Origin of the sequence: Sellimonas catena (assembly GCF_027924685.1) — a bacterium.
Taxonomy (GTDB): Bacteria; Bacillota; Clostridia; order Lachnospirales; family Lachnospiraceae; genus Sellimonas; species Sellimonas catena.
Map to the genome: position 1 here is coordinate 1 of NZ_BSBO01000001.1, position 55,125 is coordinate 55,125.

The 55,125-nt window shown below is 47.5% G+C and carries 67 protein-coding genes and 1 pseudogene (1 of these 68 only partly in view); 10 read left to right on the top strand and 58 right to left on the bottom strand.

Going from position 1 to position 55,125, the window contains the following annotated elements; genetic code table 11:
- Positions 1-163: pseudogene (locus Selli1_RS18740) on the top strand (IS4 family transposase); the annotation flags it as partial.
- A gap of 155 nt (positions 164-318) precedes the next feature.
- Here Selli1_RS18740 and Selli1_RS00005 read toward each other — a convergent pair.
- The 32 genes from Selli1_RS00005 to Selli1_RS00160 all read right to left on the bottom strand — a co-directional run bounded on the left by Selli1_RS00005 (position 319) and on the right by Selli1_RS00160 (position 29,817).
- Entirely contained in the window at positions 319-939 is a 621-nt protein-coding gene (locus Selli1_RS00005) for an ABC transporter ATP-binding protein (protein WP_118636280.1), read from the bottom strand.
- A complete protein-coding gene (locus tag Selli1_RS00010; protein ID WP_281871958.1) occupies positions 936-1,877 on the bottom strand; it encodes an ATP-binding cassette domain-containing protein in 942 nt (313 codons plus the stop codon). Before Selli1_RS00010 ends, Selli1_RS00005 begins: the two co-directional genes overlap by 4 nt.
- Before the next feature lie 11 nt (positions 1,878-1,888).
- Entirely contained in the window at positions 1,889-2,713 is an 825-nt protein-coding gene (locus Selli1_RS00015) for an ABC transporter permease (protein ID WP_243128598.1), read from the bottom strand.
- On the bottom strand, positions 2,710-3,702 hold the full coding sequence (locus Selli1_RS00020; RefSeq protein ID WP_330677382.1) for an ABC transporter permease: 993 nt from the start codon (positions 3,700-3,702) through the stop codon (positions 2,710-2,712). The genes Selli1_RS00015 and Selli1_RS00020 overlap by 4 nt, the downstream gene beginning before the upstream one ends.
- A gap of 38 nt (positions 3,703-3,740) precedes the next feature.
- The gene (locus tag Selli1_RS00025; protein WP_281871961.1) at positions 3,741-5,357 is read right to left on the bottom strand and encodes an ABC transporter substrate-binding protein; all 1,617 of its coding nucleotides are present in this window, start codon (positions 5,355-5,357) and stop codon (positions 3,741-3,743) included.
- Complete coding sequence (gene larC, locus Selli1_RS00030; protein WP_281871963.1) at positions 5,357-6,670, bottom strand: nickel pincer cofactor biosynthesis protein LarC; 1,314 nt, start codon at positions 6,668-6,670, stop codon at positions 5,357-5,359. The genes Selli1_RS00025 and larC overlap by 1 nt, the downstream gene beginning before the upstream one ends.
- Positions 6,670-7,434, bottom strand: a complete 765-nt coding sequence (larB, locus tag Selli1_RS00035; protein ID WP_087167861.1) for a nickel pincer cofactor biosynthesis protein LarB — start codon at positions 7,432-7,434, stop codon at positions 6,670-6,672. The genes larC and larB overlap by 1 nt, the downstream gene beginning before the upstream one ends.
- Before the next feature lie 22 nt (positions 7,435-7,456).
- Positions 7,457-8,215: an ATP-dependent sacrificial sulfur transferase LarE gene (gene larE / locus Selli1_RS00040; RefSeq protein ID WP_191426766.1), complete on the bottom strand. Its 759-nt coding sequence runs from the start codon at positions 8,213-8,215 to the stop codon at positions 7,457-7,459.
- Positions 8,216-8,426: 211 nt separating this feature from the next.
- Positions 8,427-8,834, bottom strand: coding sequence for a DUF3842 family protein (locus tag Selli1_RS00045; protein WP_087252352.1), 408 nt, complete (start codon positions 8,832-8,834; stop codon positions 8,427-8,429).
- A 109-nt stretch (positions 8,835-8,943) separates the two neighbouring features.
- On the bottom strand, positions 8,944-9,762 hold the full coding sequence (locus Selli1_RS00050) for a hypothetical protein (RefSeq protein WP_087252351.1): 819 nt from the start codon (positions 9,760-9,762) through the stop codon (positions 8,944-8,946).
- Between the two features lie 58 nt (positions 9,763-9,820).
- Positions 9,821-10,081, bottom strand: coding sequence for a Txe/YoeB family addiction module toxin (locus Selli1_RS00055; RefSeq protein ID WP_191434621.1), 261 nt, complete (start codon positions 10,079-10,081; stop codon positions 9,821-9,823).
- On the bottom strand, positions 10,071-10,340 hold the full coding sequence (locus Selli1_RS00060) for a type II toxin-antitoxin system Phd/YefM family antitoxin (RefSeq protein WP_087167935.1): 270 nt from the start codon (positions 10,338-10,340) through the stop codon (positions 10,071-10,073). Before Selli1_RS00060 ends, Selli1_RS00055 begins: the two co-directional genes overlap by 11 nt.
- A gap of 161 nt (positions 10,341-10,501) precedes the next feature.
- Positions 10,502-11,803: a putative ABC transporter permease gene (locus tag Selli1_RS00065; RefSeq protein WP_281871967.1), complete on the bottom strand. Its 1,302-nt coding sequence runs from the start codon at positions 11,801-11,803 to the stop codon at positions 10,502-10,504.
- 21 nt (positions 11,804-11,824) lie between these two features.
- Entirely contained in the window at positions 11,825-12,682 is an 858-nt protein-coding gene (rfbD, locus tag Selli1_RS00070; RefSeq protein ID WP_087252349.1) for a dTDP-4-dehydrorhamnose reductase, read from the bottom strand.
- An 18-nt stretch (positions 12,683-12,700) separates the two neighbouring features.
- Positions 12,701-13,198 (bottom strand): pantetheine-phosphate adenylyltransferase, encoded by a 498-nt coding sequence (coaD, locus tag Selli1_RS00075; RefSeq protein WP_087167854.1) that lies wholly within the window; start codon positions 13,196-13,198, stop codon positions 12,701-12,703.
- Positions 13,199-13,238: 40 nt separating this feature from the next.
- Positions 13,239-13,577: a hypothetical protein gene (locus Selli1_RS00080; RefSeq protein WP_087167853.1), complete on the bottom strand. Its 339-nt coding sequence runs from the start codon at positions 13,575-13,577 to the stop codon at positions 13,239-13,241.
- Positions 13,578-13,647: 70 nt separating this feature from the next.
- Positions 13,648-14,934, bottom strand: a complete 1,287-nt coding sequence (gene hisIE, locus Selli1_RS00085; protein WP_281871969.1) for a bifunctional phosphoribosyl-AMP cyclohydrolase/phosphoribosyl-ATP diphosphatase HisIE — start codon at positions 14,932-14,934, stop codon at positions 13,648-13,650.
- A 20-nt stretch (positions 14,935-14,954) separates the two neighbouring features.
- The gene (gene hisB / locus Selli1_RS00090; RefSeq protein ID WP_087167851.1) at positions 14,955-15,545 is read right to left on the bottom strand and encodes an imidazoleglycerol-phosphate dehydratase HisB; all 591 of its coding nucleotides are present in this window, start codon (positions 15,543-15,545) and stop codon (positions 14,955-14,957) included.
- 2 nt (positions 15,546-15,547) lie between these two features.
- Positions 15,548-16,849 (bottom strand): histidinol dehydrogenase, encoded by a 1,302-nt coding sequence (hisD, locus tag Selli1_RS00095; protein ID WP_087167850.1) that lies wholly within the window; start codon positions 16,847-16,849, stop codon positions 15,548-15,550.
- A 14-nt stretch (positions 16,850-16,863) separates the two neighbouring features.
- Positions 16,864-17,502: an ATP phosphoribosyltransferase gene (gene hisG, locus Selli1_RS00100; RefSeq protein ID WP_087167849.1), complete on the bottom strand. Its 639-nt coding sequence runs from the start codon at positions 17,500-17,502 to the stop codon at positions 16,864-16,866.
- Positions 17,499-18,764 carry an ATP phosphoribosyltransferase regulatory subunit gene (hisZ, locus tag Selli1_RS00105; protein WP_087167848.1) on the bottom strand — a complete coding sequence of 422 codons (1,266 nt, stop codon included), beginning with the start codon at positions 18,762-18,764 and terminating at the stop codon, positions 17,499-17,501. The genes hisG and hisZ overlap by 4 nt, the downstream gene beginning before the upstream one ends.
- 87 nt (positions 18,765-18,851) lie before the next feature.
- A complete protein-coding gene (locus tag Selli1_RS00110) occupies positions 18,852-19,385 on the bottom strand; it encodes a Holliday junction resolvase RecU (RefSeq protein WP_281871971.1) in 534 nt (177 codons plus the stop codon).
- Between the two features lie 20 nt (positions 19,386-19,405).
- Positions 19,406-20,389 (bottom strand): RluA family pseudouridine synthase, encoded by a 984-nt coding sequence (locus Selli1_RS00115; RefSeq protein WP_281871973.1) that lies wholly within the window; start codon positions 20,387-20,389, stop codon positions 19,406-19,408.
- A 9-nt stretch (positions 20,390-20,398) separates the two neighbouring features.
- Positions 20,399-20,974 carry a hypothetical protein gene (locus Selli1_RS00120; protein WP_281871975.1) on the bottom strand — a complete coding sequence of 192 codons (576 nt, stop codon included), beginning with the start codon at positions 20,972-20,974 and terminating at the stop codon, positions 20,399-20,401.
- A gap of 12 nt (positions 20,975-20,986) precedes the next feature.
- Positions 20,987-21,766, bottom strand: a complete 780-nt coding sequence (locus tag Selli1_RS00125; protein WP_087167844.1) for an SDR family NAD(P)-dependent oxidoreductase — start codon at positions 21,764-21,766, stop codon at positions 20,987-20,989.
- Positions 21,767-21,784: 18 nt separating this feature from the next.
- Complete coding sequence (locus tag Selli1_RS00130) at positions 21,785-23,689, bottom strand: YgiQ family radical SAM protein (protein ID WP_281871977.1); 1,905 nt, start codon at positions 23,687-23,689, stop codon at positions 21,785-21,787.
- Positions 23,679-24,356: an HAD family hydrolase gene (locus Selli1_RS00135; protein ID WP_191426781.1), complete on the bottom strand. Its 678-nt coding sequence runs from the start codon at positions 24,354-24,356 to the stop codon at positions 23,679-23,681. The genes Selli1_RS00130 and Selli1_RS00135 overlap by 11 nt, the downstream gene beginning before the upstream one ends.
- Before the next feature lie 12 nt (positions 24,357-24,368).
- Positions 24,369-25,103, bottom strand: a complete 735-nt coding sequence (locus tag Selli1_RS00140) for a pseudouridine synthase (RefSeq protein WP_281871982.1) — start codon at positions 25,101-25,103, stop codon at positions 24,369-24,371.
- Positions 25,100-26,506 carry an RsmF rRNA methyltransferase first C-terminal domain-containing protein gene (locus Selli1_RS00145; RefSeq protein ID WP_087252342.1) on the bottom strand — a complete coding sequence of 469 codons (1,407 nt, stop codon included), beginning with the start codon at positions 26,504-26,506 and terminating at the stop codon, positions 25,100-25,102. The genes Selli1_RS00140 and Selli1_RS00145 overlap by 4 nt, the downstream gene beginning before the upstream one ends.
- Positions 26,507-26,564: 58 nt before the next feature.
- A complete protein-coding gene (locus Selli1_RS00150; protein ID WP_243424854.1) occupies positions 26,565-27,407 on the bottom strand; it encodes a M23 family metallopeptidase in 843 nt (280 codons plus the stop codon).
- A 235-nt stretch (positions 27,408-27,642) separates the two neighbouring features.
- Positions 27,643-28,176 (bottom strand): nitroreductase family protein, encoded by a 534-nt coding sequence (locus tag Selli1_RS00155; RefSeq protein ID WP_087252341.1) that lies wholly within the window; start codon positions 28,174-28,176, stop codon positions 27,643-27,645.
- 201 nt (positions 28,177-28,377) lie between these two features.
- Positions 28,378-29,817, bottom strand: coding sequence for an aminoacyl-histidine dipeptidase (locus Selli1_RS00160; RefSeq protein ID WP_087167841.1), 1,440 nt, complete (start codon positions 29,815-29,817; stop codon positions 28,378-28,380).
- Positions 29,818-29,932: 115 nt separating this feature from the next.
- Between Selli1_RS00160 and Selli1_RS00165 the strand changes: the two genes are divergently transcribed.
- Positions 29,933-30,862 (top strand): transporter, encoded by a 930-nt coding sequence (locus Selli1_RS00165; protein ID WP_242960111.1) that lies wholly within the window; start codon positions 29,933-29,935, stop codon positions 30,860-30,862.
- Positions 30,863-30,868: 6 nt separating this feature from the next.
- Here the strand turns inward: Selli1_RS00165 and Selli1_RS00170 are convergent, their stop codons facing one another.
- Complete coding sequence (locus Selli1_RS00170; protein ID WP_087167840.1) at positions 30,869-31,450, bottom strand: ATPase; 582 nt, start codon at positions 31,448-31,450, stop codon at positions 30,869-30,871.
- 73 nt (positions 31,451-31,523) lie between these two features.
- The gene (rsmD, locus tag Selli1_RS00175) at positions 31,524-32,075 is read right to left on the bottom strand and encodes a 16S rRNA (guanine(966)-N(2))-methyltransferase RsmD (protein WP_087167839.1); all 552 of its coding nucleotides are present in this window, start codon (positions 32,073-32,075) and stop codon (positions 31,524-31,526) included.
- A 151-nt stretch (positions 32,076-32,226) separates the two neighbouring features.
- On the opposite strand from rsmD, the gene yfcE reads away from it, so the two are divergent.
- The gene (gene yfcE / locus Selli1_RS00180; protein ID WP_191426745.1) at positions 32,227-32,769 is read left to right on the top strand and encodes a phosphodiesterase; all 543 of its coding nucleotides are present in this window, start codon (positions 32,227-32,229) and stop codon (positions 32,767-32,769) included.
- Positions 32,770-32,835: 66 nt separating this feature from the next.
- Here yfcE and Selli1_RS00185 read toward each other — a convergent pair whose 3' ends face one another.
- From Selli1_RS00185 to Selli1_RS00255, 15 genes are all read right to left on the bottom strand, one after another.
- Entirely contained in the window at positions 32,836-33,729 is an 894-nt protein-coding gene (locus tag Selli1_RS00185; protein ID WP_281871988.1) for a mechanosensitive ion channel family protein, read from the bottom strand.
- Positions 33,711-34,604, bottom strand: a complete 894-nt coding sequence (pgeF, locus tag Selli1_RS00190) for a peptidoglycan editing factor PgeF (RefSeq protein ID WP_087252337.1) — start codon at positions 34,602-34,604, stop codon at positions 33,711-33,713. Before pgeF ends, Selli1_RS00185 begins: the two co-directional genes overlap by 19 nt.
- Before the next feature lie 13 nt (positions 34,605-34,617).
- On the bottom strand, positions 34,618-34,968 hold the full coding sequence (locus Selli1_RS00195) for a YraN family protein (RefSeq protein WP_087252336.1): 351 nt from the start codon (positions 34,966-34,968) through the stop codon (positions 34,618-34,620).
- 13 nt (positions 34,969-34,981) lie between these two features.
- Complete coding sequence (locus Selli1_RS00200) at positions 34,982-35,740, bottom strand: ribonuclease HII (protein WP_087252335.1); 759 nt, start codon at positions 35,738-35,740, stop codon at positions 34,982-34,984.
- Positions 35,733-36,245 carry a signal peptidase I gene (gene lepB, locus Selli1_RS00205; RefSeq protein ID WP_405595590.1) on the bottom strand — a complete coding sequence of 171 codons (513 nt, stop codon included), beginning with the start codon at positions 36,243-36,245 and terminating at the stop codon, positions 35,733-35,735. The genes Selli1_RS00200 and lepB (Selli1_RS00205) overlap by 8 nt, the downstream gene beginning before the upstream one ends.
- A gap of 69 nt (positions 36,246-36,314) precedes the next feature.
- A complete protein-coding gene (gene ylqF, locus Selli1_RS00210; protein ID WP_204863849.1) occupies positions 36,315-37,166 on the bottom strand; it encodes a ribosome biogenesis GTPase YlqF in 852 nt (283 codons plus the stop codon).
- Between the two features lie 16 nt (positions 37,167-37,182).
- Positions 37,183-37,755, bottom strand: coding sequence for a signal peptidase I (lepB, locus tag Selli1_RS00215; RefSeq protein WP_281871993.1), 573 nt, complete (start codon positions 37,753-37,755; stop codon positions 37,183-37,185).
- A 69-nt stretch (positions 37,756-37,824) separates the two neighbouring features.
- Positions 37,825-38,172, bottom strand: coding sequence for a 50S ribosomal protein L19 (gene rplS / locus Selli1_RS00220; RefSeq protein WP_087167831.1), 348 nt, complete (start codon positions 38,170-38,172; stop codon positions 37,825-37,827).
- Positions 38,173-38,274: 102 nt separating this feature from the next.
- Entirely contained in the window at positions 38,275-39,033 is a 759-nt protein-coding gene (gene trmD, locus Selli1_RS00225; protein WP_281871996.1) for a tRNA (guanosine(37)-N1)-methyltransferase TrmD, read from the bottom strand.
- Between the two features lie 16 nt (positions 39,034-39,049).
- Positions 39,050-39,559 carry a ribosome maturation factor RimM gene (gene rimM, locus Selli1_RS00230; protein ID WP_087167929.1) on the bottom strand — a complete coding sequence of 170 codons (510 nt, stop codon included), beginning with the start codon at positions 39,557-39,559 and terminating at the stop codon, positions 39,050-39,052.
- 93 nt (positions 39,560-39,652) lie between these two features.
- Positions 39,653-39,880: a KH domain-containing protein gene (locus tag Selli1_RS00235; protein ID WP_087167829.1), complete on the bottom strand. Its 228-nt coding sequence runs from the start codon at positions 39,878-39,880 to the stop codon at positions 39,653-39,655.
- A 24-nt stretch (positions 39,881-39,904) separates the two neighbouring features.
- Positions 39,905-40,150 carry a 30S ribosomal protein S16 gene (gene rpsP, locus Selli1_RS00240; RefSeq protein ID WP_087167828.1) on the bottom strand — a complete coding sequence of 82 codons (246 nt, stop codon included), beginning with the start codon at positions 40,148-40,150 and terminating at the stop codon, positions 39,905-39,907.
- Positions 40,151-40,189: 39 nt separating this feature from the next.
- Positions 40,190-41,554: a signal recognition particle protein gene (gene ffh, locus Selli1_RS00245; protein ID WP_087167827.1), complete on the bottom strand. Its 1,365-nt coding sequence runs from the start codon at positions 41,552-41,554 to the stop codon at positions 40,190-40,192.
- Position 41,555: 1 nt separating this feature from the next.
- Entirely contained in the window at positions 41,556-41,900 is a 345-nt protein-coding gene (ylxM, locus tag Selli1_RS00250) for a YlxM family DNA-binding protein (protein ID WP_182466514.1), read from the bottom strand.
- Between the two features lie 75 nt (positions 41,901-41,975).
- The gene (locus Selli1_RS00255) at positions 41,976-42,896 is read right to left on the bottom strand and encodes a S8 family peptidase (RefSeq protein WP_281871999.1); all 921 of its coding nucleotides are present in this window, start codon (positions 42,894-42,896) and stop codon (positions 41,976-41,978) included.
- 153 nt (positions 42,897-43,049) lie between these two features.
- On the opposite strand from Selli1_RS00255, the gene Selli1_RS00260 reads away from it, so the two are divergent.
- On the top strand, positions 43,050-43,280 hold the full coding sequence (locus Selli1_RS00260; RefSeq protein ID WP_087252332.1) for a chorion class high-cysteine HCB protein 13: 231 nt from the start codon (positions 43,050-43,052) through the stop codon (positions 43,278-43,280).
- A gap of 54 nt (positions 43,281-43,334) precedes the next feature.
- Here the strand turns inward: Selli1_RS00260 and Selli1_RS00265 are convergent, their stop codons facing one another.
- From Selli1_RS00265 to Selli1_RS00275, 3 genes are all read right to left on the bottom strand, one after another.
- Positions 43,335-44,276 (bottom strand): TIGR03943 family putative permease subunit, encoded by a 942-nt coding sequence (locus Selli1_RS00265; protein ID WP_191426740.1) that lies wholly within the window; start codon positions 44,274-44,276, stop codon positions 43,335-43,337.
- Positions 44,277-44,291: 15 nt separating this feature from the next.
- On the bottom strand, positions 44,292-45,359 hold the full coding sequence (locus Selli1_RS00270) for a CobW family GTP-binding protein (RefSeq protein ID WP_087252330.1): 1,068 nt from the start codon (positions 45,357-45,359) through the stop codon (positions 44,292-44,294).
- 151 nt (positions 45,360-45,510) lie between these two features.
- Positions 45,511-45,669 (bottom strand): hypothetical protein, encoded by a 159-nt coding sequence (locus Selli1_RS00275; protein WP_281872001.1) that lies wholly within the window; start codon positions 45,667-45,669, stop codon positions 45,511-45,513.
- 106 nt (positions 45,670-45,775) lie between these two features.
- Here Selli1_RS00275 and Selli1_RS00280 point away from each other — a divergent pair, with 106 nt between their 5' ends.
- Both Selli1_RS00280 and Selli1_RS00285 read left to right on the top strand, forming a co-directional pair.
- Positions 45,776-46,318 (top strand): hypothetical protein, encoded by a 543-nt coding sequence (locus Selli1_RS00280; protein WP_281872003.1) that lies wholly within the window; start codon positions 45,776-45,778, stop codon positions 46,316-46,318.
- Positions 46,254-46,523 carry a hypothetical protein gene (locus Selli1_RS00285; protein ID WP_191433594.1) on the top strand — a complete coding sequence of 90 codons (270 nt, stop codon included), beginning with the start codon at positions 46,254-46,256 and terminating at the stop codon, positions 46,521-46,523. Before Selli1_RS00280 ends, Selli1_RS00285 begins: the two co-directional genes overlap by 65 nt.
- 13 nt (positions 46,524-46,536) lie before the next feature.
- Here the strand turns inward: Selli1_RS00285 and Selli1_RS00290 are convergent, their stop codons facing one another.
- Entirely contained in the window at positions 46,537-47,016 is a 480-nt protein-coding gene (locus Selli1_RS00290) for an acyl-CoA thioesterase (RefSeq protein ID WP_242958930.1), read from the bottom strand.
- 80 nt (positions 47,017-47,096) lie between these two features.
- Between Selli1_RS00290 and truA the strand changes: the two genes are divergently transcribed.
- Positions 47,097-47,840, top strand: coding sequence for a tRNA pseudouridine(38-40) synthase TruA (gene truA / locus Selli1_RS00295; RefSeq protein ID WP_118636306.1), 744 nt, complete (start codon positions 47,097-47,099; stop codon positions 47,838-47,840).
- A gap of 629 nt (positions 47,841-48,469) precedes the next feature.
- Here the strand turns inward: truA and Selli1_RS00300 are convergent.
- Positions 48,470-49,327, bottom strand: coding sequence for a patatin-like phospholipase family protein (locus Selli1_RS00300; protein WP_087167927.1), 858 nt, complete (start codon positions 49,325-49,327; stop codon positions 48,470-48,472).
- Positions 49,328-49,499: 172 nt separating this feature from the next.
- Here Selli1_RS00300 and Selli1_RS00305 point away from each other — a divergent pair, with 172 nt between their 5' ends.
- Positions 49,500-50,744, top strand: coding sequence for an aminopeptidase P family protein (locus Selli1_RS00305; RefSeq protein ID WP_087167817.1), 1,245 nt, complete (start codon positions 49,500-49,502; stop codon positions 50,742-50,744).
- A 133-nt stretch (positions 50,745-50,877) separates the two neighbouring features.
- Positions 50,878-52,518: an ABC-F family ATP-binding cassette domain-containing protein gene (locus Selli1_RS00310; RefSeq protein WP_138372977.1), complete on the top strand. Its 1,641-nt coding sequence runs from the start codon at positions 50,878-50,880 to the stop codon at positions 52,516-52,518.
- Between the two features lie 70 nt (positions 52,519-52,588).
- Here Selli1_RS00310 and Selli1_RS00315 read toward each other — a convergent pair whose 3' ends face one another.
- Positions 52,589-53,221, bottom strand: a complete 633-nt coding sequence (locus Selli1_RS00315; protein WP_138372978.1) for a histidine phosphatase family protein — start codon at positions 53,219-53,221, stop codon at positions 52,589-52,591.
- A 143-nt stretch (positions 53,222-53,364) separates the two neighbouring features.
- On the opposite strand from Selli1_RS00315, the gene Selli1_RS00320 reads away from it, so the two are divergent.
- Positions 53,365-53,844 carry an S-ribosylhomocysteine lyase gene (locus Selli1_RS00320; RefSeq protein WP_087252324.1) on the top strand — a complete coding sequence of 160 codons (480 nt, stop codon included), beginning with the start codon at positions 53,365-53,367 and terminating at the stop codon, positions 53,842-53,844.
- A 34-nt stretch (positions 53,845-53,878) separates the two neighbouring features.
- On the opposite strand, the gene Selli1_RS00325 is transcribed toward Selli1_RS00320, so the two are convergent.
- The 3 genes in view from Selli1_RS00325 to Selli1_RS00335 are tightly spaced (at most 22 nt apart) and all read right to left on the bottom strand, a layout consistent with a single transcriptional unit that may run on beyond the window.
- On the bottom strand, positions 53,879-54,427 hold the full coding sequence (locus tag Selli1_RS00325) for a DUF5662 family protein (RefSeq protein ID WP_138372979.1): 549 nt from the start codon (positions 54,425-54,427) through the stop codon (positions 53,879-53,881).
- 22 nt (positions 54,428-54,449) lie between these two features.
- Entirely contained in the window at positions 54,450-55,124 is a 675-nt protein-coding gene (locus Selli1_RS00330) for a TraX family protein (RefSeq protein WP_204863847.1), read from the bottom strand.
- Positions 55,096-55,125 carry the end of an alpha-amylase family glycosyl hydrolase gene (locus tag Selli1_RS00335; RefSeq protein ID WP_281845694.1) on the bottom strand. It continues 1,701 nt past the right edge of the window, so the window shows 30 of its 1,731 coding nt (coding positions 1,702-1,731); its start codon lies off the right edge, out of view — the gene reads right to left on this strand; the stop codon is at positions 55,096-55,098. Before Selli1_RS00335 ends, Selli1_RS00330 begins: the two co-directional genes overlap by 29 nt.

The following is a 55,125-nucleotide window of genomic DNA, read 5'->3' on the forward strand; positions in this document are numbered from 1 at the left end:
GGCCGATATCACATGGATACAGGCATTTCAAATGCTGCTCCAAATGTTCCGGTCTATCCTCAAGGACAACACCGAACTGACCGAAGAAAAGATCAACGAATTGGTGGATGCATTTATGAACACATTGCCTGTTTTGTTGAAGACACAGCTTCAGGCGGCATAGGGCAAAGGGTGAACTTTGATAATCGAATACCTGCCAGATATTGAATTTTCAAGGTGCATAGGCAAAATCTATGTGCGAAGTTTGAGTTAAAATGATTAAATGCGAACATGGTATTTCTCCTTTCTGAATCTACCATACCTGTTTTTAGAAAAATGTCAATGCATAGAAACCTGCGGCAGCGTTTCTATTCTCGTACAGACTTTTTGAAGCAGGGCATCATCGTGACTTATGATCAGCATTCCCAGATCTCTTCGTTTCCCCTCTTCCAGCAGGAAATTCCAGATCTGAGCCTGGGTGACAAGATCCAGCATGGCCGTAATCTCATCGCAGAGGAGAAAGCGGGTATCCGGATGCAGAGCCCGGGCAAGGCAGAACCGCTGCAGTTCCCCGCCGGATAATTCCGACGGATACCGTTTCAGCCACCCTTCTTCAATATGAAGTTCCTTCAAAAGCCGTTCCTCCGGCTTTCCTGCTTCGTTCAAGGTGACACCAAGCTGTAACAATGGATCCACTACCGTTTCCGGATGCTGCCATACCATCTGAACCGGACAGACGCCGCGAAAAGAGGAAAGTGCCTTTCCATTCAGAAGGACCTTCCCCTGCTGCGGCTTTTCATATCCTGCCAGAAGCCTGCATAATGTCGTCTTTCCACGGCCGCTTGGTGCTCTCAGGCCTATGCGCTCTCCGGAAGTAATTGACAGGCTGTAATCCTGCAAAATGCACTCCTGTTTTCTTTTTCGATAGGAAAATGTAAGGTGTTCTGCCTGCAGTATCATTTTGCCTCCTCCTTCCCCGGATACAGACATCGTACCAGTCCGCCCCGGTATGGTTTCAGTGAAATCTGATCTGCCTCCCGGCAAAGTATTGTGCACTTTCTGCACTGCCGCGCAAACGGGCATCCTTTCGCCATTGTTCCCGGATAAGGCTGCGATCCTGGAATCGGATGAAATCCATGTTCCGGCATGGCATACCATAAGGCTTTTGTAAAAGGATGCCGGAGTTTTTCTACATCCTTAAAATCTGAAGCATCCGCTTCTTCTATAGTCTCCCCGGCATAAAATACTGCAACCCTGTCCGCAATAGTCAGGGCAAGTTCCAGATCATGTGTAATAAACAGGATACCGGCTCCTTCCTCGGCCAGTTCCCGAAAATGTCCAAGAATCTTTCCGGCCGCCTTTTTATCCAGTCCCGGTGTGGGCTCGTCAGCAATGATCAGTCTGGGAGATTCGGTTACTGCCGAGGCAATCAGTACCCTGCGTGCCATACCGCCGGAAATTTCAAACGGATACTGCTCCTCGATCTCTTCCTTCAGCCCATACCGCTTCAGCGCAGCCCGGCACCGTTCCCGGATTCCCGCATCTCGTTTTCCTTTTCTGATCTGCGGCCCGATCTTCATCAGTGGATCCAGATACGTGACGCCCTGCGGGATCAGCATAATCTCCCGCCCCCTGAGGGCTTCTGCCCGCTCTTGTGTCAGAGGCCGGCCGTCATATTTCAGTGTTCCACTCATCCGGCTGTTATAAGGCAGGATGCCCAGAATACTGTGAGCCAGCAGACTTTTTCCGGATCCGCTTGCTCCCACTGCGGCGACAATCTGCCCCGGCTCGATCTGCAGTGACAGATCTTTAATTACAGGGAGCTCGCGCTTATGAATGCCGCGTTCGTATTGTGTAAACGTAATAGACAGATGGGAAATTTCTAAAATCGGTTCCAAAATATTCCTCCTTACTCATGTGCACTGGCCGGGTTCAGCAGCTTCTCCACCCGTTCTCCAAGCAGGGCAAACAGCATCACGACACAAACCAGCGACAGCCCCGGGAACAGTGCAAGCCACCATCTTCCGGTTGTCAGGTAACGCATGCTTTCTGAAAGGATTACTCCGATGGCAGGTTGCTCCGAAGAGAGACCAAATCCCAGAAAGGTAATACTGGATTCATGCAGAATTGCATGCGGGAACAACAGAATCAGCCCGGTTACAAACTGCGGAAGAAGGTGGGGAATCATATGGTTTTTTACGATCTGCATCTTTGATACGCCCAATTTTGAGGCCGTCAGAATATATGGCGCTTCCCGAAGCTGCAGCACTTCCCCGCGGATAACCCGCGCAAGAGAAGTCCAGTGGCTCAGGGCGACACCGGCAACCACTCCGGTAAATCCCCGCCCGCAGGCGATGGAAATAAGCATCACCAGAAGGATGTGCGGGATACCCATCATCAGATCAATCCACCAGGAAATCACTGCATCTGCTGCTCTTCCCAGAACTGCGCAGGTCGTTCCAAGAATCAGGGCAATCAGGGCGCTTACCGCGGCTGTGAGCAGTCCGATCCGGATACTAAGCGACAGTCCCGCCAAGGTCCGGGCAAACATATCTCTCCCCATCCAGTCGGTGCCAAATAAGAATTCTATGGAAGGCGCCAGATTCTTTCTTGCAAAATTTGTCTGGACAGCCTGATCCTTCAGAAGCATTCCCGCTGCGGTGATCAGAATGAGCACTCCGGCCGTCACAATCAGAAACAGGATCGTATTTCTTCTTTGATTCTGTGGTTTCATAACTTTGCGGCCCTCCTTCGGATTTTTGGATCGATGACACCGTAGAGAAGATCCGCTGCCAGATTTCCGGCAAAGACAATCGCCGCCGTAATAACGGTAATGCCAAGAAGCAGCGGAAGGTCACTTCCCAGACCTGCGGTAACCGCCGCCTGTCCAAGCCCCGGATAGGAAAAGACCTGTTCCACCAGAACCGACCCTCCGATGATTTCACTGATGGATGCAAACTGCAGGGTCATGGCAGGAAGCGAGACATTACGCAATCCGTGCCGCAAAAAAATGGATGTCTGCGATTCCCCTCTTGCTTTTGCGAAAAGTATATAGTCCGATGACAGGACTTCGATCAGTTTTTCTCTCGTGTGCAGGGCAATGTTCGCTACTCCGGTCATGCTTAGCGTAAGAACCGGGAGAATCCCGTGACGAAGCCGGTCAATGAACGTGACCGAATCCGCCTGAAGTCCCATCGGAACGGCGAGACCTACGGGCAGCCATCCCAGTTCCACCGCAAAGATCATCAGAAGTAAAATGGCAAGCCAGAAAGCCGGCGTACTGGAAATCAAAAGGCAGTATCCTCGGATCACCCGGTCCGGCCATCGATTCCGGTAAGCCCCTGCAAGCATGCCAAGAACCAGTCCAAGGACCCCCGCAAAGATCCAGGCGGCCGCCATCAGCCCCACTGAATTGGCCAGACGCTCTCCTATCACCGTCAGAACCGGCTGACGGTAAAGAAGTGAGGTGCCGAAATCTCCGTGAAGTACGCCGCTCAGCCATCCGAGATACCGCTGTGCCGGAGGCATATCCACGCCCCAGTACGCTTCCAGTTCTGCAATCTGTTCCTGTGTCATGGATCCAAGCGCGGTCTGACCGACATTGGTCTGCAGCGGATCCAGCGGCGAAGCCCACATCAGGAGAAAGGTCAGAAGGCTCACTCCCAGAAGGAGAAGCAGCATCCGGATCAGTTTTTTTCCGGCAAATTTCAGTCGATGTTTCAATGCTATCCGTCCTTTCCTTTCGATCTCGTTTTGATCATCTAACTCCAGCTCCACTGATCGACATTATTCACAATGGACCAACCATGTCCATGAGGGTGGATTTTCTGTTCTGCAACCTGAAGTCCGTCCGCTGCCCAGTAGAGATGATCAATATTGACCAGCCATACCCACGGAATATCTCCATCCTGTATTACACCGGTAGTGCCGTCCCACTGGGCTTTCTGCCAGAGATCATAAGATACTTCCAGATCACTGGAGGCAAGTGCCTGATCCATATAGGCATCTACAGTGGAGTTGGAATACGGGGAATACTGTGCCAGTCCGGTGTCTCCAATTGTATGGTAAATATTATAAAGCTCCATCGGCGTATGCGCGCCCCATCCCCAGATCAACGGATCGGACTGTGCCCGGTCATAAGCTGTATCCCAGCCGACACCTTCCAGCGTACAGGAAATTCCAAGTTCCTTCAGCTGTTCGGCAAAATCAGCCGCCAGCGCCTGGCGCACTGAATCTCCGGTTGTATAGAGCAGATTTAATTCTGCCTTGACACCGTCTTTTTCCCGGATTCCGTCCTCTCCTGTCTTCCATCCTGCTTCGTCCAGAAGTGATTTTGCTTTCTCCGGATCATAAGTGACTTCCGAGGCGGAATTATACCACGGCATTTGGTCACAGACACTATAAGCAGGGGATCCGTAACCGTTCAGGACATGATCGATCATTTCCTGACGGTCCACACCAATATTGATGGCACGGCGTACCTGTACATCGGCAGTAAAATCATTTCCGATCGTCTCTCCGGATTCTGTCGTCTGCTCCGGGACAGCCGGAAGATTGAATCCTCTGTTATCCACGCTTTCATATGCGGCAAGGGAATAGCCTTCCACAGTCTGATCGGAGTAAGTCGCAGAAGTATAGGCAAGGTCTACTTCTCCGGCCTGAGCAGCCAGAAATGCCGCGTCCTCTTCCATAAATACAATCGTTACCCTCTGCATATTTGGCTGTTCGCCATAATAGTCCGGATTAGCATCCAGAATGACCTGCTGTCCCTTATCCCACTGTTTCAAGATATATCTGCCGGAACCGATCGGATTAGAACCATAGGAAGCGCTGTCATATGCATGTTCCGGAACGATTCCCACAACAGCCATAGTGTAAGGCCAGATGGAAAACGGCCGTGTCATATGGAAAACAACTGTTGTATCATCCAAAGCCTCTGCATGATCCAGCATGGTAAAATCGTTGACTGAACTGGATTCTTTCACTGTATTATAAGTAAATGCCACATCTCTGGCTGTCAGCGGTTCTCCATCGGTAAACTTTACATCATCCCGGATATGAACAGTCCAGAGCAGTCCGTCCTCACTGACAAAATAATCTGTAGCCAGATCATAATCGATGGTCAGATTCGTATTTGTGACCGTCAGCGTGCTCTGGATCAACGGTTCATGCACATGCTCTCCCGCTCCCCAGCCAAAAGCAGGATCAAATCCGGCTTCCGGCTCCGAGTTGGGATCCATGGCAATCACAACGGAAGAACGATTCTCTGAGGTATTCGACCGGGATTCAGAGGAGGACCCACCGCATCCTGCCATCAGGGAAAGCACCAGCAAACAGACAAGGAGGGCCGCCGGTTTTCGTTTTACATTGCTTCTCATTATTCTGCATCCTTTCCATGTTCATTTTGCATGGAAGCAAACACTTCCTCCCGTACCTGTTCGCAGGAAATCTGGTGTACTCTTGCAAGCCTGGATACATCGTCAAATTCCGGTTTCATATGAGTCACGCCATATCCACTGGCTTTTTTGACTCTCACCGTCCCCCATTTGGTCTCCACTTCGCTGATTTCCGGCTTCAGAAAGTACTTCCGGCATCTGCGGATCCGAAGCCCATTTGTAGTTGTCTGCGCCAGGATATGCCGTGCCATCTCTTCTTCCTTTTCCGGATCACAGAGAACTGTCAGAACATGTCCTGATCTTCCTTTTTTCATGGTTCCCGCAACCGTATAGACATCCAGTGCACCAAGCTCCAGAAGTCTTGTGCAGGCAAAGGCAAGGGTTTCCGGCGTCATATCGTCAATATTGCATACCAGTTCCGTAATCATGGAGCCGCCCTCTTCCTCCGTTTCTCCCAGAAAAGCACGAACGCAGTTTGCCTGTTCAAACTGTTTGGTGCCGATTCCGATTCCCGTTTTCGCAATTTTCATCATCGGCATTTCCGCAAATTGATCCGCAAAATGTGTCAGAAGCGCTGCTCCGGTCGGGGTACAAAGCTCACCCTGAACCGTTCCGGCATAGACCGGAACACCTGCAAGCAGATTCGCCGTAGCAGGAGCCGGAACCGGCATAATGCCGTGGGCACAACGCACCGTTCCCTTTCCTACATGTACAGGCGATACAATCACCTTGTCCAGATGAAGCAGGAACATGGCGTAGCAGACACCTGTCACATCCGCCACTGCATCCAAAGCACCCACTTCATGAAAATGGATTTCCTCCACCGGACAGCCATGTGCTTTGGATTCCGCGTCCGCAATAGCAGAATAAACGGATTTTGCGTGATTCTTAACCTCTGCCGGAAGTTCCAGATGTTCAATCAGGTCCGCAATATATCCCGGAGCTGCGTGGTGATGAGAATGTCCATGATGATGGTCATGAGAATGATCATGGTCGTGGCTGTGATGATGGTCATCGTGGTGATGCTCCTCATGATGGTGTTCCCCGTCATGTTCATGATGATGATCATGACCGCCGACAGCTTCTTCTTCTCCGTGCACTATTACTTTCATGTGAGTTCCGCTGATACCGCAGGTGGATCCATTTTCAGCTTCCACCCGGACATCCGACAGCCCCAGATGATTCATTGTGTGCAGAAATGCTTCTTTCTCTTTATCCTCCAGAAGTTCGTATAATGCAGCCATCAGCATATCTCCGGCTGCTCCCATATTACATTCGATATAAAGTGTTCTCATTACTCTTCCTCCAATCCTTCCATCTGATTGATTCTGCTGGCAAGATATCCTGCTCCGAATCCATTATCAATGTTGACGACACTGCACCCGGAGGCGCAGGAATTCAGCATGGACAGCAGCGCAGACAATCCCCCAAAGCTGGCGCCGTATCCGACGCTGGTCGGCACCGCAATCACCGGACAGTCCACCAATCCACCGATGACAGACGCCAGAGCACCTTCCATTCCCGCCACGGCAACAATGCATCTGGCGCTCATCAGGTCGTCCAGATGGGATAACAGCCTGTGAAGGCCTGCCACCCCAACGTCATACAGGCGGACAACATGATTTCCCAGGACTTCCGCGGTCAGAGCCGCTTCTTCTGCCACCGGGATATCGCTGGTTCCTCCGGTTGCGACAACGATACGCCCCCTCTTTTTATGTTCCGCCGGATAGGCAATGGCAAGCCTTGCATCCGCATGGTAATCAAGGGGAATCGAATCCGGAAGCTGATTTACGGTTTCCTGGCTGACTCGGGTAATCAGGATGTTCCGGCATCCCCGGTTTCCCATAGCCTGAACGATCCCTGCGATCTGCTCCGGTGTTTTGCCTGCCCCGTAAATGACTTCTGCCGCGCCCTGCCGGACACTGCGGTGCAGATCGATTTTGGCATAGTCCAGATCTTCAAATGGTGCTTCTTTTAACTGTAACAACGCCTGCTCCGGTTCCGTCGTGCCGTCTGCCACACTCCGAAGCAACTGTAAAATATCATATTTATTATCCATAATGCTCTCCTTCCCGATGATGTTATACTGATTTGGCCCGCGCTTCCAGATCCAGCAGGATGGATGAAAAGAACGGACGAAGTATTGTCAGGATTTCTTCCCTTTTGGAAAACAGCAGGGGCATCTGTTCTTCTGTAATCTGAAGCCGGGCGCCGCCATCCTCCATCAGTCGGACACGGAAATCATGAAATCCAAGGTTTGCCAACGCCGTCTCCGCTGTCTCTGCTTTCTTCAGAAGTTCCGGTGTAATGGCTGTTCCTGTCGGAATCCTTGTTGCGAGACAGGCGTAAGCCGGTTTTCTGCTTGTAAAGAGCCCTGCTTCTTCGGACAGACGCCGGACTTCGCTTTTGGAAATTCCACATTCCCGAAGGGGCGAACGTACCTCAAGTTCCCGAATCGCCTGCATACCCGGACGGTCATCTGCATCGTCTGACGCATTGGTGCCATCCAGAAGGCAGAAGTATCCGTCTTTTCGCGCTGCCGCCCATAACTGTGTAAACAGCGCTCTTTTGCAGTAGTAACACCGCTTTGGTCCGTTTGCGGCTGCTTCCGGAACGGCAAGTATGTCCTTTTCCAGCACGGTCATTGGAATGTCCAGCGCTTCTACAACTCTGCGTGCGTCTTCCATTTCAAACTCCGGCTGAAAAGCCGTTTTCATATAATAAGCATGTACGTCGCAGCCATACTGCTTTGCCGCCCATAAAAGAAATGCCGAGTCTGTGCCACCGGAAAATGCCACGGCCGCTTTTGGCACTTCACAGAAAAACTCTTCCAAAGTCATCTATTATTTCCTCCTTTTCGACAAAAAAGAAGATATCCGCCTTCTTCTGAAAGCAGATACCTTCCTGGTATCAAAATTTCTATTCTGTATTTTAATTCGTAATTTTTACTGCAAAATTTCTGCTCTATCAGTCGATTGCCAGTAATGCCGTTTCTCTGTCATATGGCACTGATCCGCTTCTGCCGATCATTCCGGCTTCCTGCCGGATTAGTTAGTCTATCAGTGTACCCAGAATCTCAACTGCATTCTGTACATTTTTCGTCATAGAGAGGTCTGTAACGCCGACAATGATATTGTCGCACAGATTCACCGGAATCAGTATCCGTTTTGCACGGCTTTGTCCGACAGCCTGCGCCATAGCCGGGGTGATCTCCCCAAGCATGGAATCTGCAATCACAATTCCCACCGGCCCTATGATCACATCTGCCCTGCGGCATGCAACGATCACAGAATTCTCTCCCGTGGCCGCCTGCGTTGCCCCGGCACGAAGCATGGCATTGGTCGCTGCACTGTTTGCCCCTATTGCAATGATCTCAATGTCCGGATACCGGTCTTTGACTGCGCTTACCAGCTGACGGCCAAGTCCGCCGCCCTGGCCATCTATGATTACCAGATTCAAGTCTGTTCCTCCCTCATGTTTCCATCAATAAATTACAACTATATAGTTTAAACGATTTTGGGAAATTTTGCAATTTTTATTTAGAAAAGCCTCCTCTTTCTTTTACCAATTATTCATTTTGTTCTGCTGCTTCTTTTTCCTGCAGCAGTTCATCCTCTTCGTAGGCCTTATGATCCCGTGGATCCAGCAGATATTTCATGAACTCGCGGTCAGTATATTCCGTTTCCAGAAATTCGCTGAAGCATGGGTAAATCAGGTCGTGGAATCCTTTTTCAAAAAGGTAATCTTCCAGATTTCCTTTGTAATCAGCGTCCTCTTCCCGCTTCTGACGCCACGTATCTGCTGTTTCAGACAATTCCTGTAATGTGATACCATGAGTAAACATCCACCACATCTGAAACTTTGCATATGCTTTCTTCCGAAAAGCTTCCCGCTCGGACGGCTCCTCCTCACGTGTTTCGTAGTGTTTTAAAATCTCCCGATTCCGTGCTGTATCCAGGTAATAACGCTCGAAGCCTTTTCCGAGATTGAGATCACGGATCATGACAACTCCGTCCATCTCCGCAAAGCGGACAGCATCTTCCAAAGACATGTCTGCATCAGCGGATGTATTAATAAACTTTGCTCCATACTGATCCGTATCTATTACGTAATGTGTCGGTCTCGCCCAGAAAGCTTCCATCAGTATCTGTACTTTCTCCGCGATGATTTCTGCTCTTCTGTCTGTATTTCCATATTTAGATCCGACTCTGTTGCGGACCCGGACATAGGCGTATCCGAGAAGTGCCTCCTTGTTTGGAGCCAGTGTCCCGATGATTTTTTTCAGTGCTCTGTTGGCACAGACTCTTTCCCCTTTCGTAATCTCGTCCTGAATCTGTAACAGTCCCTGTTTGACAAATTCATATGTATTTCTGGTAAATCTTTGCATGTTGCTTCCCCCTGTTTATCTAAATGTATTCCTTCTATAACGAAAATATGAAGTGAAATCAATCATCGTGAAAACGACAGGAAAGAATGTAGATATTGTCATCGTCCATGCAATATACCAGCCTGTCTTTATCATTGATCCGGCGGCTCCAGCAACCTTCCATCCTGCCTGTCAGGGGCTCAGGTTTACCGATTCCGGTAGTTCCGTTTTCACAGATATCCGCAATAAGCAGATTGATCTTTTTCAGTATTTCCCGGTCGTTTTGCTTCTGAAAAAGATAGTCTTTCCACCCATTTTCCGTAAAATGCTTATTCTTCATCTTCTGCCATTCCGATCAGATCATGGATCTGTTCGTTTCCCCTTTTCAACTGTCCGGCCGATTCCAGCAGCCATCTGTAGTTGGATTCCTTCGCAGTCAGATGCATGTTTTCCAGCATATTATTGTACATTTCCTCGGAAATCATTACAACATTCCGGTTTTTCTTTCGGGTGATGATAAGTGTCTCGTAATCATCAGTCACTCTGTCCATACATTCTTTCAGATTGTTCCGCAATTCTGTGTAGTTTATTGCAAGCACACTTTTCACTGTCCTTTCAAGTACAAAATATTGTACTTGTATTATAGTATATGTACATCATGTCGTCAACACAGGAAAAGAATTCCTGAAATCAGTTTTCCAGAGTATAAAAAGGCCGAAGATCACTCTTCGACCCCTGATTTTTTCGGTTGTATGCCGGCTCACCGTGCGGATTTGGCATTCGGATAAATCTTCTCCATTCTGGCATCGTCAAATCTGGTATCAATCAGTTTTTCAACGGCATTGTCCGGTGTATCACCTTGTGCTCTCTGGTCGTATCTTACAAGAGCAGCGGCTGATACAACCATATTCGCTGCCATAAACAGGATAAGACACCATGTAACAATATATCCTGTGAGTTTTGGTATCTTTTCGATCCAGTCGGATATACGGGGATACAGTACCTTGATCCATATTACTGCAGCGATTCCCCAGAAGAAACAGTAAAGCAGGTTAATTCGCCCGCCCAGATTAAAAGGAATGCCACTGTAATCCCAGAATACTTTTCCGAAAAACAATTCGGCGAAAACACTGCACAGGTACTCATAAGCGCCGCCCAGAAACGTGCCGACCATAAAAAGATACCGGTCCGGCTTCTCTCTGTCCTTATGTAAAAGAATTGTTGCCGCAACAATCGCCATTCCCCAGATGATACTGAACGGCCCCCATACAAGGCTGCTCCGGCTCATCCATACTCCTGCTGTAATCCGGCAGAAAATGGTCTCAACCAGATCCCCGTGGAGCGAACCGATAACGAACAGCCAGAACAGTTTGTAAAATCCGCATCCCTCGGCAAACCGTCCTTCTTTCTCAGCTTCTTCTCTTGCCACCTGGATCAGAGGATAAGCTTTTTCCATTCTTCGCTCTACATGGCCGACAATCAGCGCCGTGAATTTTCCCGTAACAACTGCCACTTTCCGGTTCCAGCGGACTGCGGCTTTTGTCGGCCTGCCAATGCGCAGCGCCGCCGCCGATGACACAGACATATCAACAATAATTCCGACAAAGGCGATACCAACCAGTATATTCCCAAACGGCCTGGGGATAAGATGAAACAGCCTGGTGAAATCTTCATCTCCGAATTTGACTGCCAGTACACCAAGAACTCCCCAGAGAACGCTGTACTGCAGACAGATATATCCGTCAAAATTCCATTTTTTATCGGAATAGTCCCACCATTTGCGCTGATTCATCCGTTCCAGAATTTTACCGGCAAACCATTCGATCGTCGTAGCAATTATCATGCATCCGAGAAACAGGAAAAACGGCTGATTTTCCAGATCTTCCAGAGAAATGATCATGATCAATGCTGCTGTTCCGTATATAAAACAAAACGGTCCTGAAGAAAATCCCCGGTTTACAAATTTCTTTTTCCGTATGGTTCCGACAATTGTCTCTATGAACCATCCCAGAAAGGAATAGATCAGTACCAGCCATATAAGCTCCGAAAATGTATAATGCATAATTACTCCTGCTGTCTTATTTTATCTTTTGTATTCCTGCTCTATATATTCTTCCAGTGCATCAATCCATGTCGGCATCTTATGTATGCCGAGTACCGTAATCAGAAAATTGTCAAGTACTGTAAAAGTCGGTCTTGCAGAACAGTATTCAGCTTTTCTGGTCGGTACAGGGATTACCCTGACATCTTTTTCCGCAATCCTTACAATCTCTTTTGCGAATTCGTACCGGTTGCAGACACCGCTGCATGTCACATGGTAGGTCCCGTATTCTTCTGTATTGATCAGTTTCAGCATAAATGCCGCCAGTGCATTGGCACTGGTCGGTGAACCGTACTGATCATCGGAGATATAGAGTTCTGTCTTTGTTTCAATTGCTTTTAAAATCTGATTGACAAAATTTGCATCACTTCCGCGCCCAAAGACCCAGTTGCTCCGGATAATGAAATGGTCATGCGCAAATTCCTTGACATAATTTTCTCCTGCAAGTTTGCTTCTTCCATAAACTGTCATCGGATCCGTCTCATCAAATTCATGGTACGGCACCTGACGGATCCCGTTAAACACGTCATCCGTTGACAACAGGAGAATTCTGGCCTGAACTTTAGATGCTGCAATCGCAAGATTTCTTGCACCGATCGCATTAACTTTATAGGCGTATTCCGGCGATTCTTCACATGTCCCGACGTTTGTGACCGCAGCGCAGTCAAAAATCACATCCGGCCTTTTTTCCTTTGCAAAGTCGATAACCTGATTTAAATTTGTCACATCGACCTCTTCGATATCTGTGTTGATAATCTCAGCGTCCGGCTGATACTGCTTTGCCATATCATTAAGCGCGCATCCAAGCTGTCCGGCCGCTCCTGCAATCCATATTTTCATCTTCTTCACCTGATTTCTCTACTGTTGTGTATTTCCTGCTTCCGGATATTTCGCTTTTAATGCTCTGGAAACAACCTTAGGAACATATCTGTCTGTATCGGAGCCATAATATGCAAACTCTTTTACCAGTGTAGAACTTAAAAAGGCATATTCCAGACTTGTCGTAAAGAACATGGTATCAATCTCATTGTCCACACTGTGGTTGATCTGTGCCAACTGCATTTCATATTCAAAATCCGTAACGGCCCGAAGTCCACGGATAATCAGTCTTGCATGGTTCTGCTTTGCAAACTCGACGGTCAGGCCTTCAAATGCCTTTACTGTTACATTCGGGAAATCTTTTGTCACTTCCTGAAGAAGCTGCAGACGCTCCTCCATGGTAAAAAGCGGTGTCTTTTTCTGGTTGACAAGGACGCCGATAATGAGTTCATCTACGACTTTTGCCGCCCTTGTGATGATATCCAGATGTCCGAATGTAACCGGGTCAAAACTGCCTGGATATACTGCTTTAATCATCTGTATTCCTCATTTCATGAAAATTTCTTCAATAACTATACTACAAAATACCGGTCAGGTCAAACTGTTTCACGGATGGAAGGGAAAACGGCGCCTGTATCTGACGGAGAATCTCTGTCCTTTGCGGAACAGACGAAGGAAGCTTCTCATAATCCAGAGAAAGGAAGCCTGCAAACAGCAGAATACTGATGACAATCCGGACTCCTAATGTTCCGGTCTGACGCGTTTCCTGTTCCGGATAGATGCTTCCGTAAGCCGCGCGGTATCTCGGGTGGACTGCCGGTGCATGAAGGGGCGACTCCGCCGGATTCTCCTCCCTTGCCCGCATCTGCTCCAGTGCCTCTTTTCTCTTTCTTTCCCGGCTGTCATTCAAAACCATACACCTCCGTATTGCCGTCTAAAAAAGACAGGATATATAATCATAATATACCCTGTCTTTCCAAAGTATGCTAGTGTCTGTCAGATAATTCCTGAATAATGTCGTTCCAGTCAAGTCCCCGCTCTACCATCAGCACCGTGGCATGATAAAGGAAGTCGGAGAGCTCGTATTTCAGCTCCTCTGTGTTCGGATTCTTGGCTGCAATAATGACCTCTGCCGCCTCTTCTCCCACCTTTTTCAGAATTTTATCAATTCCTTTATCAAAGAGATAATTGGTGTATGATCCTTCTTTTGGATTCTTCTTCCGGTCCAGGATCGTGCCATATACGGTTTCAAAAATCTGAAGCGGGTTGGTTTCATCATAATCCGTGCCTGCGATAGTCTGGAAAAAGCAAGTCGGATTTCCGGTATGGCAGGCTGCTCCGATCTGCTCTACTTTTGCAAGAAGGGTGTCCTTGTCACAGTCGATGGTCAGAGATTTGACATACTGGAAATGACCGGATGTCTCTCCTTTTGTCCAGAGACACTGTCTGCTCCGGCTGTAATATGTCATTTTTCCGGTTTTCACCGTCCGGTCAAATGCTTCTTCATTCATATAGGCAAGCATCAGCACTTCGCCTGTTCTATAATTCTGCGCAATAACAGGAATCAGGCCGTCGGAATTCAGCTTGAAATCCGAGAAATCAAGTACACTCTCAAAGGAAGTCATCTGGATGCCGCATTCCTGACATTCTGTCTTAAAGAGATGAAAATCCATATCCATGCGGCTGACAAATTTTCCGGAAATGCCTCTTGCCCCCGGACTTTTCAGAATCCGGAAAATCTCAGATTCTTCCATCGTATCGGTCAGGACCACATATGGAATTTCTGTCAGTGTCATCACAGAGTTCAGATCCAGTCTGTGCATGAAAATGATCTCGCTGCTGTATTTTTCAATCAGATGCTGCTGTTTGAAAAGGGTATCGAAATCATTCAGAGAAACGGCTATCTTCTCTTTTCCGAATCTCTTGGACGCTTCCTCCAGCATTTTTACAGAGCTTGCTTTGGAGAAATTCAGAACGACCCGTTTAGCTCCGGTGTAAAGTATCTTTTTCACATCTTCCAGACGTTTGATATTTCCTCCTGCTACAACAGGGATCCCGGCTGATTTTGTGATTTTTTTCAGCAGGTCGATGGACTCCTCATGATCCTCATCCGAATCAGAAAGGTCGAATACAAGAAGCTCGTCTGCTCCCTTATCGCTGTAATGCTTTGCAAGAGCAACCGCGTCTTCCGAGAGAACATCCATATCATCGAACCATCTGACTGCTTTTCCCTGCCATAAAAACAAGCAGGGAACAATTCTTTTATAACTCATCTGTTTTCAGTTCCTTTCTTCTATAAGCTACCTTTTGTAGACCATACTTCCGTCATACCAGGCTCAAAGGAAACGGCCATGTGAAGAGCCTTTCCAAAACTTTTAAAAAGCGCCTCCGCCATATGATGATTGTTTCCTTCATCTACGATTTTCAGATGCAGATTCATCATGGCGCTGTAGGATACTGCATAGAAAAACTCCCGGATCATCTCCGTATCCATTTCTCCGATCTTTTCCACGGTAAACTCTGCCTGATATTTCAGAAACGGACGACCGGAAAGATCGATTGCCGCAAGGGAGAGTGTTTCATCCATTGGAAGGAGAAAGAATCCAAACCTCCGGATCCCTTTTTTATCGCCGACTGCTTCTGCGATCGCCCGTCCAAGAACAATCCCGGTATCCTCGATGGTGTGATGCGTATCTACGTTCAGATCGCCTTCTACCTGCACTTCCAGGTCAAAAAGGCCGTGCCTTGCAAACCCTTCCAGCATATGGTCAAAAAATCCGATTCCGGTCCGGATCTTTGTCTTTCCGGTCCCGTCCAGATTCAGGCGGACGGAAATATCCGTCTCTTTCGTCTTTCTGTGTTGTTCTGAAATTCGCTCCGGCATCGCTATTCCCCCTCTTTTTCAAACCGTACTTTGATCGAATTGGCATGAGCGGTCAGCTGCTCTGCCTGCGCAAAATATTCGATGTCCTCGTGAATTTTCTCAAGCGCATCTCTGGAGTAGGAAATAATGCTGGACTTCTTGATAAAATCGTCGACAGAAAGCGGAGAGAAAAACTTCGCTGTTCCATTTGTCGGCAGAATGTGGTTCGGTCCTGCAAAGTAGTCCCCAAGCGGTTCGCTTGCATACTCTCCAAGGAAGATAGCTCCTGCATTTCGGATCTTTGTCATCACATCGAACGGATTTTTCGTCAGAATTTCCAGATGTTCGCTTGCAATTTCATTGGCTGTCTCGATGGCTTCCTCCATCGTTTGGGCAACAAGGATATATCCGTAATTATCCAGTGATTTCTGTATAATCTCCGCACGGGAAAGTTCCTTTAAGAATCCATCCACTTCGTCGGATACCTTCTCTGCCAGTTCGGCGCTTGTCGTTACCAGAATCGCAGAAGCAAGTTCGTCGTGCTCTGCCTGGGAAAGAAGATCCGCCGCAACATATCTTGGATTTGCGGTTTCATCTGCGATAACCAGAATTTCCGAAGGTCCCGCTACCGAGTCAATGCTGACATATCCGTAAACTGCTTTTTTTGCAAGGGCAACATAGATATTACCCGGTCCTACAATCTTGTCTGTCTTCGGGATACTCTCTGTCCCGTACGCAAGGGCAGCGATGGCCTGAGCACCGCCGACTTTATAGATCGCGTCCACTCCTGCTTCTTTTGCCGCAACCAGCGTATGCGGACTGACTTTTCCATCCCTTCCCGGAGGCGTCACCATGATGATCTCGTCCACTCCGGCAATCCTTGCAGGGATCACATTCATCAGTACGGAAGAAGGATAGACCGCCTTCCCGCCCGGCACGTAAACACCCACACGTTTCAGCGGGGTGACTTTCTGTCCGAGAAGCGTACCGTCCGGCTTGCTGTCAAACCAGCTGTACTGCTTTTGCTTTTCGTGGTAGCTTCTGATATTTTCCAGCGCTTTTCTGATTACACCGATCAGCTTTTCGTCTGTTTTTTCATATGCCTCTGCAATCTCCTCTTCGGATACCCGGACCGTTTCTTTTGTAAGATGGGCGTGGTCAAACTGTTCGGTATAGGCAAAGAGCGCCTCATCACCTTTCTCTTTTACCTGTTTCAGAATCGCGGCAACCCGCTCTTCGTATTCTCCATAACTGTCCGGACTTCTCTTTAACAGATCCTGTAAAAGGTTCTGTTTTGTCTCTTCTGTCAATTTCTGGATTCTCATCTTCTATCCCGCCTTTACTTTAAAATTTCCCTCAGTCCGGTGATCAGTTCCCGGATTCTGTCATTTTCCATTCTCATGCTGACCGGATTGACGATCATTCTTGCGGAAAGCGGGCAGACTTCCTCCAGAACTTTCAATCCGTTTTCTTTCAATGTCGTTCCGGTCTCGACAATATCTACAATTACTTCGGAAAGCCCGACGATCGGAGCAAGTTCAATGGAACCGTTCAGTTTGATGATCTCCACCGTCTGGTGCTTCTGGTCGAAGAAATAATTTTTTGCGATATTCGGATATTTTGTGGCTGCCCGGATAATCTCCCGGTGTCCCAGAAGCTCCTTTGCGCTTTCCGGTCCGCAGACACACATCCGGCAGGCGCCGAATTTCAGGTCGAGTACTTCGTGGACTTTCCGGTCCTCTTCCAGAATAATATCCTTTCCGACCACACCGATATCCGCGGCTCCGTACTCTACATAAGTCGGAACATCCGGCCCTTTTGCAAGGAAAAACCGGAGTTTCAGCTCTTCGTTTACAAAAATCAGTTTGCGCGAGGACTTGTCTTTCATTTCCTCACAGGTAATGCCAACCTGCTCCAGAAGCTCCAGCGTCTGTTTTGCAAGGCGCCCTTTACAGAGGGCAAAGGTCAAATATCTCATGACTGTTCCTCCTCCTTCTTCTGTCCGATTGTTTTTCGTTCCCCGGTTTTCAGGTTAATCATCTCGATCTCTCCGTTTTCCGGAAGATAGAGGAGATTCTCCGCCTGATTTTTCTTACCGTACTGGATGTAATAATCCAGGGATTCTTTGGCCTTTTTGCAGAACAGTTCCGTACTGTTCTGTCGTGCCCGGAATTCTTTCGCAAGGCTGATCGCCTGTCTGCGCTGGGAATCCGCATAGACAATGATAGCAGCATTCTCTTCGTAGGAAATCTGCACATGCTGTCTTGCAAGGGCATTCATCAGTTCATCGATAATAACGGCAAATCCGATGGAAGGCGCCCGCTTTCCGAATTTTTCCATCAGATGATTGTACCGGCCTCCTTTGACAACCGCGTCTCCGGTGCCGAATGTATATGCTCTGAAAATCACGCCTGTATAATAGCCGTATGCACCGCTCATGCTCAGGTCAAATGTGATATATTTCTGTACGGTATATGCTTTCAGAATTTCATATGTATCTTTCAGACGTTTGATGGCGCGTTTGGCAAGCTCGTTCGGCGCAATCGCCATCGCCTTATCAAGAACTTCCGGTCCTCCTACCAGTTCCGGCAGATGGCCGAACAGCTCTTTCATCTCCGGTTTGACATTTGCTTCGTCCAGAAGCTCCGTCACCCCGTAATAATTCCGGTTTGAGATCAGCTGACGCAGGTGCTCCTCATATTCCGGCGGAAGTTTGGCTTCCTTCATGAGACTGTACAGGAATCCGACATTCCCTACGCTGATCTGGAAATTCTCAAGACCGGACTGTCTTAAACAGTCCACAACCATTGCCAGCATTTCCGCATCCACATCCTTGGAATCTACTCCGATATACTCGGCGCCAAGCTGTGTATTCTCCCGCAGGCGTCCCTGATAGCGGGAATGGTTGATAAACGTGTTTCCTATATAGCAAAGCCGAAGCGGCTTTTCTTCGATTTCATACAGAGCCGAAGCAGCTCTGGCAACAGAAGGTGTAATATCCGGCCGTAGCGCAAGGATATTTCCCTCCCGGTCAAAAAATTTATATAATTCCTTCACAGAAATCGTTCCGATCTCTTTTCGGAATACGTCAAAATATTCGAAGGTCGGCGTCTGTATATCATGATAGCCATAAAGATGCAGGACGTGATGCAGCTTATCCTGCAGTGCCAGCTTTTTCCGGCACTCTACTTTGTAAATGTCCCGTACCCCTTCCGGTGTGTGTAAAATTTTCTGTTTCATGTCTTATCCACTCTTTCTCTTTTTCTTTTTGTTCACTTTATCATGCTACCATGTTAAATTGAAATTACAACGAATATTATAAAAATCTTACTCTCTTTTGTCAAGATCTTTCTGTATCTCATCCAGATAAGGAACCATGCACCCGTTTTTCAATGTGAAGAAAAATTCGGGATCCAGTTCTTCATACCGGATACTTTTTCTTCCGCCTTTCTCCATCCGTTCCCAGAACCGCTTCAGTTCCTGAAAACGCATGTAGTAAAGCTCTGTCCTTCCCGTGTAGAGGATCAGCAGAAAGGCGATCCCTCCCTGACGCTCAAATTCCTCCATAAATTCTACCTGATGCCGGTGTACATTCTGAAGCGGGAAGGTGTCCGCCGCGCACTCTTTGGCATCGAAGCAGACCGGAATCCCCTGCACGGCGCCGATATAATCGACGGTACTTCTCTGGTCGAAATACGCCAGGGTAATGTGCCGGTGTTCTTTGTCGATCCGGACCGGAGTGATCGGCGTTGGAATCTTCTGAATCAGAGCAAGGCCTTTGTTGCGGTATTGTTCATTTGTGTGATTGATATAGTCCTCCAGGGCAGAACCCCGCAGTCCTCTCGATGTCCATGTGGCCATGTTGCTGCTCCTTTTTCACTCTAAATATATACTTTTTGAATCATCTCAAACTGTTTCGGAAGCTCCGCCCGGACGATCAGGCCGGACAGCTTTTTCAGTTCTGCCGTTTCTTCCGGGAACTCCATCCGGTATGCATGAAGAAGCTGGTGTGTCAGTCCGAACTCCTTTTTCAGACGGTCGTTTTCTCTCCGGTTTCCGTATTTGTAATCTCCGATAATCGGATATCCGAGGGAAGCAAGGTGGGCCCGGATCTGATGGGTCCGTCCGGTAATCAGGTGCACCTCCAGAAGGGTGTGCTTCGCCCCTGTCTGAATTGGAACATATTCGGTCTCGATCGGGACGCTGCCCTCGGAAGGCTTGGAACTGATCGATACTTTGTTATGCTGCTCGTCCTTGGTCAGGAAACCGCAGGCCCGGACAGGCTCTTTCATCTGTCCGTACACGATGGTCCGATAATACTTCCGAACAGAACGGTCTTTCAACATCCCGCTCAACACCTGAAGGCCCCGCAGGCTTTTCCCAGCTGTCACAATGCCGCTTGTATTCCGGTCCAGGCGGTTACAGATGGACGGGCGGAAACGCCGAAGCTCTTCCGGTGTGATCTCCCCCTTTTCCAGCAGGTAGGCTGTCAGATACTCAACCAGAGAGATGTCGCCGGGCGATGCTTTCTGCGAGAGCAGTCCGCACGGCTTGTTGACAAACAGTACATCCTCATCTTCATAAAGTACCTGAAGCTTTCCGGCCAGTGCTTTTTGATCCCTGACAGCCGGCCCCTGGGACTTGCTTTCGGAAAATTTTTCGATCGTCTCATCGGAGAGAAACATCTGGATAAGGTCTCCCTCGGTAAGATGTTCGCTCCCCGTCATCTTTTTCTTATTCAGGGTGATGTTTTTTTTCCGCATCATTTTATAGATAAAGCTTTTTGGTGCCTTGGACAGGTATTTGGACAAAAACTTGTCCGCTCTTTGCCCGGCATCATTCTTTTCAATTCTGATTGTCTGCATTGGATTCTCCTATACCGCAGCCGTCAGAATCAGCCGGCGCATTTCACGCACCGCTCTGTCCGGCTGCCCTTCTGATTTCTGCTTTGTTTCTCCAAAACTTTCGGCCCGCTTCAGAAAGGAATCGTAGTCAGTAAAAATTTTGACTGTTACTTTGTCGTAATGATTCTCTTTCAGAATCCTGACGAGATATGCCTCCACCTCTGCCGGAGGAACCTTGGTTCTGGAAACATACCCGCAGATCAGGTGTCTGGAAATCAGGAGCACATCTACAGGCATTACTTTCTCCGAGCTGGTAAGCACCATGTCATAAGCGGAAAGAATTCCGGCGGCCGCTGTTTCCACCTCCCTGACTTTCTCTTCCTCAAAAGACCGGTATGGCAGCAGCATAATCATTCCGACAGCGGATCTGGCGGCCGGAAGGCATCCCAGAATCGCCACGATGGTAAGCAGATTGTTTCTCGTGTGTGTTGTCAGATATCCGGTCAGAAAGACGGCAATGCTGATCCCAAAAAGAAGGATGGTGATCAGGATCCGCTTTTTCTTCTGATCCCTGATATAACCTGGCATCCCTTTTGTAATTTTCATAAATGCTCCCCTTTATTTCATCCATTTGTCCATGGCGTAAAAGATGACATTCTCCGGCATCAGTTTACCGGCGATCCTTGCCCCTTTCATCAATGTTCCATGAACAGAAACAGGCTTTTTCATTTTTGCATCCAGCAGTGCGGTCCGGACTACATCCTGCGCCGAAACCATCGTTGCCTGTTTGGCCTTGCTGTTATTGGTTCCGGACACCTCAAAGAATTCCGTATCCACAGGTCCCGGGCAGACCGCTGTCACAATGATTCCGTCTTTTTTCAGCTCTTCGGCGAGTCCTCTGGAGAAGCTGGTGACATACGCCTTTGTTGCCGCGTAAACTGTAAATCCAGGCTGCGGGCAGAAGCTTGCCCCGCTTGATATATTTAAAATCCTGCTTCCCTTTTTCATGTACGGGAGGATCATCAGCGTCATTTTCGTGAGCGCGCGGCAGTTGACGTCGATCATCCGAAGCTGGGCCTGCGGATCGTGCCCGGCAATCTCTTTTGCCTCTCCGATTTTTCCAAATCCGGCGGCATTTACAAGCATCCGGACATCCGGATTCTGATTCTCGAGGCGGTTTAAGATTTGCTTATAGATCAGATCTTTTTCCAGATCGCCTGCAAAAATCCGGACATAGATCCCGGTTTTCTCCTCCACGGTCTTTTTGACCTGTTCCAGCCTTTCCGCTCTTCTGGCTGTGATCCATATCTCATCAAGCTGCCTGTAAAATGCGGGGATCCGGGTTACAAACTCTCTCCCGATCCCGGAAGATGCTCCTGTCACAACTGCAATCCTCATATATATTCCTCCCTGCTGCTATTTTTTCTTTTTCTTATGTGTATTTCTGATGGTTTTCTTTTTCCTCGGTGCTGCAGCCTCCTTTGACTGCTGCCGTTTTTTTGCAAAATACCGGTCCTCTTTTGTCTGTCTTGGACGGATCAGACAATGCTTTCCAAAACCAATCAGGTCTTCCCGCCCTACTTTTTTGAGAGCTTCCATGACCAGCTCATAGTTTTTCGGATTCCGGTACTGAATCAGCGCCCTCTGCATCGCCTTCTCATGCGGGGACTTCGGTACATATACCGGCTTCATTGTCCTTGGATCGACTCCCGTGTAGTACATACAGGTAGAGATGGTGGACGGTGTCGGATAAAAGTCCTGCACCTGTTCCGGCATATAGCCAAGATCCCGCAGATATTCCGCAAGAGCCACCGCCTCTTTTAAGGTGGAGCCCGGGTGAGACGACATCAGGTATGGAACCAGATACTGTTTCTTTCCAAGCTGTTCGTTGATCTTTTTATATTTTTCAGTAAATGCGCGGTACACGGAATTCTCCGGTTTTCCCATCATCTGAAGAACCGGGTCCGCAATATGTTCCGGCGCTACTTTGAGCTGCCCGCTTACGTGATATTCGCAAAGCTCCCGCATAAAGGTATCATCCGGATCTGCCATGACATAATCAAACCGGATACCGGAACGGATAAAGACCTTCTTGACCTTCGGTATTTCCCGGAGGCTTCGCAGGAGCTTCAGGTAGTCTTTATGATCCACATTCAGATTTTTGCATGGTTTCGGGAACAGGCACTGTCTGTGCTTACATGCTCCGTGAGTCAGCTGCTTGTCGCAGGCCGGATGCCGGAAGTTGGCAGTCGGTCCGCCTACATCGTGAATATATCCTTTGAAATCCGGCTCCTCCGTCAGAAGTTTCGCCTCCTCAATAAGGGACTCATGACTTCTTGTCTGAATGATTCTGCCCTGATGGAATGTCAGTGCGCAGAAACTGCAGGCACCAAAACATCCCCGGTTGCTGATCAGACTGAATTTCACTTCTGAGATGGCCGGAATTCCTCCGTCCTTTTCGTACATCGGATGATAGGTCCGCATGTAAGGAAGCGCGTACACATCGTCCATCTCGGTCTGGGACAACGGCTTTGCAGGCGGATTCTGTACGACATAGACGTGCTCCGAATACGGCTCAATCAGCCGCTTTGCCGTAAACGGATCCGTATTACAGTACTGGGTATAGAAACTCTCGGCATAACGAAGCCTGTCTTTCTGAAGCTCGGAATAGGCCGGCAGCTCCACGGCGTCATATATCGCTTCCCGGTCTTTGACCTTGCAGACAGTCCCGTCAATATAAGTCAGGTCTTCCACCCGGATTCCGGCGTTCAATGCATCTGCGATTTCCACAATAGAGCGTTCTCCCATTCCGTAGGAAATCAGATCCGCTCCGGAATCCAGAAGCACGGAGCGTTTCAGCCGGTCAGACCAGTAATCGTAATGGGCCAGTCTTCTGAGACTTGCCTCGATTCCGCCGAGAATCACCGGCGTCTTTTTGTACGTCTGGCGGATCAGATTTCCGTAGACGACGCAGGCGTAATCAGGACGTTTCCCCATGACGCCGCCCGGCGTATAGGCGTCATGGCTTCTGCGCTTCTTGGAAACGCTGTAATGGTTGACCATGGAATCCATATTTCCGGCCGATACAAGAAATGCAAGTCTTGGCTCCCCGAAAACGGTAATGCTGTTCTTGTCCTTCCAGTCCGGCTGTGCAATGATCCCGACTCTGTATCCATGAGCCTCCAGAAGTCTTGTAATGATGGCGTGTCCAAAGGACGGATGGTCTACATAGGCGTCTCCGCTGATGTAGACAAAATCAACCTGATCCCATCCCCGCTCTTCCATCTCTCTTCGGGAGACCGGTAAAAACTTATTTTCCATCTGTGTTCCTCTCTTTGATGCGATCCATTACATCGTGAAAATCATGGATGTAATAGTCGGCAAGTTTTTTCTTTTCCTGATCCAGTGGACGGGAAAACTCATCGTAGACGGCGCACACCTGCATGCCCGCGCGTTTTCCTGCCAGAATCCCCATCGGCACGTCCTCGAACACAAGACAGTGCTCCGGCCGGACCTGCATGTCCTCAGCCACCTTGAGGTAAATATCCGGAGACGGCTTTCCAACGTTTACCTCCCCGGAAGTCCGCATGGCCGTAAAATAGGTATCGATCTGAAGCGCTTTCAGTGCTGCTTCAGCAAGAGTCCTTCCGTTGCTCGTCGCAATTCCGAACAGGATTCCGTTTTCCTTCCCATACCGGAGGAATTCCTCCACTCCCGGTTTCAACGTGACCTCCTCGGTATATCTCTGGTAGGCAAGGCTGGTCCATTCGTCCATGATTTCTTCGGTCGATAGTGCCATGTCAAATGTATCCCGGAAATACTGTGCCGTCTCATGGTAGGACTTTCCCTCGATCGCTCTGTGAAAATCATCCGGAAGCTCCAGATGATATTTTTTTACATAATATGCATCAATGTCCGGCCAGATCCACATGGAGTCGATCAGGGTCCCGTCCATGTCAAAGATCACTGCTTTTGTTTTTTCAGTCATATCTGTTCTCATTTAGCTCTCCTTTGCCCAGGCCTGTTTTAACGCATCAATTTCTTCTTCTGTCAGCCGGCGTGATGCCCCCTTGGGAAGCTCCGGATCCAGCTTCAATGTTCCCATCCGGATTCGTTTCAGATAAACAACGCGCTTTCCAACCGCCTCAAACATCCGTTTGATCTGGTGATAGCGTCCTTCCTGTATTGTGATGGAAATTTCGGAACAATTCTGTTCCGGATCGGTCTTTAAAATTTCCAGCACTGCCGGAAGTGTCAGAGTATCGTCTCCGATATCCACTCCCCGTGCAAATGCGGCTGCGTCCTCTTCCGTGACAATACCGGAAATGACAGCCTCGTATGTCTTATCTACATGCTTTTTCGGTGACAGGAGACGATGGGCCAGCTCTCCGTCGTTTGTCAGAAGCAGAAGCCCCTCTGTGTCCTTGTCAAGGCGTCCCACCGGAAACAGATCTTTTCTTGCCGGATTTTCCAGCAGCTCCAGTACGGTCCGCTCTTTGGAATCCTCTGTCGCAGATACGACACCGGCCGGTTTGTGGAGCATATAATAAACATAAGGCTCATACCGGTACGAAATGCCAAGGCACCGGATCCTGGCGGTTTTTTCCTCTACTTTGACCTCCGGCTTTTTGATGATCTCTCCATCCACGCTGACCTGTCCTTTGCGGATCAGCTTTTTGACTTCCTGCCGGCTGCCTGCTCCCATCTCTGTTAAAATCCGATCTAACCGCATCATGATGACATCCATCTCCATCCTGGAAGATATTTGTTCTTCAACGTGCCCTGGGAAAGCTTTCCGAATCCAAGTGGATATCCGTCCACGCAGACGAGATACCATCCCTTTTCTTTCGGCCCGGTCAGATCATCGGTGAGAATCGTCTCACCTTTCAGATATTTGATCACACGCTCATCTGAAAGCGGAAAATCGAGAATATTCTCATATTCCTCTTTTTTCAGGTTCATGGCAAGCGCCTGACTTGGCTCAAATCTTCCTTTTTTCAGTTCTCCAATGAGAAGACCGCTTCGCAAAAAGCGGATGCCGGTAAGATCCGGAAGGCCTTCCGGCATATAGTAAACCCGGTCTTTACGGATATCAAACCGGCCGGCATCAAACGGACGGTGCACAAGCTGCAAAAAATTTCTCAGATCTTCCGGCAGTTTCTCGTAGGAAGCACTTCTTCCTTTCGCCGGGTGAATCCTGGATGTCTGTGTTTCGGAACCTTCCCCGTTCCCCTTTTTCAGAAGGGCAAGGTAATGTCCCTCGCCTTTCATGTGATGTGGGAAAATCCGGACGGTTTTACGAAACTCTTCCTGACGGATGGAAGCATATTCCGGGCGTCCTTCCCGGAATCCTTCATATGGGCGGATCTCCTGAAGTTCAAACTCCGGATACTGTTCCAGAAGCCGGGAGACGCTTCCCTCATTTTCCAGCGGGTCAAACGTACAGGTGGAATACAGAAGCATTCCGCCCGGCTTCAACATTGCTGCGGCCTGGGTCAGAATGCTTCTTTGAAGTTTTGAGAAAAACTCAGGGCCGTGTTCCTCCCATGCCTTCATCATCTTTTTATCTTTCCGGAACATCCCTTCGCCGGAGCACGGAGCGTCGATCAGAATTTTATCAAAATATTCCGGGAAGTAGTCCATCAGCTTTCCCGGCTCCTCGCTCAGAACAAGCATATTTCCGATTCCGAACAGTTCGAGATTCTTTAAAAGTCCCTTGGCCCGGGAGTTGCTGATATCATTGGCGATCAGCACGCCCTCTCCCTGAAGCTTCGCTCCAAGTTCCGTTGCCTTTCCGCCGGGAGCGGCACAGACGTCCAGCACCCTCTCCCCCGGTGTAATATCCAGGCGGTTGGCCGGTGTCATGGCACTTGGCTCCTGCAGATAATAAAGACCTGCGTAATAATACGGGTGTCTGGCCGGGCTTTCTTTTTCTCCGTCATAATAAAATCCGTTTTCGATCCACGGAACCGGGGTAATGGAAAACGGACAGATCTTTTGGAATTCTTCCACGCTGATTTTGGAAGTATTGACACGGAGGCCATAGTAGCGCGGCTCCTCATAGCAGGCCGTATATGCATCAAATTCTTCACCCAGGAGGGTTTTCATTTTCTCTTCAAATGCTTTTGGTAACTCCATATTTTCTCCTTTCGCATACAGAGTCAGTATACCATACCTGCAGCAAATTCTCCATGCTTCAGTCACTTTTTCTACAGAAAAGTTTGGAGTCTTCCACATATCGGAGAATCCAGTATGGATTGATACTGATTTCTTCGTCCGGCTCTTCCAGATAAATCCCAAGATGCAGGTGTACCGGGAATTTACCCGTTGTCCCCTCGTCTCCGTATCCGCTGTCACCCATATACCCAATCAGGTCGCCCGCCTCTATCTCCTCCCCGATTTCCACATCCGCGTAAGAATCCAGATGAGCGTAATAGAAATAGCCTCCGTGAGGTGCCGTGATCCCGATCCGCCATCCTCCTTTCGGAAGCCATCCTTTACTTGTGACCGTTCCATCCGTCATGCTGACAATCGGGAAAATCCCTCTTTTATTTTCGGATGCCATCAGATCCGTCCCCTCGTGTCCCCTCTTTCCTCCGTAAGTCCGCTCATACATCCAGGAATCTTCGTAGGTGACGGTAAGATCCGGCTCCTCTTTCCAGAACATAACCGGAAAATACCGGACATCCGCCCAGATCTTTTCGCAGGCTGCCATATAGGCGGAATAAGACGGGCTGGCCCGCCACTGTTTTTCGATCTTCTGAAAATTCTGCTTTGTCAGTGAAGGAAAAGAAATATCCGAGTGGAAGTTCTGTTCCAGAAGAAACAGTCCGGCCGCCCGTCCCGGTTCTTTGGAAGTTCTCATATACGAGACCATCTCCTCTGTCAGTTCATGACTGCGGAAAAACTCTTCCGAAACAACGCTTTTGCCAAGGGAAAAATAGGATGCGTCATTTTGAAATTTGGGAATGGCAGCTCCTTCCAGAATCAGAAGAAGAACCAGTATCAGAAACTGCATATATCCTCTGCGTCTCTGCATATGTGCCAGCTTCCCCCTTTTTGACTAGTAGTATGAAATGTCCGGCCGGGATATGACAAAGAGTTCCGCAAGAGGAACTCTTGCGCCGAGCGCAGTCGCTTTAGCGACTAATTTTCTGCTTTGCGCGAGTACGCATCCTGCGGAGCCTTTTTGTTTAACAGGGAATGAAGTTTCCTGTTAAACAAAAACTGCCGGTTCATCAGGGAATCCGGCAGTTTTGTTTTCAGATTTGAATTTAATAAAATTTCGCGGTTTCATCGACGCTTTTTCTCTTCGGCATTTCCGGATCTACATCCGCATATCCGACTCCGATCACGCTGACAACGATCTCTTCTTCCGGAATCTCAAATACCTCTTTCAGTTTCCCGGCATCCCGGATTCCCATTACAAGGGTTCCCAGACCAAGTTCGGTCGCTTTCAGAAGCAGATTCATATTCTGCATGCCGCAGTCGTAGCATCCCCAGCCGTCTTCCAGTTCATTGGAGGCAGTACCATCCACATTGTATCCGGAACGGCCCTTAACGATGGTGGAAACGATCAGAACCGGGGCATCTTTTGTATTATTGCGGTTAAACTCCGGCAGCGCTTCTCTTACCTTTTTCAGTGCCTCTTCAGACTGTGCGACATAATATCTCGTAACCTGAGAATTCTTCCAGGACGGAGCAAGAATAGCCGCCTGGATCATCTGGCGGATTTTCTCAGGCTCCACCGGTTTTGCCTGATATTTCCGGATACTTCTTCTTGTTTCCAATGCATTCTGTAATTCCATAATATCCTCCTTTTCAGAATAAAGAGTTCCGCTTGCGGAACTCTCGCGCCGAGCGCGGTCGCTTTAGCGACTAATTTCTGCTTTGCGCGAGTGCGCATCCCGCGGAGCGTTTTTTGTTTAACAGGGAACGGAGTTTCCTGTTAAACAAAGAGTTCCGCGCCGGCAGCATTCCTGTCACCGGCGCGGCGTCCACATTCTGTTTTATTTCAGTTTTGCGAGAACCACTTTGATCATTTCCCATACACGCGCGGTTGACTCGATATCCAGACGCTCATTGACAGAGTGTACATCCGGGATATCCGGTCCGAAGGAAACACAGTCCAGTGTCGGCTTTTTCGCAGACAGAAGGCCACATTCCAGTCCGGCATGTACAGTAGAAATCACGGCATCCTTACCTGTGACTTCCTTGTATGCTTCCGCCATCAGAGGACGTATTTTTGATTCTTTCTGATACATCCATGCAGGATATTCTCCACTCTCTTCATGAGTGCCTCCAAGCATTTCAGCCCATGTCCGGAAAATGGATTTTAATTCCTGCATCTGGGAGTTCACGCTGCTTCTCAGATAGTACATCAGGGAGATGGCTGTCTCATCAGTTTTTACAATACCAAGATTCAGGGAAGTCTCTACCACACCTGGAAGATCTCTGCTGAGTCCCTGTACACCGTACGGTGTGCAGACCATTGCAAAAATCACTTTCTTTGTGACTTCTTTTGTGAGTGCCTGTACCGTCTCTTCCGTGACGGTAACCGGAACCTGAAGATCCGGTTCATCAGAGGAAAACTCTGCCTTTAATGTAGCTTCCATGTCAGATACAATCTCCTGAGCCTTCTTCGGATCTGCCACTGCAATTACTGCTTCTGCCGTACCGGCAATGACATTATCTTGGGAACCTCCACTTACGGATACAAGAGCAATCTCAGTACCCTGATCGAGATGATTCAGGATTCTTCCCATGATTTTATTTGCGTTTCCACGCTGCTCGTGGATCTGGGATCCGGAATGTCCTCCCCGGAGTCCTCTTACTTTGATTCTCATCACAGAACCGCTCTTTTCTTCCCGCTCTGCAGGAATCTTCAAAGTCTCAAGAACACCTCCTGCACAGCCTGCAAGAATAATGCCTTCCTCTTCTCCGTCGATGTTGAGGAAAATATTTCCCTTGATCTGTGACATGTCAAGGGCATTGGCTCCGCCCATTCCGATCTCTTCGTCTGTTGTCACAATAACTTCCAGCGGCGGATGCGGAATATCATCGCTGTCGAGAAGCGCAAATGCGTAGGCAATGGCAATTCCGTCGTCACCGCCAAGTGTTGTTCCTTTCGCTTTTACATATCCGTCTTCTACATAAAGCTCCAGAGGATCATTCTCAAAATCGTGATCTGAGCCCTCCACTTTCTCGCAGACCATATCCATATGTCCCTGCAGAATGACCGGCTCCGAATTTTCATATCCAGATGTTCCCGGCTTTTTGATGATGACGTTCCCCGCATCGTCCTGTATGTATTCCAGATTCCGTTTTTTTGCAAAGTCCACACACCAGTTGCTGATTTTCTCATCGTAAAATGTTCCTCGCGGAACAGAGGAAAGCTCCTCAAAAATCTGAAATACTTTTTTTGGTTCTAATTGTTCCAGTACTGCCATTGTTATCTCCCTTTCTCTCGTTTTTTACCAAATCTAAACTTATTATAGCATAGTGCTTCTAAAATCACCATATTTTTCATACAATTTATTGACTATTTTTACCAAAGGAACGATTTTGAAACGTTATTTTTTTGTCATTTTCACGATTTTCCTATTTGTCATCATGCTGTTGTTTCCGGGAGATGTATTTCAGGGGGCCAGGAACGGGCTGCTGCTCTGGTTTGAGACGGTACTTCCGACTCTGCTTCCTTTTCTGATTATTGTCAATATCATGCTGAGGACCAGTCTGATCCGGCACATTTCACGCCTTGTCTATCCGGTCCTCGGACCTTTGTTTTCTGTCAGTCCGGGCGGCTGCTTTGCGGTGCTTACCGGATTTTTATGCGGTTATCCCATGGGTGCGAAGGTCACGGCGGATCTGGTGCGGGACCGGAGGATTTCATCCCGCGAGGGGGCATATCTGCTCTCTTTCTGCAATAATACCAGCCCTGGTTTTATGGCCGGGTTTGTAGTATGCCAGACGATCGGGGACCCTTCTCTTGTCTTTGGATCCATGATAATTTTTCTTCTTGTTCCCGTGGTACTGAGCTTCGCCTTTTGCAGGATCTATCTGAAAAAAGAAACCCATCCGGCACCGACAGTTTTTCACGGAGACAACGGACGTTTTTCCATGGATGTACTTGATCTGTCAATTATGGACAGCTTTGAAACGATAACCAAAATCGGGGGATATATTATTGTATTTTCCGTATTTCTGGAACTTGCGTGCAAGCTCCCCTTCGCCGGTACTCTTCCAGGCAGGCTGCTGCTTTCTTTTCTGGAGATCACAAATGGAGTGGTAATGCTGGAAACACTCCCTCTTCCCTTTTCGTTACGCTATGCCTGTATCATGGGACTTTGTGCCTTCGGAGGATTTTGTGCCGGTGCACAGACAAACGGCATGCTGAATGGAAGTGGTCTGAAAATCACTCCGTATATTGCAGAAAAACTGGCTGCCGGTGCGGCAGCCAGTCTCATGGCGTATCTCTATATTCAAATACTGTAGCAGCTATTATTCCTCATCCATAGCCTGAGCGAACTCTGCTTCTGTCTCATCCTGAATCCGGAGTTCCTCGCGGTCATTGCGTACCATGTCGTAAGATTCCTGAAGGGAATTGACAAGGCTGTCATACTTGGATGTATAATTATCCAGCGCATGTCCGATCATATTTTCTACTTTTGCCATCAGATCATCTGCATATCCCATGGCACCCATGCGGAGCTGGTTTGCATCCTCAGTCGCGCTGTCAATAATCTGCTGTGCCTGTTCCGTAGCAGCCGCTACGATCTCGTTTGCCTGTGCATATGCCTGCTGCATGATTTCATGATCACTTACAAGCTCGTCTGTCTTTGCTTTTGCTTCCTGAATCATCGTATCTGCCTTTGTCTGGGCATCTGCAAGGATTGCGTCTTTATTATCGATGATCTTCTGATAACGCTTGATCTCTTCCGGCGTCTTCATTCTGAGTTCTCTCAACAACTCGTCGATCTGATCTTTGTTCACAATAATCTTTGTCGTGGATAATGGCTGGAACTTACAATTATCTATGTATTCCTCAATTTCATCAATAATCTGCTCAATTCGGCTGCTCATAGTTACACTCTCCTTCTTACTTCGACAAATCCTGTCATTTACTTTGTTATTCTATCACGTTCCACGAAAGAACTCAACGTCTTTCGACAAAAATATGCCTGTTTGTTTTATATTTTTTTTCTTTTATAATCTCGTATCCCATCTCCTCCAGAAAACTGAAATCAGTATCCAAAGATGCCTCCAGAATGATCAGTGTATCCTCGCTGACGAGTGAAGAAGATCTCAGATAATCAAATACTTCAAACTCTGCTCCCGCATGATACGGCGGATCCATGAAAATGAAATCGAACGGCGCTTCTCCTTCCATTTTTCTCAGTGCGCTGATGACATCCGTTTTCATCAGGACCGCCCGATCCTCCAGTCTGGTATGTTTCAGATTGTCACGGATGCAGGCTGCCGCCTTTTGGTTTTTTTCTACAAAATACGCGGTCCGCGCGCCACGGCTTAATGCTTCAATCCCGATGGCTCCGCTGCCGCTGAACAGATCAAGAAACCGGCAGTCGGCAAGTTCCGGGGAAATCATATTAAACAGTGTCTCCTTGATCCGGTCTGTTGTCGGCCTTGTGTCAAGCCCTTCTATCGTTTTTAGCTGCAATCGTTTTGCACTTCCTGCTATTACACGCATGTTTTTATTCCTTTCTTCCACCTGAAAAGGCAGTATGATTCTGCCACTTATTATATCGGATGGATCCTTTTTCTGTCAAATCACTATCGGGCAGAGCTTGAGTATTTTTTTAGACTGTGATACACTTTTTGAGAAAAGGAGGAATACTGCTATGAAATATTTTATTGCATCCGATATCCACGGATCCGCTTTTTACTGCAAGAAAATGCTGGAAGCATTTAAAAACGAATCCGCCGACCGTCTGGTTCTTCTTGGAGATATCCTCTATCACGGCCCGCGCAATGATCTTCCTGCGGAATATGATCCGAAGAAGGTGATTGAACTGCTCAATCCTCTTGCATCACGCATTTTCTGTGTGCGTGGAAACTGTGACAGCGAAGTCGATCAGATGGTTCTCAATTTTCCTATTCTTGCAGACTACTGTCTGATTTCCGAAAAGGACCGGATGGTTTTTGTTACACATGGTCATCAGTATAATCTGCAGACACCACCGCTTCTTCAGGAAGGAGATATCCTGCTTCACGGACATACTCATGTGCCTGCATGTACAAAAACAGAGACCTTTACTTATCTGAATCCGGGATCTGTCTCTCTTCCAAAAGAAAACAGCCGGCATAGCTATATGATTCTTGAAAATGGTACCTTTCACTGGAAAACTCTGGAAGGAGAGGAATATCAGATCTATTCCATGTAAGAAAAACGGCAGAGGCATCCGTCATGATTTTCACGCGATGCTCTCTGCCGCCTTTTTATGATTCTGTCATTCTTTCATGACAATTTCCATCTTTTGTCCGGCAAAGCGGATTCCCGCTTCGTCAAGTGCAAGTTTCGTCTTTTCCATGATACTCGCCCGTATATCCCAGTATACATCGGATTTCAGCCATAGTCTTACGCAAAGTCTCACGTAACTTTCTGCCAGATCATCCACAAAAACCGTATGCTCTTTATCCTTGATTACTTCCGCCTCCTGCTCCATTACATGCCGGATAATCTTCTGAGCAGACTGCAGATCCTCATCGTATCCGATTCTGACATAAAAATCCAGCCGTCGAAGATCCATCGCTGTTACATTGGTCAGACTGTTGTTTGATAAACTTCCGTTTGGTATAACGATCGTCTTGTTGTCAACAGTGGAAAGCTTTGTATAGAAAATCTGAATCTCTTTAACAGTTCCTTCCAGATTATCCGTATGCTCAATAATATAGTCTCCTACTGTAAATGGTCTCAGAAGAAGAATCAGCACTCCTCCGGCGAAGTTTGACAAGCTTCCCTGTAACGCAAGACCGATTGCCACACCTCCGGAAGCAAGAAGCGCTGCTACCGAAGAAGTATCCACTCCAAAACGCACAACAATTGTTAAAATCAGTATTGCGTACAGCCCCGTCTTCAGACAGGAATCCACAAACTGCTCTACCCCTTTGTCTGCATTGGACCGTTCGATGGAAGCGCGGACGAGTTTCCGTACCCAGTTGATCAAAACCCTTCCGATCGCAAAAAAGATCAGCGCAAAGATCACACCGATTCCGAATTCAATGACCTTTGGCAGATTTTCATTCAGGAAATTGACAGCAAAGTTTGTCTGTGTCTCGACTTCCTGCTGAATATTTTCGGTTACCCTCTCTGTTACATTTTCTGTCAGAAGTGTGTAATACATGGTGGTTGATTTCCCTCCTGTGTTTCTTTCAGGGCAAGAAAGGCGGCAAGACTCCCCCGTCTGCCGCCGGACGCCCTGTGTGAATATAATAGCTCCGGATTGCAGTTCGTACAGATATTCGTCACCGCAATGTGTTCCGTCAAAATGCCGGCCTCGGCAAAGACCACTTCATTTGCTTTCCAGAGGTTAAGCTGATATTTCCCGTCCGGTTTTTCGTAGAACAGTGTTTCCCAAAGCCTGGGAGAAAAAGACTCCCGGAACGCATCAATGACATCTCCGCTCACTTCATAGCATGACTGGCAGATGGACGGGCCGATACATGCCAGAGTATCCTCCGGGCGGCTTCCATAGACTTCCTGCATCTTCTTCACCGTTTCCAGGCCGATTTTTGCCACAGTCCCGCGCCACCCGGAATGGGACAGACCGATCACCTTCCTGACCGGATCCAGAAAAAACAGCGGAACACAGTCTGCATAAAATGTCACAAGGCAGAGTCCCGGCACATCGGTGACAAGGCCGTCAACATTATCGTAATCTACCGGACAGACAATTCCTTTTCCACGATCCTCCTCTGTGACAATACGGACATTGGACGTATGTGTCTGTCTGGAAAAGACCATGTCAGAAGTCCGGACGCCGATTGCAGCGCCGAACCGTTCAAAATTCTCCCGGACAGATGCATCTTCATCGCCCCTTGTGAAGCTCAGGTTCATGCTCTCATAGATTCCGGTACTCACTCCGCCCATGCGGGTGGAGAATCCATGATGTACCAGACCGCTCTGCTCAAGAAGCGGAAACGACAGATACGGAACGTCTCCTGCTCCGGTGCGGCACACAATATCATTCTGATTGTTTGTTGTTTTCCATGTTTTCATAATCTGTTACCTGTTATTCCTGAAATTCAAATGCATGTTCAAAGTGCGTGATCTCCTCTCCAAGGACGGCAATCACATCAAAGCGGACCGGGCTCTCCAAAAGCCCATGGGTTGTAAGATAGTAAAGTGCAGCCCTGCAGATCCGCCGCTGCTTTCTCTGGTCAACCGCTTCCTCCGGCCGTCCAAGAGACGTGCTGCTCCGGTATTTGACCTCTGCGAAAACGATACAGTCCCCTTCCTTCGCAATCAGATCAATCTCCCCGGCACGGCAGCGGAAATTCCGTTCCAGAATCTGAAAGCCTTTTCTCTCCAGAAAGGCTGCCGCAAGATGTTCCGCAGCATTTCCTTTGTCTTTCTGATTCATCCGGCATCCTCCGTTACACAAAGTGTGTGATAAATGTGCTTCTGTGAATCGGGGACGGTCCATATGTTTTCAGTGCCTCGATGTGGTCTTTGGATCCATACCCTTTATTGGACGCGAATCCATATTCCGGAAGTACTTTGTCGTATTCCACCATCAGCCGGTCTCTTGTCACTTTTGCAATAACACTGGCACAGGCGATGGAAATGCTTTTCGCATCTCCTTTGATAATCGGGACCTGTGGAATCAGGACATCCGGAATCGTGACCGCATCATTGAGCAGCAGATCCGGCCGGACCGTCAGCTTACTCACTGCTTCCCTCATTGCCTCATAAGTCGCCTGCAGAATATTGATTTCGTCAATTCTCTGCGGTCCCGCCATCCCGATTCCTACTGCAATCGCTTTTTCCATGATCTCGCCATAAAGCTCTTCCCGCTTTTTGGCCGAAAGTTTCTTTGAATCATTGATATAGAGGATTTGGCAGTCCTTTGGCAGGATCACTGCCGCCGCTACCACCGGGCCGGCAAGCGGCCCTCTCCCCACTTCGTCAATCCCACAGATATAATCATAGGACTGATATTTCTTTTCGTACCGGCACATTTCCTCCAGACGTATCAGCTCCTGCTTTCTGGCCTCCTCCTGCTTCCGAAAAGAGTGAAGCAGTTTCTGAACGCCGGAACGGGAATCACCTTCGTATTCCGAATAAAGCGCATTCCAGCTCTCCACAGGGGTTCGCCCGAACTCTTCTTTTATTTCTTTGATTGTTTTACTCATGTACAACAAACCCCATTTCATCAAACGGATAAATCCGGATCCAGGCTCTTCCGATCAGATCCTCCCTTTTCAGTACTCCGACACTGGCGTCCCGGCTGTCCGAGCTGTGGTTCCGGTTATCGCCCAGGACAAAATATTCATCGTCGCCAAGCTGAATCGGCTCCGCGGCAATTCCGGCATCCTCCATCGGCTCTGCCCCGTAGTCTTCTCCGAGCAGTTCCCCGTCAATATAGACTTCCCCGTCTTTCACCTGGACCGTCTCTCCCGGCAGGCCGATAATCCGTTTGATATAATATGTATTCTCTTCATATTTGTACGGAAAAACGATGATTTCATAACGTTTCGGATCACGGAAACGGTACGACAGCTTATCTACAATCAGGTTGTTTCCGTCATGAAGTGTCGGCTCCATGGACCGGCCGTCTACTACAGTGCGTACTCCGACAAATGTGATAATCAGCCAGGAAAGCAGCAGGACAATGCCAATATAGATGATCCAGTCCATCACTTCCCTCGCAGCTGATTTCCTTTTCCCCTTTTCTTCTTTATCCTCTTGTTTCATCTTTGTCTCCCCTTATTCGTAATCCTCCGGAATTTCCAGCGTCAGCCTTCCAAGCTTTCCGCTTCGGAAATCATCCATAAATAATACAGCCGCTTTCTCTAAGTCAAGCTCTCCTCCCTTTGTCAGGCAGTGTTTCTTTTCTGCGATCAAACGCAGTGTTTCGTACGGATCCCGGCTTTCCTCTATCTCGTAATGTTCTTCCGTCAGATTCGGGTATCTGCCCTGCAAACGCCGGATCAGCTCTGCAGCAAGCTCTTCTGTATTTAAAATCTCATCTTTGATTGATCCAATGAAAGCCAGCTTCATCCCGACTTCCTGATCCTCAAACTTCGGCCAGAGAATTCCCGGTGTGTCCAGAAGCTCCACCTGCTTATTCAGACGGATCCACTGTTTCCCCTTTGTCACACCCGGCTTGTTTCCGGTCTTGGTGCAGGCCTTTCCAGCCAGGGAATTGATAAAGGTCGACTTTCCTACATTCGGAATTCCGACTACCATGGCACGGACCGGTCTGTTCAAAATACCGCGTCTTCTGTCACGTTCGATTTTCTCCCTGCAGGCTTCCTGAATCACCCCGTTGATGGATTTGATCCCTGCTCCGCTTCTGGAATTCACCTTCACAACGGAAAAGCCCTTATCTTTGAAATACTTCTCCCATTTTTCGTTGCATCCTTCCGATGCCAGATCTGACTTGTTCAGAAGGATCAGTCTTGCTTTCTGTTTTCCAAGTTCATCGATGTCCGGGTTCCGGCTGCTGACCGGAACTCTCGCATCCACAAGTTCGATAATCAGGTCAATCAGTTTGATATTTTCCTGCATCATTCTTTTCGCTTTGGTCATATGACCCGGGTACCATTGAAAATGCATAGGTGCCTCCTTTTATCTATATAAATCCAAAATTTCCTTTTGTCGAAAGAACAAACCATGCTTTGCCTTCGATCTCGGAACGTTTTACATTCCCGATATCTGCCATTCTGCTGTCTTCACTGTTCCTGCGGTTATCGCCCAGAACAAAATACTCATCTCCGTCCAGAGTGATCTCCTCCGAAGCGGTTCCGGCATCCTCAATGGCAGTTGTTTCGTACTTTTCTTCCAGCTTCTCGCCGTCAATATAGATTTCCCCGTCCTTGATCTGAACAGTCTCTCCGGGAAGTCCGATAATCCGCTTGATATAGGATCGGGCGTTTTCATTGCCGTTTGGCTTGAATACAATAATATCGCCGCGTTTTGGCTTGCTTGCGTCATAAATCATTCGGTTTACCAGAACGATATCCCCGTCCAGCACTGCCGGACGCATGGAATCTCCTGAATTTTTCACCTGTCTTCCAAAATAAAACACAATGACAAGTGCCAGCAGGCATATAAGAATAATTTTAAATGCCCAGATTCCGACAGTACGGATCAGGTCATAATCAATCTGCTTTTTTTCTTTTCCAAACTGTATTCTTTTCTTCATGTAACATACCTGTTTATTTAACACAAAAGGGGCAATCATACATGAATGTACCTTGCCCCTTCCCATGTCCTATTTAACTAATTCTTTGACCTTTGCTCTCTTACCTACACGGCCTCTTAAGTAGTTAAGTTTTGCTCTTCTGACTTTACCTCTTCTTACTACCTCTACCCTTTCTACGTTTGGAGAGTGCAGCGGCCATGTCTTCTCAACGCCCACACCGTTGGAGAATTTTCTTACTGTGAAAGTTTCTCTTGTGCTTCCGCCCTGTTTCTTTAATACAGTTCCTTCAAACACCTGGATTCTTTCACGGTTTCCTTCTTTGATTTTACCGTAAACTTTTACAGTGTCTCCCACGTTAAACTGTGGTACGTTTTCTTTGAGCTGTTCTGCTTCAATCTTTCTGATGATTTCGTTCATTGTGTGACCTCCTTGATTCTTTTGACGTTCTTAATACTTGATATACCGTATCAGAGGACCATCTCTTTCTTCTCACAACAGTCCTAGTGTATCATATAGTCTTTAGGATTGCAAGCTGTTTTTTCTATATTCTTCGAGGAATTTCTGCTCTTTTTCCGTAAGTTCTGCTTTTTCAAGCAGATCCGGCCTGTTTTCAGCAGTCCGGATAATTGACTGTTCCCTTCTCCACTTTTCAATGTTCGCATGATGACCGGAAAGAAGTATCGGCGGCACCTGTTTTCCGTGCCACGTCTCCGGCCTGGAATACTGCGGGTATTCCAGAAGGTGATCCTGAAAACTCTCAAACTCTGCCGAAACATCATTGTGAAGGACTCCAGGTACCAGCCTTGATATTGCGTCTATCATGACCATGGCCGCGAGTTCTCCTCCTGTCAGGACATAGTCTCCGATGGAGACATAATCTGTCACAATCTCTTCCAGTACTCTCTCGTCAATCCCTTCATAGTGGCCGCAAAGCAGGATCAATTCATCCTCTTTCGCTAATTCTTCCGCCATTTCCTGGTTAAAGGTCCTGCCCTGTGGAGACAGGTAGACAAGCCTCGGTCTTTTTCCTTCCTTTGATGCCTTTGTCTTCTGACAGACGGCCTCATAGCACTGAAAAACCGGCTCTGCCTGCATCAGCATTCCTGCTCCGCCTCCATATGGATAATCATCCACGCTCTGATGCTTGTTAAATGCGTAATCCCGGATATTGACCGCGTCAATGGATAACAGACCTTTTGCCTCGGCACGTCCGATGATACTGGTCTTCAATCCCTGTTCTACCATATCCGGAAACAATGTCATAATGTGAAAATTCATCTGTGTTTCCTTCCTGTTACTGGATCAGTCCCTTCATCAGATGAATCTTCATCTGCCTCTTTTCCGGATCCACATCCAAAATACATTCGCGGATGGCCGGAATCAGAACTTCTCCCTGCTTTTCTGTCTGAATGATGTAAACATCATTTGCGCCTGTTTCCATGACATCGCTCAGGCGTCCGAAACAGGAACCGTCCTCCGTCACTACATCCATGCCGATCAGGTCGGCAATGTAGTATTCGTTTTCATCAAGCGGCACGGCGTCTTCTCTTGCAACGAGAAGCGGGCGGCCTTTATAGCGCTCGATATCATTTATATTATCGATTCCTCTGAACTTCAGAATGACCATCTGTTTAAAATAACGGACATTCTCAATCTCCAGCGTCATCTGTTCTTTTCCTGTATCCAGTATGACTTCTTTCAGCTCCTGAAAGCGTGTCTTCTCATCCGTGGTAGGAAAGACCTTTACTTCACCTCTGATTCCGTGTGTGCTTGAAATCACTCCCACCTGCAGAAACTGTTCCATACGCTTCTCCTTCTCTATAAAAATGAAGAACAGTCCCGCACATGCCCGGCATGGCAGCCTGTTCTTGCTTTTGCAGTCCGCAGACATCACTGCTTAAGTGATATCTACGACTACCTTTTTGTCTTCTTTTGCGGCGGCAGCCTTTACAACAGAACGAATTGCTTTCGCAATACGGCCCTGCTTGCCGATCACCTTACCCATATCGCCTTCTGCCACATGAACTTCGATGACCGTAGTCCTGCCTTCCACCTTTTCCGTAACTACTACCTGATCCGGTTCATCAACCAGAGCTTTCGCAATTACTTCTACTAATTCTTTCATATGCAGGCACCTCCGACGTCTGGACTATTTTTCGATACCAGCTGCTTTAAAAATCTTGCTTACAACTTCTGTCGGCTGTGCTCCGTTGTTTAACCATTTCTTTGCTGCTTCTTCGTCTACCTTGAAAACGCTCGGATCTTTTGTCGGATCGTAAGTACCGATTTCCTCGATGAACTTACCGTCTCTTGGGGAACGGGAATCAGCTACAATGATTCTATAGAAAGGAGCTTTTTTCTGTCCCATTCTTCTTAATCTGATTTTTACTGCCATTTGTTTCACCTCCACTATACTGTTTCTCTTTTATTTATGTTAAAAAGGTAATTTGAATTTTCCCTTTTTACCACCTTTGCCGCCCATCATTCCAGGCATCTGCTTCATCATCTTTTTCATCTGTTCAAACTGCTTGCACAGCTTGTTCACTTCCGAGATGTCCACTCCGGCGCCTTTTGCAATCCGGTGCTTTCTGGAAGGTGTCAGGATATCCGGATTTCTCCGCTCCTTGACTGTCATCGAGTAGATGATAGCCTCCATCCGCTCCATCTTCTTTTGCGCATCATCGGAATCAATGTCAGGCATCTTACCTTTCTTTCCCATCATGCCGCCGATTCCCGGAAGCATGCCGAGGATATTTCCAAGGCCTCCCATGTTTCTCATCTGCTTCATGGACTCCAGATAATCTTCAAAGTCAAACTGGGCCTTCCGAAGCTTCTGTGACATCTCTTTTGCCTTGTCCTCGTCAATGTCAGCCTCCGCTTTTTCAATCAGAGTGAGGATATCACCCATACCAAGGATTCTGGATGCCATCCGGTCCGGATAAAACTGCTCCAGATCGGAGAGCTTCTCACCCATACCAACATACAGGATCGGGCACCCTGTCACGGCTTTGATGGAAAGTGCGGCACCGCCTCTTGTATCACCGTCAAGCTTTGTGACAATGACACCGTCTATTCCAATCTTATCGTTGAATTCCTTTGCAACATTGACCGCATCCTGACCAGTCATGGCATCCACCACAAGAATCGTCTGGTGTACGGTCACTGCCTCTTTAATCTCCTGGAGTTCTTCCATCATATCTTCATCAATGTGAAGACGTCCGGCCGTATCCAGGATTACAATGTTGTTTCCGTTCTTCGCCGCATGCTCCATGGCCGCTTTGGCGATATTTGCAGGTTTATGTTTCTCTCCCATGGAAAATACTTCTACACCCTGCTTCTCCCCGTTAATCTGAAGCTGCTGGATCGCCGCCGGACGGTAAACGTCACAGGCAACCAGAAGCGGTTTCTTGCCTTTGAGCTTGAACTTCCCTGCAAGCTTTGCGGTAGTGGTCGTCTTACCGGCTCCCTGTAACCCTGCCATCATGATGACGGTCGTTGCTTTCCCAGGTTCCAGCTTGATCTCCGTAGTCTCAGACCCCATCAAAGAGACAAGCTCTTCGTTTACGATCTTGATTACCATCTGTCCAGGATTCAGTCCATTCATAACATCCTGTCCGACCGCACGTTCCTGCACGTTTTTGATAAAGCTCTTTACAACTTTGAAGTTTACATCGGCTTCCAGGAGAGCCATCTTGACTTCTCTGAGGGCCGCCTTTACATCCTCTTCTGTCAGCCGTCCCTTGCTTCGCAGATTCCGGAATACATTCTGAAGTTTCTCTGTTAAGCTGTCAAATGCCATTCTATAACTCCTCTATGATTTCATCTGAAATCTGCCGGATCTCGCGGATCAGAGTCTCTTTCTCCTTTTCCTGCCAGGTGTCCAGCAGACGGTCAATCTGATGTACCTTCTCTTTTACTGTAAGAAACTTCCGGATTAGGTGGAGCTTCTCCTCATACCCCTCCAGCGTCTTTTCGCACCGACGGATCGTATCGTGGACCCCCTGCCTGCTGATGCCTCTCTCTTCGGCAATCTCACCGAGGGAAAGATCCTCCAGCATAAACTGTTCATATATTTCTTTCTGGTTTGCTGTCAGCAGTTCGCCGTAAAAATCATACAGCAGAGCACGCATTACGATTTCATCCATGTTTCTCACCTGTGACATCATACTATAAATAAAATGCGGTGTCAAGAGGAAATGCTTGACACCATAAAAAATTTTTTACAGCTTTGGATTGAGCAGTTTTTCGATGTTTAACAGCCCTCTTCCCTGAATGTTTGCATCCTTTCCCATGTCATCCGCGCTCATCAGAAGACGAAGCTTGACTTCCACATTTTTCATATCCGGATATTTGCTCAAAAGAAGCGCCGCTGCCCCGGATACAATGGGAGCGGACATGGAGGTGCCGCTTTTTACCGAATACATCTTCTGATTCTTTTTCTGTCCGAATCCGTTGCAGGAACGGATATAGGATCCGGGGGCCACCAGATCCGGCTTGCAGACGCACTCGAATGTCGGTCCTCTGCCGGAGTAATTCGTCCCGACTTTTCCAAACCGGTCTTTTTGCTCTCCGTCATCGGACGCTCCGACTGTGATCACTTTTTTGCTGACACCGGGAATCGTTACAGTTCCACTCCTGGGGCCGAAATTTCCGGCTGCCGTAACAACTACAAGGCCCTCATCCCACATCCGGTCCACCCAGTGCAGAAGCTCCGCCTCTTCCTCGTCTCCACGGTGGGGAAGGGTTCCGATCGAAATGTTCACGATCCGGATCTCCCATTTTTCCCGGTTTTTCAGGATCGCCCGGATGCCTTCTATCAGATGCCGGATCTTTCCTTCCCCTTTCTGATCCAGCACCTTAACGGCCACAATCCGGGAAGCCGGAGCGATGCCTGCATACACTCCGGACGACATTTTCCCTGATCCTGCAATGATGCCTGCCACATGAGTGCCATGAGAATTATCGTCATACATCCGCCTTTTTCCATGCAGCATATCACCAAATGCGACAATCCGTCCCTCCAGGTCCGGGTGCGGTGAGATACCGGTATCCAGCACCGCCGTCGTGATCCCGTGCCCGTCGATATGACCAAAGAGTGTATCGTCACAAAAATAATGAACGTTTTCCTTAACCCGTCTCACGCAAAAAACTCCTTTTCTTTCATCCTATTCAAGAAAAAACCTCTGTGTGAGCGCCTTATATTTTCTCTTTGGAAATATTTTGAAATCAAGGAAACACTTACAAGCCCTGCTACATAGTATAACATTGTAAATAACAAATATGGAGGCAAAAAAATGAGTGACTTAAGTGCAACAAACTGTGGATGCGGATGCGAATCTTCTTCTGGTTTCGGAGGTAATTCCTGCCTGTGGATCATCCTTCTTCTGTGCTGCTGCGGCGGATGCGGAGGAAACGGAAGAAGCGGTTTTGGCGGCGGATGTGACAACTGCCTGTGGATTATCCTTCTGCTCTGCTGCTGCGGCGGATTTGGCGGAAACGGATATAACGACAACGGCTGCTGCTAGTGCCTGCTGACAAAAAGGGGAGGCGGGGTAAAACATCCCGCCTCCTCTTTTCTTCTAATCAAATGTTACCACATCATTGGCCGGTTTCTTTGCTGGAAGAACCTCTTCCAGGTAAAGAACCGGTCCTTTTTCTTTGTACTGCTTCATATATTCATACCGGAACGAAACCGTTACAAATACCCAGTCTCTGTTCTGATAGGGAATCTCCTCTTTACATTTACAAAGATACCCAAGAAATGTAATGTCCTCCTCGCAGCAGGTCATCACAAAACGGCCCGGCACAAAAAATCCACCTCCCAGTTTCTTGTTTTTATATACCTGTGCAAGAAACCTGAGCTTTTTGTTTTTGTAATGCTCCGGGTGCTCCATGGCGTCCAGATACCAGATGCCGTAATCGATCTCATCAATCTCGATCACCGGCGCATTCAGATCAAACGGCAGATCCTCCTCTGTATTCTCAACCGGCTCTCCGTCCTCATTTTCAAAAACGATCTGTGCTCTCGGATTCATCACCTTGATGCTTCTGCGGATCCTGGCTTTATCCGTATCGTCCTCTGTCCGGTTGACAATAACCAGATCAGAATAAAGAAGCGGAGCCAGAAACATATTTCTCATATTCAAAAGATACATCTCTGCCGTGCCTGCATCCACAGTAGAGAGTACTGCTCCAATCTCCCATCCCGGCGGAAGCTTCATCTCCAGCATCCGGTTCAGATCCCATGTGCCGTTGAACTCGATCATGACATGATCCGGACGGTAGTTCAGTTCCAGTCCCTCAAGGAAGAATTCATTAAGTTTTTCCTCCTCGTCTACCACGTATTTGATGATTCCGTTTTTCTTAAGCCACGCTTCGTCGTACTCCTCATCCCCCTCTTCACAGACAATCAGAAGTGTCTGATTGTAGTCAAGAAAGTCCGGGCTGTGCAGCGCTTCATTAATTAAAGTTGTCTTCCCGCTGTCCAGAAATCCTGTAAAAAGTTCTACTACTGTTTCCATCTGGCACTCTCCTGTCTATACATGCAGTGTCTGCTGAATGTTATCAGTATGGATATCGGTTCCGATCACACAGATCTTTCCGGTATAATCCGCTTTGGTGTCACGGATCTCATATTCTCCCGGCACATAGTCAAACTCCATCCAGCTTCCGTCAGTTCCCTCGACGATTCCCTTTGCTCTTAAAATGGTACCGTATGTTTCTTCATCTGCAAGAGAATCCAGGAACTGTTCAATCTCGGAACGGTCGTATTTCTCTACGGTCTCTGTTCCCCAGCTTGTAAACACATCGTCTGCATGATGATGCCCTTCATGATCGTGGTGGTGATGTTCATGACAGCCGCAATCTTCGTGATCATGGTGATGCTCATGTCCATGTCCTTCATGGTCATGATGATGCTCATGGCAGCCGCAATCTTCGTGATCATGGTGGCAGCATCCGTCATGATCATGGTGAAGGCATGCTTCATTGAGAAGATCCGTCGGCTTGGAAGTCTGCTCTACCGCATTACGGATCACTTCCCCGTCAAGCTGATCCCATGGTGTTGTGATGATGGCAGCATCCGGGTTTTCTTCCCTGATCAGAGCAACAGCCTCTTTGAGTTTTGAGTCTGTCATGGACTGGGTCCTGCTCAGCACGATCGTTGCGGCATGTTCAATCTGATTGCTGTAAAATTCACCGAAGTTCTTCAGATAGATCTTTACTTTCTTTCCGTCTGCTACTGTGATACAGCTGTTCAGTTCGATTCCGCAGTGTTCCTCTACATTTCTGACCGCTCCTGCCACGTCAGACAGCTTGCCCACACCGGACGGCTCAATGATGATACGGTCCGGATGATACTGATCTACGACTTTTTTCAGCGCTTCGCTGAAATCTCCCACGAGGGTACAACAGATGCAGCCTGAATTCATCTCGGTAATCTCGATCCCGGCATCTTTCAGAAATCCGCCGTCGATTCCGATTTCTCCGAATTCATTTTCTATCAGTACGATCTTTTCCCCCTGAAATACATCCGTCACCAGACGTTTGATAAAGGTGGTCTTTCCGGCTCCGAGGAAGCCGGAGATAATATCTACTTTTGTCATAATGCATCCTTCTTTCTTTTTTCATCGTCTTTTATCATAGCAGTTTTTTGTCTTTTTTAAAAGACTTCTGTTGTAAAAAAGAGCAGGACCGGCTGCTCCGGTCCTGAAAATTTCCGCAGTTGAAACAGACGTTATCCATTGCATCTCCGGTCTATTTCCTGTTCTGACGTCTTACTGCTTTTTCCTCATCTTCTTTATTAACGTGAACGGCGAGAGTCTCTTTATCATATTCGGAACTTTTTTGCTGCAGCATGCATTCTTCATCCAGTTCATAAACCGTATTCCCGTCCAGAATCAGTTTTCTTGGCATGTCTCATTCTCCTTTTCCTTTTTCTTCCAGTATATGATGCCCGCATATTTTCGGTTTTATTCACATATATATTTACAACGCCGGATCAGATAGGAGATGCAAACATATGAAGAACAAAACTCCATTTCCCATGACACCTTTCGATATGCTGGTAGTACCTGAACATCTTCATATTATGAAGCTGTTCCTCCCCTATCTGCCTTCCGGCACTCAGAAAATTCTGGCTGTTTGGATCAAATATATGGAGCTTCATAATACACTTGCATATTTCCGGAACTTCCCTCATTTTGGCCTGGGGGAATGTCTCTCGCCAAAACAGGCGGGCGCAATGGAAATTTTCGAAGAGCTCCGCCCGTATATGAAGGAAGACGAGGCCGAACAGATCGATATGGCTCTTTCCGCCATGAGCATGATGGAAATGATGAATGCTGTCGGTCCCGCAGAAGAACATCCCGGCCCGGCAGATCTGCTCCGGTCTATGATGCCTTCCGGCACGGACGACATGTTCGATCTCTACAGTCAAATGTTTGAAAAAGGAGGCGAAGCTGAAGATGAATCCGAAGGACAGCCAGTGGGCGGAATGGATGAAGAATCCTGCGATCCGGAACCTGGATCCGCTGAAACAGGAACTGATACGGACAGCATTTGACAGGACACAGGGAAAAACAGGCCGGAATCTGGCGCCTGTCATGATGTCTTTGATCACTCAGGCAAATCAAAAAGGAATCCGATTTTCCGAGGATGAAATGACTTTGATTCTCCAGTTTTTAAAGGAAGGGAAAAGCAAGGAAGAACAGGCCCGAATCGACCAGATGGTCGCCTTTGTCAATGCTGCATGGAAAAAGAGGAACTGAATACAGTTCCTCTTTAAAATCCTTCTTCTTTTCTCATCAGGCGGTTTTCTCTTCTTTTCAGAGCCCCTTCCCATTCGGCCTTTTCTGTCTCAGACTCGACTATCAGACGGGGAACTTCTTTTGGACGGTCATTTTCGTCCAGCGCCACTACCGTAAAATAAGCACGGTTGATCGGCCGGCGCATGCCGGTCGGATCCTCCACATAGGTATCTACCCTGATTTCCATGGATGTGTGTCCTGTATAAGTCATTTTCGCCCGGATCACAACCATATCATTTTGATAAGCCCCGCGGATGAACCGGAGATTATCTACTGAAGCTGTTGTAATATTGCTCATGCAATGACGCTTTGCTACAATACCGGCTGCCTCGTCAATCCACTGCATCAAAACGCCCCCAAACAGACGGCCGGCTGAATTCAGATGGGTAGGCCGCACCAGATGGACCGTCTCCACCATGGAATCCTCGACTCTCTTTGGTATGATTTCACTCATAATTTTAACCTCTTTTTGACTTTCTTTTTTCCTTTTTTTATTATATCATGGTACTACAAAAGAAAAAAGGAGTAAAATCTATGCGAAATATCAGACTGACAATAGAATACGACGGCTCCAGATACCACGGCTGGCAGAGACTCGGAGCCGGCGAGGATACTTCCAGTACCATTTCCGGAAAACTTTCTGAAGTAATTTTCCGGATGACCGGTCAGAAATCAGAGCTTTTCTGTGCTTCCAGGACAGAGACCGGAGTCCACGCCTACGCACAGACGGTCAATTTCCATACAGGCTGCAGCCTCAGTGCCAGGGAAATCAGGCATTATCTTAACCGCTACCTCCCTTCCGACATTGCTGTTCTGGAAGTAGAGGATATGCCGGAGCGTTTCCACGCTTCCTTAAATGCAAAGAAACGCACCTATATCTACCGGATCTCCACTGCAGAAGTACCGGATGTATTCGAACGGAAGTATGTATATCATCTGTTTAAGAAACCGGATATTGAGAAGATGCGTGAAGCATCCGGACTTCTGGTTGGACGCCACGATTTTCAGCACTTCTCTTCCTCTAAAAAGAAAAAAGGCGGAGTCAAGGAAATCTTCTCCATTGACATATACGGAAGCGGGGATGAACTGGAATTCACTATCACTGCCAATGACTTCCTTCATAATATGGCACGGATCATCATCTCCACACTCCTGGATATCGGACAGGGAATGCGTCCGGTTGACGATATCGGACGGATCTTTGACGGCAAAGAAGCCGCATCTGATCCGATCGATCCAAAGGGCCTGTTCTTCCAGGAGGCAGAATATCCACAATAGTACAGACAAAAGGCCAGAAAGGACAGGGCACGACTGAACCTTTTCTTTCCGGCCTTTTTTAATACAACAGTTTGCTGCAGAAAGGGCATCTGTTTCGAAACAGCGGAAGCAGAAAAAGCCCCCTGCCACAGTTTTTGCAGGTACTGACTTCCCACAGAAACGGTGATATTATAAAACAATTCATAAACATTAATATCGTGGAGTCATATGCAAGATGCACGTCCATTTTGTTGAATATCGATGTAATCAGAACATCCACGACCGTGCAGCCTGAACAGATCCGCCAGGTATACAATCCCCATTTTCTGCGCTTTATCTGAAAAAGACAGATAAAAATCAAAGAACCGATATAAATGCTGTATCTTAAAATCACGTATAGATTTAAAAAACATGAAATCATATCTTTTACCAACCAAACTATAAGAAGCTCAACATAAGTCGATTTTCTCCTGTTTTAGAGAGACATTGTTTCAATCCAATATTATCTTCATTACAAATTCGATTCAATAATTATACCGTTAATTTCATGCTAAATTTATGTTAAAGCATTTTTTCGCATCTATTATTATCACCTGTCGGCACAAAATAAGACCAGCTGCCACTTCAGCTGATCTTATTTGCTTTTCGTTTTATTTATTTAAATATTCCAGCAGTCTTTCATACTCTTCTTTCATCTGCACATAGCCGTGCTCATAGAACGATGTAAGACGATCGTAATTCTTTTCCATTCTTCCTATCGTTTTTATCTTCGGACGGAGGACAAAAATTTCTCCTTTCCGTTCCAACTGCTCAATCTGCTCCATCTGCTTATTGTAAACATAAGGACGTCTCAGGATCGTCCGGACCAGATTCGGATATTTCTTATATGCAGCGCGATAGATTCTGGTTTCTCCAAGGGACGGTTTCTTCTTCCGATAGCCCTCGTTTCTTGTCAGAATGACAATAATCTTTTTCCTTCCCTTTTTTAAAGCTCTTTCGATCGGCACGGAATCTGCAAGTCCTCCATCCAAATACGGAACTCCGTCAATCCGGACAATCGGAGCTGCCAGCGGCATACTGCTGGAAGCCCGGCAGATTTTTAGAAGCCGTTCTTTTTCTTTTCTCTCATCGAGATACTCTGCTTTCCCGGTCTCGCAGTTTGTCACTACCTGATCACATTTCATCTCCGACTGGAAGTACGTGTCAAAGTCAAATGGAATCAGCTCTTTTGGATACCGGTCAAAAATGAGATCCATATCCATCATGCTTTTTTCCTTGACCATCTTGCGCAGGCCCAGATAAAAGTCATATTCTTTTTCCTTGTGTATCATGCACTTTTTCGTGCGTCCGATCTGCCTGGACACATAATCGATTGCGTTGCAGGCCCCTGCGGATACTCCGATCACGTCGGTTGTGTAAAAATCTTTTTCCATAAGAAAGTCAAGCACTCCGGAGGTAAATACTCCTCTTGTCGCGCCTCCTTCCAGAACAAGAACCGCAGGAATCAGTTTGTTATTCTGGCTATTCTGTCTTTCGTCCATTTTTCTCCTCCTGCTTTCAAATTTTGCCTTTGTCTTTTATAGTATCAGCTTCTTTTCATGAAGTAAACAATGAATTTGATCTTTTTCTTTCTTCCTGTGTTATACTGGTTTCAACGAATGAACAAGGAGGAACTTATTTATGATCAGCAAAGAATTTCATGCTTCCAGACGGGCGCTCTACGCTTCTGTTCTGAATGAGAATTCTGTCGGATTTGTCTTTTCCGGCACAGAAAAGGAATGGAAAGGGGATGAAATGTATCCTTTTACACCCTATGCCAATTTTTATTATCTGACAGGATTTTCCTATCCGGATGCTGTCCTGATGGTTGTCAAGAGAAACGGCGTTATCCGGGAGACATTGTTTATCGATCACCCGGATGAAAAGGCTGCCCGCTGGACCGGCGTCTCTTACACAAAGGAAAGCGTCAAGGAAGAAACCGGCATCGAACAGGTGGAGTATCTGGAGCGTTTTGAAAAATCTATTCCGCTGTTTGGCGAGCCGGGCCTGATTCATCAGGTTTATATCGACATTCCCGGATGGGAGCGTCCGTTTGTTAAAAATGAGGCCCGCAGCTTTGCCTGCCGCATCCATAACTTTGATCCTACTCTTCCGGTTTATAACACCTTTCAGGATCTGGCGCGGTTCCGCCAGGTAAAAACAAAGGAAGAAATCGCACTGCACCGCAAAGCCTGTGAGATTACGGAAATCGGCGTAAAAAACATGCTCTCCCATTTGAAACCGGACATGTATGAATACGAAAGCGAAGCGTACTTTGATTTTTCCCTGAAGTCCCACAATGCTGCGCACGCGTTTCCAACCATTGCTGCTTCCGGTCCGAATGCCTGTTGCATGCATTACAGTGACAACGACCGTCTGATGAAAGATGGAGACATGATTTTATATGACCTTGGTGCCAAATGGGGCGGATATGACGCGGATGTCAGTCGGACCTATCCGATAAACGGACATTTTACCGAGGAGCAGAAAACCCTTTACAACATCGTTTTAAAAGGACTGGATGCTGCCATTGCTGCGACGAAACCGGGCCAGCCGAAAAACGAGCTGCAGGAATTAAGCAAGCAGGTGATGGCGGAAGAACTGATCCGGATTGGCATGATCGAAAAGCCGGAAGAAATCATTCGCTACTATTTTCATGGATCCGGCCATTATATTGGTCTTTATACGCATGATGTAGGGGACGATAACGCCCTTCTGGAAGAGGACATGGTCTTCACCCTGGAACCGGGGCTCTACTTCGATGAGCTTGGGATCGGCATCCGAATTGAAGACACTCTTGTTGTGACAAAGGACGGCTGCGAAGTACTCAGCGGAGGAATCCCGAAAACAGTTGAGGAAATCGAAGCATTCATGCAGAAGTCATAAGCCGGCACAACTCGTTCATTTACCGGATTCTGCCGGGGAAATCCCTTGCCAAGTGGATATGGATTGTGATAAGATAGGCGATGGTTATTATGACGCAGACAATCTGAATTCACGTAAAGGAGAACGAAACGCTATGATCAGTACAAATAATGTCACACTTCGCGTTGGGAAAAAAGCGCTGTTTGAAGACGTAACGATCAAATTCACCGAAGGCAACTGTTATGGACTGATTGGCGCCAACGGGGCCGGAAAATCTACTTTTCTGAAGATTCTTTCCGGACAGCTGGAGCCGACGAACGGGGAAGTGATCATTACACCGGGAGAGCGTCTTTCTTTCCTTCAACAGGATCATTTTAAATATGATGAATACATGGTTTTGGATACCGTAATTATGGGAAATGCGCGGTTATACGAAATCATGAAAGAAAAAGAGGCGCTCTATGCCAAAGAAGACTTTACCGATGAAGATGGCATGAAAGCAAGTGAGCTCGAAGGAGAATTTGCTACCATGAACGGATGGGAGGCAGAATCTGATGCAGCCAGTCTGTTAAATGGTCTTGGCATTGAAACGGATCTTCATTATCAGTATATGAAAAATCTGACCGGTGCACAGAAGGTGAAGGTCCTGCTTGCACAGGCACTGTTCGGAAATCCGGATATCCTTCTTCTGGACGAGCCGACCAACCATCTGGATCTGGATGCCATCGCATGGCTGGAGGAATTTTTGATCAGCTTTGAAAATACGGTCATTGTGGTGTCCCACGACCGTTATTTCCTGAATAAGGTCTGCACTCAGATCGCAGATATCGATTATGGAAAAATCCAGCTCTATGCAGGAAACTATGATTTCTGGTATGAGTCCAGCCAGCTTTTGATCCGGCAGATGAAAGAAGCAAACAAGAAGAAGGAAGAAAAGATCAAAGAGCTCAAAGAGTTTATCTCCCGTTTCAGCGCCAATGCTTCCAAATCCAAGCAGGCGACTTCCAGAAAGAAGGCTCTGGAAAAGATTCAGCTCGATGAAATCCGTCCTTCCAGCAGAAAATACCCGTACATCGACTTCCGTCCAAACCGTGAAATCGGTAATGAAGTTCTGACAGTGGAAAATCTGACCAAGACTATTGACGGAGTGAAAGTTCTGGATCATTTAAGCTTCACCATCAATCACGATGACAAAGTCGCTTTTGTCGGAAGTAACGAGCTTGCAAAGACAACCCTCTTCCGCATTCTCGCAGGAGAGCTTGAGCCGGATGAAGGTACCTACAAATGGGGGATCACAACTTCTCAGGCCTATTTCCCAAAGGACAGCGGAAAAGAATTTGACAGTAACTATACGATCACAGAATGGCTGACACAGTATTCTGAAGAAAAGGACGTGACTTATGTCCGTGGCTTCCTTGGCCGTATGCTCTTTGGAGGAGACGATGGAATGAAGCGTGTCAATGTTCTCTCAGGCGGGGAAAAGGTACGCTGCCTCCTTTCCAAGATGATGATTTCGGGAGCCAATGTTCTGATTTTCGATGAGCCGACCAACCATCTGGATATGGAATCCATCACTGCGCTTAACAATGGTATGATCAAATTCCCGGGAGTGATTCTTTTCTCTTCCCGCGACCACCAGATTGTACAGACAACAGCAAACCGGATTATGGAAATCATGCCGAACGGCCAGATGATTGACAAGATCACAACCTATGATGAATATCTGGAAAGCGATGAGATGGCCAGAAAACGCCAGACTTATACTACTACAGCTGAAGAAGAGGAAGATGACTAAAATACCAGACGTGTATCTTCCATAAAAAATCCCCGTCCTGCGGCCAGATACGCAAGACGGGGATTTTAAGTTACCATGGTTTGACTTCTTCTGTATAGTAGGTTTTTCCTTCTTCTACAATCCGGTATTCTTCCGGTGTCACGTCCACGATTGTCACCGCACAGTTCTTGTGAACTCCCGTTCCCCAGAAATCTTTGACATCTGCTCCCTTCATATGACATAAAAGAGCACAGAGTGCTGCGCCGTGGGTCGCAATCAAAATCGTCTGCCCTGCACGTGCAGGATCCTGACGAAGCTCCTCCAGAAAATCCCCCGTTCTTTTCAGGACATCCTCAAAGGATTCTCCTCCTTTTGGTGGACGGTACTTTTCCGGAGCATGGAAAAACTGGAAAAATTCCGGATCCGGAATTTCGGATGCCTCTTCTTTACAGATCAGCCCTTCGTAAATGCCAAATCCCATCTCCTCGATTCTCTTCTCATCGAGAATTGGAACATTACGGTCTCCGAGAACAAGCTCTGCCGTCCTTCTGGCACGCTTCAGAGGACTGGTATAAGCCACATCAAAAGGGACGGTGCTTAATGCCTCTCCTGTTTCTTCCGCCAGATGCTCTCCAAAGGCATTCAATGGAATATCCGACTTTCCCTGCAGTTTTTTCACTTTATTCCAGTCCGTCTCACCATGACGAATCAAATATAAACGCATAAGTAACCCTCCTGATTCTTTATCAAATCTCAGTGTCCTAACACTCTTTTCCTATTTTAACACAACCTGAGATTCATTTCAGTATTCCCTTGCCCTTTTTAACAAATCAGTCTATACTTACTAAGTGAAAGGAGAGGAACAACATGGAAAAAATTGCAAGTTTTACGATAAATCATCTGACCCTTCTTCCAGGTGTCTATGTGTCACGAAAGGATACTGTGGGGGATTCTGTTATTACGACATTCGATCTTCGAATGACCCGGCCGAACTATGAACCGGTAATGAATACCGCAGAGGTTCACACGATCGAGCATCTGGGGGCAACATTTCTGAGAAACCATGAGGGATTCGGGGTAAAAACCATTTATTTCGGACCTATGGGATGCCGTACCGGATTTTATCTGGTGCTTGCAGGCGACTATGAATCCCGGGACATTCTTCCGCTTTTAAATGATATGTTTGATTTTATTGCCGGATTTGAAGGAGAAGTTCCGGGAGCTTCCGCCAGGGACTGCGGGAACTATCTGGATATGAACCTTCCGATGGCCCGCTATCTTGCAGCAAAATATAAAAAAGAAGTGCTGGATCATATTACAGAGGAGCGTCTTGTTTATCCGGACTAATCTGAAAATTTCAAAGAGAGAGTACAGTCTGAGTCTACAGACTGTGCTCTCTCTTTCTTTTTTTGATTACCCGTTTCAGATAAGAAAAAGTCTTCTCCTCTCCCTCTTCCGCCAGCATACGCAGAAGCTTTTCCAGTACTTTCTTTGTATGTGGATGAAGAAACCGGGCTGAACAGCCCTTCTCATAATATTCCAGCGGACAGCGATCCGTATATGACTCTTTTTTATATGTTTTGGATGCCGCAATCCGGTCCAGAAACATCTCAAAAATGTACCTGTCCGGCATCCTCATGCCGCAGATCCCGTCTTCCGGACGAAGTCCATAATCCATCCAGTACTCATAATGATGCTTGTTGCGTCCCTTATGATGCAGCCAGGCAGTTGAGCAGCCTTTGTCCTCCCGTTCGGCATTATTCGGGCTTCTGTTGCCTTGAAAATAACGACAGCCGACAAGAAACTCGCACGGCGAATATTTCGACAAGTCATGCAACAGTCCCTGCCTGTACAGTCCCACCCGAAAACAATATTTCATCACCAGAAATTTATGTCGGTTGATTGTACAAAAATGTCCCCAGACGTTCATTGTGTTTCCTTTCTCTTTGTTGTTACTGTTCGATCCACCACCGGATTCCCGCCAGAAGCGCAAGATGCAGCGGATAAAACAGATAAAAGATTTTTTTCATATCCCTTCCTTTTTCTCCGCTGTAAAGATGGAGAGGAATCAAGGACAAAACCGCAAACATCTGTCTTCCTCCCATCAGTAAAACATTGACGGCTGCAAGAGATATATCGCGCTTTAGATTTTCATTGTAAAAGCAGTAACAGAATAAAATCATCAAAAGTCCCATGGAACTATAGTCTGTCGCAAAAAATTCTGCTGCCAGAAGAACCATAAGTACAGAAAAACACCTGAATACCATGTTTTCAAAATACAGCCAGAAATAAAGCATCAGAACTCCTAGCGCAAACGTAAAAAGAACATTCTGTCTTCCAGGATAAACAGGTGTTCCGAAAAAAGCAAGATCGTAAAATGGCTCCGAGGCAACAGCGAAAGCAAACAGCCTGAGACCGTAACTGACGATGTTCCTCGTGTACATGAATCCGACTGCCGTCGTGAAAGCAAAGATCGGAAACGAAATCCTCCCGATCACGTCCAGAATCCACAGGTCCGGAAAAAAGATCAGTCCGACGTGATCGATCAACATTGTAATCAGTCCAGTCCACTTCAACTGACACGCAGAAATCTCCGGCCTATTTTTTACAAGTATCTTCTGATTCATA

Coding starts and splice junctions, on each gene's coding strand:
- Selli1_RS00125 (WP_087167844.1), bottom strand. CDS start 21,766: ATGAGGATTGCAGTTGTGACAGGAGCATCTTCCGGGATCGGGAGAGAG.
- Selli1_RS00080 (WP_087167853.1), bottom strand. CDS start 13,577: ATGGTTTTGAATGACAGCCGGGAAAGAAAGAGAAAAGAGGCACTGGAG.
- Selli1_RS00200 (WP_087252335.1), bottom strand. CDS start 35,740: ATGAGTAAAACAATCAAAGAAATAAAAGAAGAGTTCGGGCGAACCCCT.
- Selli1_RS00320 (WP_087252324.1), top strand. CDS start 53,365: ATGGAAAAAATTGCAAGTTTTACGATAAATCATCTGACCCTTCTTCCA.
- truA (WP_118636306.1), top strand. CDS start 47,097: ATGCGAAATATCAGACTGACAATAGAATACGACGGCTCCAGATACCAC.
- hisIE (WP_281871969.1), bottom strand. CDS start 14,934: ATGAGTTATAAAAGAATTGTTCCCTGCTTGTTTTTATGGCAGGGAAAA.
- Selli1_RS00145 (WP_087252342.1), bottom strand. CDS start 26,506: ATGGAGTTACCAAAAGCATTTGAAGAGAAAATGAAAACCCTCCTGGGT.
- hisG (WP_087167849.1), bottom strand. CDS start 17,502: ATGAGATATTTGACCTTTGCCCTCTGTAAAGGGCGCCTTGCAAAACAG.
- hisB (WP_087167851.1), bottom strand. CDS start 15,545: ATGCCGGAGCGAATTTCAGAACAACACAGAAAGACGAAAGAGACGGAT.
- ylxM (WP_182466514.1), bottom strand. CDS start 41,900: ATGGATGAAATCGTAATGCGTGCTCTGCTGTATGATTTTTACGGCGAA.
- Selli1_RS00055 (WP_191434621.1), bottom strand. CDS start 10,081: ATGAAGAATAAGCATTTTACGGAAAATGGGTGGAAAGACTATCTTTTT.
- rsmD (WP_087167839.1), bottom strand. CDS start 32,075: ATGCGTGTAATAGCAGGAAGTGCAAAACGATTGCAGCTAAAAACGATA.
- Selli1_RS00275 (WP_281872001.1), bottom strand. CDS start 45,669: ATGCCAAGAAAACTGATTCTGGACGGGAATACGGTTTATGAACTGGAT.
- Selli1_RS00270 (WP_087252330.1), bottom strand. CDS start 45,359: ATGACAAAAGTAGATATTATCTCCGGCTTCCTCGGAGCCGGAAAGACC.
- lepB (WP_281871993.1), bottom strand. CDS start 37,755: ATGAAGAAAAGAATACAGTTTGGAAAAGAAAAAAAGCAGATTGATTAT.
- Selli1_RS00005 (WP_118636280.1), bottom strand. CDS start 939: ATGATACTGCAGGCAGAACACCTTACATTTTCCTATCGAAAAAGAAAA.
- Selli1_RS00285 (WP_191433594.1), top strand. CDS start 46,254: ATGAAGAATCCTGCGATCCGGAACCTGGATCCGCTGAAACAGGAACTG.
- Selli1_RS00130 (WP_281871977.1), bottom strand. CDS start 23,689: ATGGAAAATAAGTTTTTACCGGTCTCCCGAAGAGAGATGGAAGAGCGG.
- Selli1_RS00305 (WP_087167817.1), top strand. CDS start 49,500: ATGATCAGCAAAGAATTTCATGCTTCCAGACGGGCGCTCTACGCTTCT.
- rfbD (WP_087252349.1), bottom strand. CDS start 12,682: ATGAAAATATGGATTGCAGGAGCGGCCGGACAGCTTGGATGCGCGCTT.
- larC (WP_281871963.1), bottom strand. CDS start 6,670: ATGAGAACACTTTATATCGAATGTAATATGGGAGCAGCCGGAGATATG.
- Selli1_RS00160 (WP_087167841.1), bottom strand. CDS start 29,817: ATGGCAGTACTGGAACAATTAGAACCAAAAAAAGTATTTCAGATTTTT.
- Selli1_RS00110 (WP_281871971.1), bottom strand. CDS start 19,385: ATGGCCACATGGACATCGAGAGGACTGCGGGGTTCTGCCCTGGAGGAC.
- pgeF (WP_087252337.1), bottom strand. CDS start 34,604: ATGAAAACATGGAAAACAACAAACAATCAGAATGATATTGTGTGCCGC.
- Selli1_RS00310 (WP_138372977.1), top strand. CDS start 50,878: ATGATCAGTACAAATAATGTCACACTTCGCGTTGGGAAAAAAGCGCTG.
- Selli1_RS00170 (WP_087167840.1), bottom strand. CDS start 31,450: ATGAGCAGCCGAATTGAGCAGATTATTGATGAAATTGAGGAATACATA.
- Selli1_RS00015 (WP_243128598.1), bottom strand. CDS start 2,713: ATGAAACCACAGAATCAAAGAAGAAATACGATCCTGTTTCTGATTGTG.
- Selli1_RS00120 (WP_281871975.1), bottom strand. CDS start 20,974: ATGAAAATTACAAAAGGGATGCCAGGTTATATCAGGGATCAGAAGAAA.
- Selli1_RS00135 (WP_191426781.1), bottom strand. CDS start 24,356: ATGACTGAAAAAACAAAAGCAGTGATCTTTGACATGGACGGGACCCTG.
- trmD (WP_281871996.1), bottom strand. CDS start 39,033: ATGAATTTTCACATTATGACATTGTTTCCGGATATGGTAGAACAGGGA.
- yfcE (WP_191426745.1), top strand. CDS start 32,227: ATGAAATATTTTATTGCATCCGATATCCACGGATCCGCTTTTTACTGC.
- Selli1_RS00325 (WP_138372979.1), bottom strand. CDS start 54,427: ATGAACGTCTGGGGACATTTTTGTACAATCAACCGACATAAATTTCTG.
- Selli1_RS00330 (WP_204863847.1), bottom strand. CDS start 55,124: ATGAATCAGAAGATACTTGTAAAAAATAGGCCGGAGATTTCTGCGTGT.
- Selli1_RS00195 (WP_087252336.1), bottom strand. CDS start 34,968: ATGAATCAGAAAGACAAAGGAAATGCTGCGGAACATCTTGCGGCAGCC.
- ffh (WP_087167827.1), bottom strand. CDS start 41,554: ATGGCATTTGACAGCTTAACAGAGAAACTTCAGAATGTATTCCGGAAT.
- Selli1_RS00050 (WP_087252351.1), bottom strand. CDS start 9,762: ATGCAAAGATTTACCAGAAATACATATGAATTTGTCAAACAGGGACTG.
- hisZ (WP_087167848.1), bottom strand. CDS start 18,764: ATGAAACAGAAAATTTTACACACACCGGAAGGGGTACGGGACATTTAC.
- Selli1_RS00290 (WP_242958930.1), bottom strand. CDS start 47,016: ATGAGTGAAATCATACCAAAGAGAGTCGAGGATTCCATGGTGGAGACG.
- Selli1_RS00025 (WP_281871961.1), bottom strand. CDS start 5,357: ATGAGAAGCAATGTAAAACGAAAACCGGCGGCCCTCCTTGTCTGTTTG.
- rpsP (WP_087167828.1), bottom strand. CDS start 40,150: ATGGCAGTAAAAATCAGATTAAGAAGAATGGGACAGAAAAAAGCTCCT.
- Selli1_RS00140 (WP_281871982.1), bottom strand. CDS start 25,103: ATGATGCGGTTAGATCGGATTTTAACAGAGATGGGAGCAGGCAGCCGG.
- rplS (WP_087167831.1), bottom strand. CDS start 38,172: ATGAACGAAATCATCAGAAAGATTGAAGCAGAACAGCTCAAAGAAAAC.
- Selli1_RS00315 (WP_138372978.1), bottom strand. CDS start 53,221: ATGCGTTTATATTTGATTCGTCATGGTGAGACGGACTGGAATAAAGTG.
- larB (WP_087167861.1), bottom strand. CDS start 7,434: ATGGATAATAAATATGATATTTTACAGTTGCTTCGGAGTGTGGCAGAC.
- rimM (WP_087167929.1), bottom strand. CDS start 39,559: ATGGAACAGTTTCTGCAGGTGGGAGTGATTTCAAGCACACACGGAATC.
- lepB (WP_405595590.1), bottom strand. CDS start 36,245: ATGGACTGGATCATCTATATTGGCATTGTCCTGCTGCTTTCCTGGCTG.
- ylqF (WP_204863849.1), bottom strand. CDS start 37,166: ATGCATTTTCAATGGTACCCGGGTCATATGACCAAAGCGAAAAGAATG.
- Selli1_RS00065 (WP_281871967.1), bottom strand. CDS start 11,803: ATGCATTATACATTTTCGGAGCTTATATGGCTGGTACTGATCTATTCC.
- hisD (WP_087167850.1), bottom strand. CDS start 16,849: ATGAGAATCCAGAAATTGACAGAAGAGACAAAACAGAACCTTTTACAG.
- Selli1_RS00185 (WP_281871988.1), bottom strand. CDS start 33,729: ATGTATTACACACTTCTGACAGAAAATGTAACAGAGAGGGTAACCGAA.
- Selli1_RS00155 (WP_087252341.1), bottom strand. CDS start 28,176: ATGGAATTACAGAATGCATTGGAAACAAGAAGAAGTATCCGGAAATAT.
- Selli1_RS00265 (WP_191426740.1), bottom strand. CDS start 44,276: ATGGAAACAGTAGTAGAACTTTTTACAGGATTTCTGGACAGCGGGAAG.
- Selli1_RS00150 (WP_243424854.1), bottom strand. CDS start 27,407: ATGCAGAGACGCAGAGGATATATGCAGTTTCTGATACTGGTTCTTCTT.
- Selli1_RS00280 (WP_281872003.1), top strand. CDS start 45,776: ATGAAGAACAAAACTCCATTTCCCATGACACCTTTCGATATGCTGGTA.
- Selli1_RS00115 (WP_281871973.1), bottom strand. CDS start 20,389: ATGCAGACAATCAGAATTGAAAAGAATGATGCCGGGCAAAGAGCGGAC.
- Selli1_RS00260 (WP_087252332.1), top strand. CDS start 43,050: ATGAGTGACTTAAGTGCAACAAACTGTGGATGCGGATGCGAATCTTCT.
- larE (WP_191426766.1), bottom strand. CDS start 8,215: ATGACTTTGGAAGAGTTTTTCTGTGAAGTGCCAAAAGCGGCCGTGGCA.
- coaD (WP_087167854.1), bottom strand. CDS start 13,198: ATGATTAAAGCAGTATATCCAGGCAGTTTTGACCCGGTTACATTCGGA.
- Selli1_RS00235 (WP_087167829.1), bottom strand. CDS start 39,880: ATGAAAGAATTAGTAGAAGTAATTGCGAAAGCTCTGGTTGATGAACCG.